Annotated in this window: 50 protein-coding genes, 1 tRNA gene and 1 pseudogene (2 of these 52 only partly in view); 29 read left to right on the top strand and 23 right to left on the bottom strand. The window is 61.3% G+C overall.

The genetic code is table 11. The features are described from left to right. On the top strand, positions 1-1033 hold the 3' portion of the coding sequence (locus HKK57_RS05575; RefSeq protein ID WP_070996415.1) for a PqiB family protein. It extends 1271 nt beyond the left edge of the window; the window shows 1033 of its 2304 coding nt (coding positions 1272-2304); its start codon lies beyond the left edge, outside the window; its stop codon occupies positions 1031-1033. Between the two features lie 68 nt (positions 1034-1101). Here HKK57_RS05575 and mksF read toward each other — a convergent pair whose 3' ends face one another. From mksF to mksB, 3 genes are read right to left on the bottom strand one after another with little or no spacing between them, the layout of a single operon-like run. Then, positions 1102-3942, bottom strand: a complete 2841-nt coding sequence (gene mksF / locus HKK57_RS05570; RefSeq protein ID WP_029295833.1) for an Mks condensin complex protein MksF — start codon at positions 3940-3942, stop codon at positions 1102-1104. After that, positions 3939-4646, bottom strand: coding sequence for an Mks condensin complex protein MksE (gene mksE, locus HKK57_RS05565; RefSeq protein WP_169389898.1), 708 nt, complete (start codon positions 4644-4646; stop codon positions 3939-3941). Before mksE ends, mksF begins: the two co-directional genes overlap by 4 nt. Further along, a complete protein-coding gene (mksB, locus tag HKK57_RS05560) occupies positions 4636-5910 on the bottom strand; it encodes an Mks condensin complex protein MksB (RefSeq protein WP_070996414.1) in 1275 nt (424 codons plus the stop codon). Before mksB ends, mksE begins: the two co-directional genes overlap by 11 nt. 228 nt (positions 5911-6138) lie before the next feature. On the opposite strand from mksB, the gene HKK57_RS05555 reads away from it, so the two are divergent. Together HKK57_RS05555 and rimI are read left to right on the top strand one after the other, a co-directional pair. Further along, complete coding sequence (locus tag HKK57_RS05555) at positions 6139-6891, top strand: energy transducer TonB (RefSeq protein ID WP_169391177.1); 753 nt, start codon at positions 6139-6141, stop codon at positions 6889-6891. Continuing rightward, on the top strand, positions 6884-7336 hold the full coding sequence (rimI, locus tag HKK57_RS05550; RefSeq protein ID WP_005784514.1) for a ribosomal protein S18-alanine N-acetyltransferase: 453 nt from the start codon (positions 6884-6886) through the stop codon (positions 7334-7336). Before HKK57_RS05555 ends, rimI begins: the two co-directional genes overlap by 8 nt. A gap of 469 nt (positions 7337-7805) precedes the next feature. Here the strand turns inward: rimI and HKK57_RS05545 are convergent, their stop codons facing one another. After that, positions 7806-8210 (bottom strand): serine kinase/phosphatase, encoded by a 405-nt coding sequence (locus HKK57_RS05545; protein ID WP_169389897.1) that lies wholly within the window; start codon positions 8208-8210, stop codon positions 7806-7808. Between the two features lie 139 nt (positions 8211-8349). On the opposite strand from HKK57_RS05545, the gene can reads away from it, so the two are divergent. Continuing rightward, a complete protein-coding gene (gene can, locus HKK57_RS05540; RefSeq protein WP_029295821.1) occupies positions 8350-8994 on the top strand; it encodes a carbonate dehydratase in 645 nt (214 codons plus the stop codon). Here can and HKK57_RS05535 read toward each other — a convergent pair. Then, on the bottom strand, positions 8991-9515 hold the full coding sequence (locus HKK57_RS05535) for an SET domain-containing protein-lysine N-methyltransferase (protein WP_154907683.1): 525 nt from the start codon (positions 9513-9515) through the stop codon (positions 8991-8993). The two genes, can and HKK57_RS05535, sit on opposite strands and share 4 nt — an antisense overlap. A gap of 169 nt (positions 9516-9684) precedes the next feature. After that, positions 9685-10854 (bottom strand): hypothetical protein, encoded by a 1170-nt coding sequence (locus HKK57_RS05530; RefSeq protein WP_169389896.1) that lies wholly within the window; start codon positions 10852-10854, stop codon positions 9685-9687. Positions 10855-11116: 262 nt separating this feature from the next. Between HKK57_RS05530 and HKK57_RS05525 the strand changes: the two genes are divergently transcribed. Further along, a complete protein-coding gene (locus tag HKK57_RS05525) occupies positions 11117-11407 on the top strand; it encodes a nucleotidyltransferase family protein (RefSeq protein ID WP_029295815.1) in 291 nt (96 codons plus the stop codon). After that, on the top strand, positions 11404-11745 hold the full coding sequence (locus HKK57_RS05520) for a HepT-like ribonuclease domain-containing protein (RefSeq protein ID WP_029295813.1): 342 nt from the start codon (positions 11404-11406) through the stop codon (positions 11743-11745). The genes HKK57_RS05525 and HKK57_RS05520 overlap by 4 nt, the downstream gene beginning before the upstream one ends. Before the next feature lie 37 nt (positions 11746-11782). Here HKK57_RS05520 and HKK57_RS05515 read toward each other — a convergent pair whose 3' ends face one another. Beyond that, a complete protein-coding gene (locus tag HKK57_RS05515; protein WP_029295811.1) occupies positions 11783-13201 on the bottom strand; it encodes a short-chain fatty acid transporter in 1419 nt (472 codons plus the stop codon). Positions 13202-13382: 181 nt separating this feature from the next. Between HKK57_RS05515 and HKK57_RS05510 the strand changes: the two genes are divergently transcribed. Beyond that, positions 13383-14666 (top strand): MFS transporter, encoded by a 1284-nt coding sequence (locus tag HKK57_RS05510; RefSeq protein ID WP_169389895.1) that lies wholly within the window; start codon positions 13383-13385, stop codon positions 14664-14666. A 164-nt stretch (positions 14667-14830) separates the two neighbouring features. Here the strand turns inward: HKK57_RS05510 and HKK57_RS05505 are convergent, their stop codons facing one another. Next, positions 14831-15505: a heavy metal response regulator transcription factor gene (locus HKK57_RS05505; protein WP_169389894.1), complete on the bottom strand. Its 675-nt coding sequence runs from the start codon at positions 15503-15505 to the stop codon at positions 14831-14833. A gap of 182 nt (positions 15506-15687) precedes the next feature. On the opposite strand from HKK57_RS05505, the gene HKK57_RS05500 reads away from it, so the two are divergent. From HKK57_RS05500 to HKK57_RS05490, 3 genes are read left to right on the top strand one after another with little or no spacing between them, the layout of a single operon-like run. Continuing rightward, positions 15688-16911, top strand: coding sequence for a TolC family protein (locus HKK57_RS05500; RefSeq protein ID WP_029295803.1), 1224 nt, complete (start codon positions 15688-15690; stop codon positions 16909-16911). A 17-nt stretch (positions 16912-16928) separates the two neighbouring features. Further along, a complete protein-coding gene (locus tag HKK57_RS05495) occupies positions 16929-18092 on the top strand; it encodes an efflux RND transporter periplasmic adaptor subunit (protein WP_169389893.1) in 1164 nt (387 codons plus the stop codon). 18 nt (positions 18093-18110) lie between these two features. Continuing rightward, the gene (locus tag HKK57_RS05490) at positions 18111-21260 is read left to right on the top strand and encodes a CusA/CzcA family heavy metal efflux RND transporter (protein WP_169389892.1); all 3150 of its coding nucleotides are present in this window, start codon (positions 18111-18113) and stop codon (positions 21258-21260) included. Positions 21261-22432: 1172 nt separating this feature from the next. On the opposite strand, the gene HKK57_RS05485 is transcribed toward HKK57_RS05490, so the two are convergent. The 4 genes from HKK57_RS05485 to HKK57_RS05470 form a co-directional block, all read right to left on the bottom strand. Beyond that, positions 22433-23839: a heavy metal sensor histidine kinase gene (locus HKK57_RS05485; protein WP_169389891.1), complete on the bottom strand. Its 1407-nt coding sequence runs from the start codon at positions 23837-23839 to the stop codon at positions 22433-22435. Next, the gene (locus HKK57_RS05480; protein ID WP_029295795.1) at positions 23836-24510 is read right to left on the bottom strand and encodes a heavy metal response regulator transcription factor; all 675 of its coding nucleotides are present in this window, start codon (positions 24508-24510) and stop codon (positions 23836-23838) included. The genes HKK57_RS05485 and HKK57_RS05480 overlap by 4 nt, the downstream gene beginning before the upstream one ends. A 235-nt stretch (positions 24511-24745) precedes the next feature. Continuing rightward, a complete protein-coding gene (locus tag HKK57_RS05475; protein ID WP_029295793.1) occupies positions 24746-24940 on the bottom strand; it encodes a hypothetical protein in 195 nt (64 codons plus the stop codon). A 174-nt stretch (positions 24941-25114) separates the two neighbouring features. Further along, entirely contained in the window at positions 25115-26443 is a 1329-nt protein-coding gene (locus tag HKK57_RS05470) for an OprD family porin (protein ID WP_169389890.1), read from the bottom strand. Positions 26444-26700: 257 nt separating this feature from the next. Here HKK57_RS05470 and HKK57_RS05465 point away from each other — a divergent pair, with 257 nt between their 5' ends. The 3 genes and pseudogenes from HKK57_RS05465 (at position 26701) to HKK57_RS27255 (ending at position 28453) form a co-directional block, all read left to right on the top strand. Beyond that, a complete protein-coding gene (locus HKK57_RS05465) occupies positions 26701-27033 on the top strand; it encodes a DUF2790 domain-containing protein (protein WP_169389889.1) in 333 nt (110 codons plus the stop codon). A gap of 103 nt (positions 27034-27136) precedes the next feature. Then, positions 27137-27913, top strand: a pseudogene (locus HKK57_RS27260) (PAS domain-containing protein); the annotation flags it as partial. A gap of 108 nt (positions 27914-28021) precedes the next feature. After that, entirely contained in the window at positions 28022-28453 is a 432-nt protein-coding gene (locus HKK57_RS27255) for a methyl-accepting chemotaxis protein (protein ID WP_405045210.1), read from the top strand. Positions 28454-28469: 16 nt separating this feature from the next. On the opposite strand, the gene HKK57_RS05455 is transcribed toward HKK57_RS27255, so the two are convergent. Continuing rightward, the gene (locus tag HKK57_RS05455; RefSeq protein WP_029295784.1) at positions 28470-28985 is read right to left on the bottom strand and encodes a GNAT family N-acetyltransferase; all 516 of its coding nucleotides are present in this window, start codon (positions 28983-28985) and stop codon (positions 28470-28472) included. A 72-nt stretch (positions 28986-29057) separates the two neighbouring features. Beyond that, the gene (locus HKK57_RS05450) at positions 29058-29942 is read right to left on the bottom strand and encodes a LysR family transcriptional regulator (RefSeq protein WP_169389887.1); all 885 of its coding nucleotides are present in this window, start codon (positions 29940-29942) and stop codon (positions 29058-29060) included. Positions 29943-30072: 130 nt separating this feature from the next. Between HKK57_RS05450 and HKK57_RS05445 the strand changes: the two genes are divergently transcribed. After that, positions 30073-31437, top strand: coding sequence for an MFS transporter (locus HKK57_RS05445; protein ID WP_442962265.1), 1365 nt, complete (start codon positions 30073-30075; stop codon positions 31435-31437). A gap of 107 nt (positions 31438-31544) precedes the next feature. Here the strand turns inward: HKK57_RS05445 and HKK57_RS05440 are convergent, their stop codons facing one another. Then, a complete protein-coding gene (locus HKK57_RS05440) occupies positions 31545-32354 on the bottom strand; it encodes an AraC family transcriptional regulator (protein ID WP_070996734.1) in 810 nt (269 codons plus the stop codon). A gap of 154 nt (positions 32355-32508) precedes the next feature. Here HKK57_RS05440 and ddlA point away from each other — a divergent pair, with 154 nt between their 5' ends. Further along, positions 32509-33603, top strand: coding sequence for a D-alanine--D-alanine ligase (ddlA, locus tag HKK57_RS05435; RefSeq protein ID WP_092233453.1), 1095 nt, complete (start codon positions 32509-32511; stop codon positions 33601-33603). A gap of 57 nt (positions 33604-33660) precedes the next feature. Here ddlA and ggt read toward each other — a convergent pair whose 3' ends face one another. Further along, positions 33661-35505, bottom strand: coding sequence for a gamma-glutamyltransferase (gene ggt / locus HKK57_RS05430; RefSeq protein WP_169389885.1), 1845 nt, complete (start codon positions 35503-35505; stop codon positions 33661-33663). Between the two features lie 444 nt (positions 35506-35949). On the opposite strand from ggt, the gene HKK57_RS05425 reads away from it, so the two are divergent. After that, positions 35950-38004: a TonB-dependent receptor domain-containing protein gene (locus HKK57_RS05425; RefSeq protein WP_092233465.1), complete on the top strand. Its 2055-nt coding sequence runs from the start codon at positions 35950-35952 to the stop codon at positions 38002-38004. A 194-nt stretch (positions 38005-38198) separates the two neighbouring features. Here the strand turns inward: HKK57_RS05425 and HKK57_RS05420 are convergent, their stop codons facing one another. After that, positions 38199-39419, bottom strand: coding sequence for an MFS transporter (locus tag HKK57_RS05420; RefSeq protein WP_169389884.1), 1221 nt, complete (start codon positions 39417-39419; stop codon positions 38199-38201). A gap of 204 nt (positions 39420-39623) precedes the next feature. Between HKK57_RS05420 and HKK57_RS05415 the strand changes: the two genes are divergently transcribed. Beyond that, positions 39624-40211: a TetR/AcrR family transcriptional regulator gene (locus HKK57_RS05415; RefSeq protein WP_029295765.1), complete on the top strand. Its 588-nt coding sequence runs from the start codon at positions 39624-39626 to the stop codon at positions 40209-40211. A gap of 214 nt (positions 40212-40425) precedes the next feature. Here the strand turns inward: HKK57_RS05415 and HKK57_RS05410 are convergent. Beyond that, positions 40426-40502: transfer RNA gene (locus HKK57_RS05410), tRNA-Met, on the bottom strand. A 352-nt stretch (positions 40503-40854) separates the two neighbouring features. Here HKK57_RS05410 and HKK57_RS05405 point away from each other — a divergent pair. Continuing rightward, positions 40855-42072 (top strand): MFS transporter, encoded by a 1218-nt coding sequence (locus HKK57_RS05405; protein WP_029295741.1) that lies wholly within the window; start codon positions 40855-40857, stop codon positions 42070-42072. Positions 42073-42110: 38 nt separating this feature from the next. On the opposite strand, the gene HKK57_RS05400 is transcribed toward HKK57_RS05405, so the two are convergent. Continuing rightward, entirely contained in the window at positions 42111-42662 is a 552-nt protein-coding gene (locus HKK57_RS05400; RefSeq protein ID WP_029295739.1) for an RNA polymerase sigma factor, read from the bottom strand. Between the two features lie 261 nt (positions 42663-42923). On the opposite strand from HKK57_RS05400, the gene HKK57_RS05395 reads away from it, so the two are divergent. The 11 genes from HKK57_RS05395 to sctU all read left to right on the top strand — a co-directional run bounded on the left by HKK57_RS05395 (position 42924) and on the right by sctU (position 53138). Then, positions 42924-44015 carry an HrpJ domain-containing protein gene (locus HKK57_RS05395; protein ID WP_092233494.1) on the top strand — a complete coding sequence of 364 codons (1092 nt, stop codon included), beginning with the start codon at positions 42924-42926 and terminating at the stop codon, positions 44013-44015. After that, the gene (sctV, locus tag HKK57_RS05390) at positions 44012-46108 is read left to right on the top strand and encodes a type III secretion system export apparatus subunit SctV (protein WP_169389883.1); all 2097 of its coding nucleotides are present in this window, start codon (positions 44012-44014) and stop codon (positions 46106-46108) included. Before HKK57_RS05395 ends, sctV begins: the two co-directional genes overlap by 4 nt. A gap of 69 nt (positions 46109-46177) precedes the next feature. Beyond that, positions 46178-47083, top strand: a complete 906-nt coding sequence (locus tag HKK57_RS05385; protein WP_169389882.1) for an FHA domain-containing protein — start codon at positions 46178-46180, stop codon at positions 47081-47083. Continuing rightward, complete coding sequence (locus tag HKK57_RS05380) at positions 47080-48438, top strand: FliI/YscN family ATPase (protein ID WP_104911604.1); 1359 nt, start codon at positions 47080-47082, stop codon at positions 48436-48438. Before HKK57_RS05385 ends, HKK57_RS05380 begins: the two co-directional genes overlap by 4 nt. Then, positions 48425-48850 carry a type III secretion system stalk subunit SctO gene (sctO, locus tag HKK57_RS05375; protein ID WP_092233501.1) on the top strand — a complete coding sequence of 142 codons (426 nt, stop codon included), beginning with the start codon at positions 48425-48427 and terminating at the stop codon, positions 48848-48850. Before HKK57_RS05380 ends, sctO begins: the two co-directional genes overlap by 14 nt. Further along, positions 48847-49305, top strand: a complete 459-nt coding sequence (locus HKK57_RS05370; RefSeq protein WP_169389881.1) for a type III secretion system HrpP C-terminal domain-containing protein — start codon at positions 48847-48849, stop codon at positions 49303-49305. Before sctO ends, HKK57_RS05370 begins: the two co-directional genes overlap by 4 nt. Then, entirely contained in the window at positions 49302-50324 is a 1023-nt protein-coding gene (locus tag HKK57_RS05365; RefSeq protein ID WP_169389880.1) for a FliM/FliN family flagellar motor switch protein, read from the top strand. Before HKK57_RS05370 ends, HKK57_RS05365 begins: the two co-directional genes overlap by 4 nt. Continuing rightward, entirely contained in the window at positions 50321-50974 is a 654-nt protein-coding gene (sctR, locus tag HKK57_RS05360) for a type III secretion system export apparatus subunit SctR (RefSeq protein WP_029295721.1), read from the top strand. Before HKK57_RS05365 ends, sctR begins: the two co-directional genes overlap by 4 nt. A 7-nt stretch (positions 50975-50981) precedes the next feature. Continuing rightward, entirely contained in the window at positions 50982-51245 is a 264-nt protein-coding gene (sctS, locus tag HKK57_RS05355) for a type III secretion system export apparatus subunit SctS (RefSeq protein WP_029295719.1), read from the top strand. A 10-nt stretch (positions 51246-51255) separates the two neighbouring features. After that, a complete protein-coding gene (gene sctT / locus HKK57_RS05350; RefSeq protein WP_169389879.1) occupies positions 51256-52044 on the top strand; it encodes a type III secretion system export apparatus subunit SctT in 789 nt (262 codons plus the stop codon). Continuing rightward, a complete protein-coding gene (sctU, locus tag HKK57_RS05345; RefSeq protein ID WP_070996753.1) occupies positions 52041-53138 on the top strand; it encodes a type III secretion system export apparatus subunit SctU in 1098 nt (365 codons plus the stop codon). Before sctT ends, sctU begins: the two co-directional genes overlap by 4 nt. On the opposite strand, the gene HKK57_RS05340 is transcribed toward sctU, so the two are convergent. The 4 genes in view from HKK57_RS05340 to HKK57_RS05325 are tightly spaced (at most 14 nt apart) and all read right to left on the bottom strand, a layout consistent with a single transcriptional unit that may run on beyond the window. Further along, complete coding sequence (locus HKK57_RS05340) at positions 53135-53497, bottom strand: transcriptional regulator (RefSeq protein ID WP_169389878.1); 363 nt, start codon at positions 53495-53497, stop codon at positions 53135-53137. The genes sctU and HKK57_RS05340 overlap by 4 nt on opposite strands. Positions 53498-53502: 5 nt before the next feature. Beyond that, positions 53503-53706 carry an HrpT family type III secretion system protein gene (gene hrpT / locus HKK57_RS05335; RefSeq protein ID WP_029295710.1) on the bottom strand — a complete coding sequence of 68 codons (204 nt, stop codon included), beginning with the start codon at positions 53704-53706 and terminating at the stop codon, positions 53503-53505. Continuing rightward, positions 53703-55844, bottom strand: a complete 2142-nt coding sequence (sctC, locus tag HKK57_RS05330) for a type III secretion system outer membrane ring subunit SctC (protein WP_169389877.1) — start codon at positions 55842-55844, stop codon at positions 53703-53705. The genes hrpT and sctC overlap by 4 nt, the downstream gene beginning before the upstream one ends. A gap of 14 nt (positions 55845-55858) precedes the next feature. Further along, on the bottom strand, positions 55859-56184 hold the 3' portion of the coding sequence (locus HKK57_RS05325) for a type III secretion protein (RefSeq protein ID WP_070996759.1). The gene runs 67 nt beyond the window's last position; the window shows 326 of its 393 coding nt (coding positions 68-393); its start codon lies off the right edge, out of view; it ends in the stop codon at positions 55859-55861.

Genomic DNA, 56184 nt, shown 5'->3' with positions numbered 1-56184 from the left:
GGTACAGAGCTATCAGTTCTCGCGCAAGCGCAAGCAACTGGTGATCGGCGTGCATATCGAGAAGGAATACGAAGGCTTGGTCAACGGCTCGACGCGTTTCTGGAACGCCAGTGGCGTGACCCTCACCGGTGGACTCACCGGCGGCATCCAGGTCAAAAGCGAATCCCTGCAAAGCCTGATGGCCGGTGGTATCGCCTTTGAAACCCCTGAGCCGAATGTGCCGCTGAGAAATCGCATTCCACGTTTCCGCCTGTTTGCCGATCATGAAGCCTCCAGCCAACGCGGCACCCTGATCACCATCAAGGTGGACCGCGCCGATGGCCTGCGCACCGACACGCCGATCCGCTTCAAAGGCCTGGACGTGGGCAAAATTGAAAGTGTCGACCTGAGCGCCGACATGCAGTCGGTGATGCTCAGCGCACGCATCACCGAAGTGCCTGAGCGGATCGCCCGCGCCGGCAGCCAGTTCTGGGTGGTCAAGCCCGAGTTGGGCCTGATGAAAACCGCCAACCTGGAAACCCTGGTCACAGGCCAGTACATCGAAGTTCTGCCACCGGTGAAAAGCACCGGCCCGCAAAAGAACTTCGTGGCCCTGGCCCAGCCGCCAGAGACCAATGTGCAGGAGGCCGGCTTGAGCCTGGTGCTCAGCGCTGCCCGTCGTGGTTCGTTGAAAGTTGGCGTACCGGTCACCTACCGTGAAGTCACCGTGGGCAAGGTCACTGGATACGAGCTGGGCAAGACCGCTGATCGCGTGCTGATCCATGTGCTGATCGAGCCCAAGTACGCACCGTTGGTTCGCAGTGGCAGCCGTTTCTGGAACAGCAGTGGCTTTGGTCTGGACTTCGGTCTGTTCAAAGGCGCGACGGTACGCACCGAGTCCTTGGAAACCCTGATTCAGGGCGGGATCGCCTTTGCCACGCCAGACGGCGAGCGCATGGGCAACCCGGCGCTGCCTGAGCAGACGTTCCCGTTGTTCGACAAGTTTGAAGACGAATGGCTGATCTGGGCGCCGAAGATCCCTCTGGGGAAATAAATCCAGCAGCCACAAAAAAGGCCGCGATCCAAAAGATCACGGCCTTTTTATTGCTTCACAGGGGCTGGTCAGACCTCATCCAACTCCGGCTCGTCCGCCTGCACATTCACCGTCGCCTTCACCACATCATGGCGACGGATGTACTTCCAGTCCGCCTCATCGATGTAGATCCCGTTCGGCCCGCTGCCGCCTTCCAGGTCGATCGCCACCTGGGCGGAAACCTGCGGCTTCACACTGGCCAGGATCGGCACGAAGCCCAGTTGCAGGCTGGTTTCCAGCAGGGCTGCCTGGTTCTTCTCGTCGATATCCGCTGCCTCATCAAGGTAGTACGGCAGGCGCACACGACCGGCCTGGTCGCGGTCCATCAAGTGCAGCAACAAGTACATGTTGGTCAGCGCCTTGATGGTCATGGTGGTGCCGTTGGACGCGGCACCATCGATGTCGGTGTGAATCACCGGCTGGCCATTGACCTTGGTGATCTCGAACGCCAACTCGAACAGATCCTTGAGCCCCAACTGGTTATGGTTGGCGGCGACCAGGCGGGCCAGGTATTCCTTGGCCTCTTCGTTCTTGTTGTCCTGCTCGGCGCTTTGGCTGAGGTCGAACACCGACAGGGTCTCGCCTTCCTCATACTGACCAGCGCTGTGGATGATCTGGTCGATATGCTTGAGGGCTTCCTTGTTTGGCGCGAGCACAATGCGGAAGCTTTGCAGGTTCGACACCTGGCGCTTGTTGATCTCGCGGTTGAACAGCGCCAACTGGTGCTCAAGGCTGTCGTAGTCGCTGCGGATATTACGCAGGGTCCGCGCGATATCCGTCACCGCCGCACGGCGTGCCTTGCCCAGGGTCAGGGCTTCGTCGGTACGGTGTGCGTACGCGTTGATCAACAGGTGCAGGCGACGCTCCATATCGTCTTCGCTGTCGAACTTGGCCACGCCCTTGAGGCGCACCTGGGCATACAACGCCTCGATCTGGCCATCGGCGCGCAGCAAACCCTGCCAGCTGTCCTGATAGTCGTTGAGCAGTGGCAGCAGGTTGTCCATGGAGTCGTCGACCGGGTCCATGAACGGCGTGCCGAACGGCAAGTCAGCCGGCAACAACTGGCGACGGCGCAGCGCGTCATCCAACGTGCGTTGCTTGGCTTCCATATCGCCGATTTGCCGGCCGACCAGCTGCAACTTGGCCGACAGTTGCTGCACGCGCTCGGTAAACGCATCGCTGGAGCGTTTCAACTCGTCCTGCGCGGCTTCCATTTGCGCCAGGTGCTCCAGTTTTTCGCCTTCCTCGGCGCTCAGGGTCTGGCTGCGACGGAAGTCTTCCAGGGCTTTCTGCGCATCCAGGACTTGCTGGTACAGCGCTTCAGTCTGGGTCTTGCTCGCCGCCCGGTCAGACGCTACCGCCTGCTGGGTTTTGAGTTGCTTGAGTTCTTTTTCCAGGCGTTCTTTCTGGTCGCGCAATGCCGCACGATCCGCCAGGGCTTGCAGGGCAGGTGGCTCGATATGCGAGATGTCGATGGACAGCCCCGGCACTTCAAAGCGCTCGCCAGTGAAGCCATCAAGGATCAGCTCCAGGGATTTTACCCACTGGCCGTCTTCATCCAGGGTGATGCCATGTTCGCCCAGCGGCAGGCTGAACAGCGAACTGTTGAACAGGCGCATCAGACGCTCGACGTCTTGCTGTGAGAATTCTTCCCGCAGTTTGGCGTAGCTGTTGTTGTCGGCGTGATCGAGTTGCTGCTTGACCGACTTCAGGCGTTTTTCCAGGTCGCGCAGGCGCTCATCCAGATCCTCGGCGCTGAACTGTCGCGACTGCGCCAGGGCGCCGGCCAGTTCGTCGTGCGCATCCTTGGCCGCCAGCAGTTGCTGCTCCAGGACCTTGACGTCATCCACCAGCGCAAAGCGATGCTTGAGCACCGACAACTCGCCCAACCAGCGTTGAATACCGCTGATTTCCCGCTCCAGGCGCATCAGTTCCTGGGTGCCACCGCGCTGATCGTTCTGCAGCGCATCCTGCTCGTTGCGGTAGTGTTCGGCCTGGATTGTCAGCTCTTCCTTGCGCGCACTGGCGTAGTCCGACCAGGTGCCCAGCAACGAATCGAGCAACGGCGACAAACGGTGCAGCTTGCCACGCAGGACGTCGCGCTGTTTCACACCATTGGCCAAGGCTTCGACCAAGGGGCCGGCGGCGACCAGGGAGTTGTAGTCCTGCTCCATGCGCCGCACATCGCGGAAGGCTTCTTCGCACGCGGCGATGTAATCCACACTGCCAGAGCGCAGGCTGTGCTCGAACGCATCGAGGAACAGTTGCTTGAGCTTGGCCGCAGTGATTTCGCGCATGTGCAGCAGGTTGATAAACAGTGCGCGGAAGGTCTTCAGGCTTTGCTCGCTGGTGGAGCGCAGCGGAATCAGGGTCAGGTCCAGCGGGATCGAAGTATGGCCACCCACCAGCAAACGTCGCAGTTCATCGGGCTTGAGCTCATAGGCTTTCAGGCCTTCGCGCTCAAGGTTGGTGAACAGCTCTTTCTGGCGCAGGCAGGTGTCGTTCTTCTGATAGTGGGCCAGGTCCAGCTTGCCGGCATAGGCAAAGAACTGGTGACCGAAACCGCCGCCCGGGCCGCGGCCGACCACGCCGATTACGTGGGGGCCATGGGGCAGGGACACTTCGACGAGGATGTAGCTGGTGTCGGTGGCAAAGTAGAAGCGTCGCGACTGTTCCAGGGTGTACTTGCCGAAGCTCATGTCCGACATGCGCGCCAGGATCGGGAACTGCAAGGCGTTGATCGAAGCCGATTTACCGAGGTTGTTCGCGCCATACACCGACAGCGGCTCTTCCAGCGGGAACAGGCCCAGGCTGTAGCCGGCGGTATTCAATAGGGCGAAGCGGCGAATGCCGTAGCGTTCCTTGCTCATGCATCGGTCTCCTGTTCTTCGGCAATGGCGCGGGCCAGGGCGTCTTCCTCGCTTTGTGTTTCAAATTCGCTCAAGTCCAGCGGGTCATCGGTCTGCAGCAGTTTTTCATCGCTGTCTTCGTCGATGATCACCGGCGCCGGCAACGGCAGCACGCTGTGTACACTGGCCGCCAGGTCGCGGTCGGCCTGGACCGACAGGCACACGTCGAGGAAACGGTGCATTGGCGGCAGGAAACGGTAGACGCCGTTATCTTCACTGGCAAAGCCGAGCTGGGTCATGCGGCGCATGATTTTTTCTTCCAGTTCTTCCTGGGTCTGCACTTCGGCCTGGATAAACAGGTCGCGGTATTTCTCCAGCAAGGAGGGCAACTCATCGCGGCCCAGGCTGCCACCATCCAGCACGGCAATCGGGTCGCGGCCCTGATCGGCCAGGTGCTCGACGATGATGAAGGTGAACAGTGCCAGGCGCTGTGCGGTCTTGTTCACCTGCGCGGCGGCTACGGCGGTGTCCGGCACGAAGTAGTAGAAACCACGGGTATCGCACACCAGCTCAAAGCCCAGGGCCTTGAACAGCGTGCGGTACTGGTCCTGGAAGTTCGACAATTGCGCGTACAACTCCGGGTCGCGGCGGCTGACGTGGTAACCCTTGAACAACTCGCGAAAGATCGGCGCCAGTTGGGACAGTTCGGATAGATCAAGAAGCATGAGGTGTGCTCGCAGAGTGCTCGGCCGCGTCGCTGGCCGGGAGCAGGGCGAATGAGCGCAGGCTGACCTGGTGCTCGTGAGTATGGTAATCCTGGCGTTCCAGGCGCTCGCGCTTGAAACGCTTCTCCCGCGACAGGCGCGAGAACCAGTACAGCAATTCGTCGGTGGCACCGTCCGGCTCCTGCTCCAGCAGCCAGGTCATCAGGTCCGGCATCGGCAGGGCGTCTTCGCAACGCTCCAGCATCTCCTTGACCGTACGCGGCGCACGCTGGGCTTCGCCCTTATGGGATTTGTGCGCCTTGGGGAAGCGCGCCGGTTTAGGTTCGAAGTTCGCCAGGGCATACACGTAGGCCTCGACCTGGCTGGCACTGCCCAGGAAGGTACTTTGCGGCCGGGTAAACATCGGCATCGCCGCTTGCGGCACCGCGTCCAGGCCCTTGCGCCGGATTGCCGACAGGGCCAGCGCCGCGCCACGGGTCACGGCGTTGTGCCGGCGTGCTTCTTCACGCAGCGGCAGCAGCAGTTCGCGGGCGTGACGCAAGGTCAACTGGGCGCTGGTCTGCATTTCGAGGATGCGCGCGTGGGTGCGCAGCAACATGTCGTCATCCACCAGGTGGCCCAGGCGCTGCTGCTCGGTGAGCATGCGCAGCAGCACGTTCTCCACCTTGCGTACGCCTTGCTCGAAGGCGCCGTCGGCGTTCACCAGTTGAATCATCGGTTCGACGTACTCATCCCAGGTCGCCAGGACCTCGGCATAGCGCTGGCGCAACGGGATCTGCCGGTCGCTGGTCTTGGCGCGGTCGGCCACGGCAGCGAGGGCCTGTTCGTCGTTGGCGAGTTTTTTCAGCACGTCACGCACGCGCATGTCCAACAACCGCAGTTGGCGGGCCAGGTCATGGCCGTCGCGGATGTCGAAGGCGTCCTGGATATAGCCGGCCAGGCGCTCGAGATGGCGCAGGTAGGCTTCGATTTCCAGGCACAGGCCTAGCCGGTGCTCCTTGCGAAGATAGGCCAGGAAGTCATGGATCTGCGCATTGAGCTCGAAACGGTTCGGGCTTTTGGCGACAGGCACCAGGATATCCAGGCGAATCCACACGTCCAGCAGGCTGGTGATGTCCTGTGGCGTGCTGTCCAGTTGTTGGGCGGCCAGTTGCGCGCGCAGTTCGCCAAGGCTCAGGGTGCCTTGGTCGAAGTGTTCGCACAGTGGCTCAAGCAGGGCCCAGTGTTCGGCGAGGGCGCGCAAGACGCGCTTGGGTTCGATCATCGGAATGGCCGGCTGGTTGGCGATTAAAAGCGGCGATTGTACTGCATCAGGCGCGGGATTTATCCACAGCCGGTCAGGGCGCCTTCGCGATAGAGGGTCAGGAATGCAGAGAAAAGCATCAACGGTGGGCGATCGTTGCCGAAGGGCGGTAGAATCTGCGCTCTTTAGTTATCCACAAGTGGCCGAGCCTTGCTTATCGAGTCCCGACGTCGCGCTTACTTGACCGCCATGCAGGTGGTCAACTGGCTGCCGCGCACCGAATTGCCCTTTGCCGCCCCGTCGCGGCCCGAACTGCTGCAAGCGCTGGAACCGTTCGAGCCGTTCGCTGCCTCGGGCGAAGAAGCGGCGGCGCCGGTTGCGGTAGTCAAGCCCGCGGCTGAAGCGTCCGTGCGGCCATCGGAGCGGGTCAAGATCGAAGTGCCGCGCCCTTCAATGGCGCCCAAGGTCGCCGCAGTGGCCGAAGATGCCCCGGCGCCGGTCGCCAAGGCCCCGGTCGTACCGCCGCCGCGCTTTGCCTTGCAACTGCTGCGGGCCGGGCGCTGTTTGTTGTTGGTGGAGTTGCCGACCGGCGAACGTTTCCAGACCCGCGACCCTGCCTATCTGCTGCTCAAGGACATGCTGCGCGCCGCCGGCCTGCCCGACAGCCCGCAGATTGTCGGCGAGCCCGTGCGCTGGCCGCTGCTGGTGCGCGGCAATATGGACCAGGGGCCGGACGCCGCGCGCGACTTCGTGCAAGGCTTTGTTTCGGCCCGCCTGGAAGATGAACCCTGCGTGTGCCTGTGGCTGATCGGCCTACCCGCCGTGCGGTTTGCCGGTGAGGCGAATGCCGAGGCCTGGTACCGCGAGCTGCAGGTCGACGGCCTGGGGTCGGTGTGGGCCTTGCCGGGCCTGGAATTATTAATGGAAGAGCCACAGCGTAAGGCTGATGTCTGGCAAGCCATGCGCCGGCTGATGGCGCGCTGGAAAACAACCGATGAGTGAGGCTTTATCCTTTCGCCCGATGACCGAGGCTGACCTCGACGCGGTGCTGAAAATCGAATATGCGGCGTTCAGCCACCCCTGGACCCGTGGCATCTTTCTCGACGGGCTGGGCAAGTACCAGATCTGGCTGATGTTCGAAGGCGAGCAGCAGGTGGGCCACGGTGTAGTGCAGATCATCCTCGATGAAGCGCATTTGCTGAACATCACCGTCAAACCGGAAAACCAGGGCCGCGGCCTGGGCCTGGCGTTGCTGGAACACCTGATGTCCCGTGCCTATGCCGCCAGCGCCCGTGAATGCTTCCTCGAAGTGCGCGACAGCAATACCGGCGCATTTCGCCTGTATGAACGCTACGGGTTCAACGAAATCGGCCGTCGCCGCGATTACTACCCTGCCGTCGGTGGTCGCGAAGACGCCGTCGTCATGGCCTGCACCCTGGTCGACTAAACACCCAACCCCCCTGTAGGGGCTGGCTTGCCAGCGATAGCGGTATTGAGTTCACCATCGCTATCGCAGCATAGGTATCTACACAACTATCTTCTTGGTGTGTGTACATATCCGTTGCTGCGATCACGGCCACTTAAGGTTCCGCTCTTACAGCGGGTCACTTTCGAAGAGCGCGAAAGTAACCAAAGCGCTCTTGCCCCACCACTCGGTGCCTCGCCTAGGCTCGGCATGCCCGCAGTCAGGCATTGCTCCATGGGCCCGCCGCGATCGGCCATCCATGGCCGTGTCGCGGCTACCCCGGCATCCATGCCGGGGTGCCCACTGCGCAATACCTGCCTGCGGCCATCGTGGTTTGACGGGGCGCACAAGATCAAAAGCCAGATCAAAAACAGAGCAACAGCACCGCCAGAGCGCGCAGTGCATTCCCCTGTGGGAGCAGGCAAGCCAGCTCCTGCAAGGGCCAGGTGTTTCAGCGGTTGCCGTCTATCGGGTCAATATCGGCCAACTCAGCCTCATCCAGGCCATTACCGCCGCCAATCTCATCTTCATCGACGATACTCAGGTCCCAATCGGCCTGTTCGCCGTCACCTTCTTCCCGGGCATCTCGCGCGCCATCTTCATGGATCAGGGTTTCGGGGCTCATATCATCATCCGTGGGCTCGTGATCCGCCGTCGAAGCCCCCGTCATCCCCGCCTCGCGCACCCGTTCGTCGGGCATCAGGTGCTCGCGTTCACCACGGGGGATCTCATCGCCGATTTCCGCCGTCGGCTCCTCCTCGTCAAAATCCAGCTCGCGCATCGAGCCCATGCGATCTTCGTTGTCATCAATCGGTGCAGGGGGCGGGGCGCCGTACGGACGTCGTGATTGCGTCATGGCCAATCCTCATACTGTGGGGCTTATAGTGTGTGGACAGGCACGGCCTCCCAAAGATTCAAGCTAATTTGCGTACGGCGTGACCTGGGCGAGCGGTTGTCAGTCACAAAACTGCGCATCATTCCTGAGGCTTTCCCTGATGAACGAACTACAAGACCTGCTTGATAACAACGAACGCTGGGCGGATGCGATCAAACAGGAAGATCCCGAATTCTTCGCCAAGCTCGCCCGCCAGCAGACCCCGGAATACCTGTGGATCGGCTGTTCGGACGCCCGGGTGCCGGCCAACGAGATCGTCGGCATGCTGCCTGGCGACCTGTTTGTGCACCGCAACGTGGCCAACGTGGTGCTGCACACCGACCTAAACTGCCTGTCGGTGATCCAGTACGCGGTGGATGTGCTCAAGGTCAAACATATCCTGGTCACCGGCCACTATGGTTGCGGCGGCGTACGTGCCTCGATGCAGGATCGCCAGTTTGGCCTGATCGACGGTTGGCTGCGCTCGATCCGCGACCTGTACTACGAGAACCGCGAAGTGCTGGCCCAGTTGCCCACCGAGGAAGAACGCGTTGATCGCCTGTGTGAACTCAACGTCATCCAGCAAGTGGCCAACGTCGGTCACACCAGCATTGTGCAGAACGCCTGGCACCGCGGGCAGAGCCTGTCGATCCACGGTTGTATCTACGGCATCAAGGACGGCCGCTGGAAAAGCCTCAACGCCACCATCACCGGGTTCGAGCAACTGCCGCCGCAGTACCGCCTGCGCCCGATTGAGGCGATTTAACAGCGTTTGTGCTGGCGCCACTGTTCCATGAACAGTTGGCCCTGCGGGTTCAACGGTTCTTTTGCGCCGGTGATCCAGCCGCGGCAGTTAAGCGCACCGCATTGGCAAGCGAACTGGCAGAGCAGCGCATCTTCGGTGGTGGCGTAATCCATCGTCAGCAGCGTACCGGGGCGAATGGCCTGGACCGACCATAGCTCCAGTTCGCTGATGTCGAGAAACACATTCGGATCGCACGAATGCAGGATCAGGCCGCTGAACCAGGGGTCGTACAAGTGGATACGCGAAGATATCTGTAGCGTGTGCAAGTGCCGCTCGCCCAGGGCGTATCCGGAAATCTTCGCCATGAGTATTCGGCTGTCGAAGGCCACACGCGTCTTGATCCCGGTTCCACGGCGATTCCGGGTGCGTACGACGTCGAACTGGCGGCGCGAGGGGTAGCCTTTTTTTCCCAACAGGTCGGCGAATGGATAAAGACAGTCCATCGCATCAGCCGGCGCATCTTCCATGGCTTGGGTTTTCATAGCATTCCTTGTCGGGCTGCATCGACCTCCTGGTGTTGATATGACTGCCAGTCTTGCAGCAAGTGGGCACGTTCCAAGGTTTACGCAAGTTGCAGCCGATATCTACTGTCAAATCTGACAGTAGATATCGGCTTTTTTTTGCGTAAGCCAAAACGGATAAGCCGGATGCTCAAAGGGCGGGGGCGGGTACAGAGGCTTCTGGCAGGGGGCTTTTCAGGCGCTTGAGCTGCGTCTTGATCGTGGCGGTGGCGCATTTTTCCCTGGCGTGGCCGGCGGACAGTTCGCGAATCGAGGTGTAGAACAGCTCGCAAGTCTGTTCCTTGCGCGTGACCTGCCAGGTATTCATGCAGCCCTTGAGCAACACGTTGGGATCGCTGGCCGGCTTCTGGCCCATGCCGGCCTGCCAGCACGCTGCGCTCAAGTCCTGGCCCATGACTTTCAGGCCAGCGTCGTCGGCCTTCTGTTCATCACCGTCGTAGCTGTCCGGGTTGGCGGCGTACCAGATGTAACTGGGGTGATTGGCGCCCAATACGGCGACGCTACTGCCCTCGGCCGGGCTTATCTGCCCCAGGCCCAATACGCCAAGGGTTTGCCCGTACTGTTGCTGGATCCAACTGCGAACGGGGGCGCCGAAGGCGACCATTGGCAATGAGCCGCTGGGATGCAGGCTCAATTCCCGGACAATCCGCGTCTGGTACTCGGTGAAATAGCCATACACGCCTTCCAGGTCCTTGCCGGCCGTGGAGGGCGCGGCTATCGGCGCGATGTCGATGATGGTCTGGTACTCCGGGGTCTGGGCCGCCGCTATGCCATTGGCGGTCAGTAATGTGGCCCAACGGTCAGTCGTGGCCGACTCCAGATAGTCCTGGTAATGGGTCAGGGAGTAGTCGGGCGGAAAATGCATCAACTCGATGCTCTTGCGGTTTTCCAAGGCCATGCCCAACGGCAGGAACAGGTACCAGCTAAATTGCCACTTGCCATCACGGTTCAGCCGGCTGGCGCCTTGGTAGGCCAGGTCAGCGGTGTTCAACAGCGAGGTCAAGGACCGGCTGTAGCCATCGGGTACGCCGGTAAAGCGGGCCAGCACCTTATCCTCACTGGCTTTCACACTGACACGGGCCCGGTTGTAGCCGTCGCGCTGCAAGCTCTGGTTGAGGTAATGCTCAACCGTCTGTTCCAGGGTCCATGGGCGAAAGCAGATCACACTGCAATTATTGGGGTAGGCGAACAATTGCCTGACCCGTTGCGCGGTGCCCAGGTCAAGCTCGACATCGGCGTGTACGACCGTGCTCACAGTCAGTGCGACAAAGGTGAAGGACAGCCTGGTCAGTTTAAACATGCGTGTTTCCTTGTCAGCTAAAGCCCGTCTGCGCGGGATGAATGCCCACCCTCACACAGTAGCGGCTGACCGGGAAAATGCGTCGGGAAATGCGTTTTTTTGCGGGGCGCATACAAGCGGCCTGGTGCGTGAGGTGCAACTTTTTCCACATTGCTTGCCATGGAGTTGACGCAGCGTCTGCTGCCAGGGAGTGACGCGAGCATGCGAATCCATTCGCGGCACTGCTAGACTGGCCTGATCTTGCATGTCGTCGAGGTGAATCATGAAACCTTCAATAGCCCTTGATCTTAAGAGAGCTGCCGTGCGTGAAGTGGTCGGGCGCTTTCACATTTCTAATCCAAGAGTCTTTGGTTCGGTTTTGCTGGGTACAGATAAAGAGGGCAGCGATCTTGATTTATTGGTCGATGCCCCTCCTGGGACCACACTGTTTGACCTCGGTGGGCTTCAGGACGAGTTGCAGGACCTGTTGGGCGTCAACGTTGATCTGCTGACGCCTGGCGACTTGCCACTGAAGTTTCGTGCACAGGTATTGGCCGAGGCTCGGCCAGTATGACAAAACGTCTTGGAGACTACTTGGGTCACATGCGCCAAGCGTCATCCGACGCGATTATCTTTGTCGAAGGTCTGAGTAAAGCGGAGTTCTTTGAGGACAAACGCACTCAACAGGCGGTGATCATGAGTTTGATCATCATCGGCGAAGCGTCGACCAAAATAATGGACCAATACCCAGATTTTGCGGCAGGTCAGCCACAAGTACCTTGGCGCAGCATGCGCGGGATGCGTAACCGAATCGCACATGGATACTTTGAAATAAACCTTGAGGTGGTATGGGATACCGTTCAGCACGCACTGCCGGCGTTGTTGAACCAATTGCCCGACACTCCAACCTGACCGCACCCGTCGTAACGACAGGTGCGGTTCTCAAGGGTTAAGGCATCACGGGCGGCATGTACTTCAACGTCGTCCCCAGTGCCCACAGCAAAAACAGCACCAACGGCGTGTGCACCAGCAACTGCACAAACGAGAAGCCAATCAGGTCCCGCGCCTTGAGCCCCAGTACACCGAGCAGCGGCAGCATGTAGAACGGGTTGATCAGGTTCGGCAGCGCCTCGGCGGCGTTGTAGATCTGCACGGCCCAGCCCAGGTGATATTGCAGGTCATTGGCCACCTGCATCACATACGGCGCCTCGATGATCCACTTGCCACCGCCCGATGGGATAAAGAACCCCAGTACCGCCGAATACACGCCCATCAGCAGCGCATAGGTGTCGTGTGAAGCGATGGAGGTGAAGAAGGTCGAGATATGGTGGGCCAGGGTCTGGCCATCGCCGCCCTTGACCACGGTCATCAGCGCCGCGATGGAGCCATACAGCGGGAACTGGATCAACACCCCGGTGGTGGTCGGCACCGCGCGGGCCACGGCATCGAGGAAGCTGCGCGGGCGCCAGTGCAGCAAGGCGCCGACCATGATGAACAGGAAGTTATAGGTGTTGAGCCCCGAGATGGCGCTGATCGCAGGTTTGGTCGAGAACTCATGGAACAGCCAGCCGGCAGCCAGCAGCGCCAGCAAAATGGTGAGCAACGGGCTGTGTTCCAGCCATTCTCCCGGACGGCTTGGTGGCTGTGGCTTGGGCAGGTTGAATGCCGGGTCCACACCGCAGGCCTTGGCGTCACGCGCCGAGTTGGGGCCCGGTGCGGTGACGTAGGCGATGACCAGCGACACCACGATCAGCGCCAGCAACAGCACACCCGATTGCCACAAAAAGATCGTATCGGTGAAGGGAATAGTGCCGGTGATCGCCAGGATCGACGGCGGCAAGCTGGCCGGGTTGGCCTGCAGTTGCGCGGCCGATGACGACAACCCCAGCGCCCACACGGCACCCAGGCCCAGATAGGCCGCCGCGCCGGCAGCGCGATAGTCCATGCGCAAATCCGTGCGGCGGGCCAGCGCCCGCACCAGCAACCCGCCGAACACCAGGGACAGGCCCCAGTTGAGCAGCGAGGCAACCATCGAGATCAACGCCACCCACGCCACGGCCGAGCGGCCGTTTTTCGGGATGCGCGCCAGGCGGTCGATCAACTTCACGGCAGGCGGCGAGCTGGCGACCACATAGCCACCAATCACCACGAAGGCCATTTGCATGGTGAACGGTATCAGGCTCCAGAAACCGTCGCCAAAGGCCTTGGCGGCGTCGGTGGGCGCTGCACCCATGCCCAGCGCGGCCACGGCGACAATGATCACGGCGAGGGCGGCAAACACCCAGGAGTCAGGAAACCAGCGTTCGGCAAAGTTCGAGCAACGCAGGGCAAAGCGGGCGTAGCGGCTTTCTTCGATAGGATCGGCCACGTTATTTACCTCTTGTATTTATTATGGGGCGGATTGCGGGCATCTTGGCCCACGGCCATTTATTTGGGAATGTTGTTATTTTCATGGATCAATGAGTAAACCGAATATATCCGCTGCGATTGCCAGGATCCGGCCCAGCTCATAACCTGCACGCCATTTTGTCTGTCTGCCGAGCTTCTCCATGACTGCCACCGCTTATCCACAGGCGCAGCGCTTTTCCCGCTCCGACTATAAAACCCTGGGCCTGGCCGCCCTGGGCGGTGCCCTGGAAATCTACGACTTCATCATTTTCGTATTTTTCGCCCTGACCCTGAGCCAGCTGTTCTTCCCCCCGGAAATGCCCGAATGGCTGCGCCTGCTGCAGAGTTTCGGAATTTTTGTCACCGGCTACCTGGCGCGGCCGCTGGGCGGCATCCTGATGGCGCACTTCGCCGATCACCTGGGGCGCAAGCGGGTGTTCAGCCTGAGCATCCTGATGATGGCCTTGCCGTGCCTACTGATCGGGATCATGCCGACCTACGCGCAAATCGGCTATTTCGCACCGCTGATCCTACTGGCGCTGCGGGTCTTGCAGGGCGCGGCGGTGGGCGGCGAAGTGCCCAGCGCCTGGGTCTTTGTCGCTGAGCACGCGCCGGCCAACCATCGCGGTTATGCCTTGGGGTTCCTGCAAGCCGGGCTGACCTTCGGTTACCTGCTGGGGGCATTGACGGCGACCTTGCTGGCGCAGATGTTCACCGCTGAACAAATCCTCGATTACGCCTGGCGCTTTCCGTTTCTATTGGGCGGTGTGTTTGGTGTGATCGGTGTCTGGCTACGCCGCTGGCTCAGTGAAACCCCGGTGTTCCTGGCCATGCAGGCGCGCCGCCAGGCCGACGCCGAACTGCCGCTGCGCACGGTGTTGCGCGACCATCGCCAGGCGTTGTTGCCGGCCATGTTGCTGACCTGTGTGCTCACCTCGGCGGTGGTGGTGTTGGTGGTGATCACGCCAACCATGATGCAGAAAACCTTCGGCATGAGCCCCAGCCACACCTTCGCCCTGAGTGCATTGGGCATCGTCTTCCTGAATATCGGTTGCGTATTGGCGGGCCTGTTAGTGGATCGCATCGGCGCCTGGCGCGCGGTGCTGGTCTACAGCCTGCTGCTGCCGGTGGGCATCGCCGTGCTTTACGCCAGCCTGATTGCCGGCGGCGTGTGGCTGGGCGCGGCCTATGCCATTGCCGGGTTGAGTTGCGGGGTGGTGGGCGCGGTGCCTTCGGTGATGGTCAGCCTGTTCCCGGCGCCGGTGCGGGTGTCGGGGATTTCCTTTACCTACAACATCGCCTACGCGCTGTGGGCGAGTACTACGCCGTTGATGCTGATTGCATTGATGCCCACCAGCCCATGGATTTGCGTTTTTTACTGCATGGTGATGGGCGCGGTCGGCGTGGCCAGTGCCGTGCGGTTTGCCAATCGACCGGTTTTTTAAAGCCACCACCTTACAAATGTGGGAGCGGGCTTGCTCGCGAAAGCGGTGTGTCAGTCGGCACATGCATCAACTGACAGGCTGCTTTCGCGAGCAAGCCCGCTCCCACAGGGGGCAGTCCATAACGAAGGCCAGGGTTTAGCCAGGAATCGCTCGCGCACTGACCGCTACTCGCGCTCTTCCAGCACGTAGCCCACCCCGCGCAGGGTGTGGATCAACTTTCGCTCGAACGGGTCGTCGATCTTTGCGCGCAGGCGGCGGATCGAGACCTCGACCACGTTGGTGTCGCAATCGAAGTTCATGTCCCACACAAACGAGATGATTTGCGTACGTGACAGCACCACGCCGCTCTGGCGCATCAGCAAGTGCAGCAGGGCGAACTCCTTGGTGGTCAGGTCAATGCGCTGGCTGCCGCGAAAGGCCCGGTGGCGACCCTGGTCCAGTTCCAGATCGCCCACCCGCAGCACGTCCGGTACCGCCGCCTCGATACTGCGGCGCATCAGGGTGCGGACCCTGGCCAGCAGTTCGGGAAACTCGAAAGGCTTGACCAGGTAGTCGTCGGCGCCCAGTTCCAGGCCTTTGATTTTGTCGGCCAGGCGGCCGTGGGCGGTCAGCATCATGATCCGCGTGTTGCTGGTCTGGCGGATCCGCTGCAACACATCCCAACCGTCCATCAGCGGTAGGTTCACATCCAGAATCACCAGGTCATAGGCGTGTTGCCGCGCCAGGTGCACGCCGTCCGCGCCACTGGCTGCGCAGTCGACCACATAGCTACTCTCGCTCAGTCCCTGGTGCAAGTACTCGGCCGTTTTCAGTTCATCTTCGATAATCAGGATTCGCATGTCGAGGGTGCCTCGGTGCAAGGGGAAGTCGCTGAAATTGCCGCGAAGGTTAAAGCAAAAGCCCGGGCCAGAGCCTTTGCTAACGGATTTGTAATGTTCTGGCCACCCCCCTGATAAGTAGCGAAAGTTACATTGCCCCTGCTTGGATTTGTCCGCCAACTCATGGGTGTGGAACGCTTGTTATGCCAATGTTTTCAAGAACAATTGTGTGCTCCGTAGTGGGGTTATTGGCGATGGCCCAAGTGGCAAGCGCCCAGACCCTGACCCTCGAATCGGCCCTGCAAAGTGCGTTTGCCGGCAACCCGGACCTGGCCGCTGCGCAATGGGAAATCGACATCGCCCAGGGCGGTCGTCAGCAGGCCGGGCTGATCCCCAACCCGGTGGCCTCCTGGGATGCCGAAGACACCCGCCGCAGCACCCGCACCACCACCGTCAAGCTGAGCCAGACCCTGGAGCTGGGCGGCAAGCGCGGGGCGCGCATCGAGGTGGCCTCGCGGGCCCAAGATGCGGCCGCCCAGGAACTGGAACAGCGGCGCAACCTGCTGCGAGCCGAGGTCATCGATGGCTTTTATGGTGCGCTGTGGGCCCAGGAGCGCCTGGAACTGGCCCAGCGTTCAATGGCCCTGGCCGAGCGCGGCCTGGTGATTGCCAATGGCCGGGTCACGGCGGGCAAGGCGTCGCCGGTCGAAGCCACCCGCGCCCAGGTAGAGGTCTCGCAAATCCGCCTGGAGCGCAGCCGCGCCGAGATCGGCGTAAGTGATGCCTATCGCCGCCTGGCGGCCATCACTGGCAGCGCCACCATCGGTTTTGAACGTGTCGAGGCAGGTGCCGTGAATACGCCGGCGCTGCCTTCGGCTACCCAACTGCTGGCGCGCCTGGAGAGCACCGCCGAGCTGCGCCTGGCGCAGCTGCAAATCCAGCAACGGGACGCCGGCCTGGGCCTGGAGAAGGCCCAGCGGATTCCCGACCTGGATATCTCCATCGGCAGCCAGTACGACGCCAGCGTCCGCGAGCGGGTGAATCTGGTGGGCGTATCGATGCCAATCCCGCTGTTCAATCGCAACCAGGGCAATGTGCTGGCGGCCAGCCGCCGAGCCGACCAGGCGCGGGACCTGCGCAACGCCACCGAGCTGCGCCTGCGCACCGAAACCCGCCAGGCCCTGGACCTGTGGGCAACCGCCAACAGTGAGGTGCGCGCCTTCAACCAAGTGATCCTGCCCGCCGCCCAAAGCGCGGTGGACAGCGCCACCCGTGGCTTTGAGATGGGCAAGTTCAACTTCCTCGATGTGCTCGACGCCCAGCGCACCTTGATCGCCGCCCGCACCCAATACCTCGCCGCACTCGCACAGGCCACCGATGCCTGGGTGCGCATCGAACGGATTTACGGCGACCTCGCCCGCATTTGATCTTTCAGGAGTTCCCCATGAACAAACAACAAGGCCTGGCTTTGGCTGTTGCAGCGGCTATTGCCCTCGCGGCGATGGTGTTTTGGCCGGCCACCAGCGTGGCGCCCCAGGCACCGGTGGCGAGCGTCAAAGCGCCGGAGGAAGAAGAGGAAGAGGGCGTGCTGGTGCTCAATGAGCAGCAGATCCAGGCCGCCGGCATTCAACTGGCCAAGGCCCAGCCCCGACAAATCAGCACCCTGCTGTCGTTGCCGGGCGAGGTGCGATTCGACGAAGACCGCACCTCCCATATCGTGCCCCGTGCGGCGGGGGTGGTGGAGTCGGTGAAGGTCAACCTTGGGCAGAAGGTCAAGCAAGGCGAGCTGTTGGCGGTGATCGCCAGCCAGCAGATTTCGGATCAGCGCAGCGAGTTGGCGGCCAGCCAACGCCGGGTCGAACTGGCCCGCACCACCTTCCAGCGCGAGCGCCAGTTATGGCAGGACAAGATCTCCGCCGAACAGGATTACCTGCTGGCCCGCCAGAGCCTGCAAGAAGCCGAAATTGCCCTGAACAACGCGCGGCAAAAGATGAACGCCCTGAGTGGCAGCGCGGTCCTGGCCGGCGGCAATCGCTATGAACTGCGTGCGCCGTTTGCCGGAGTGGTGGTGGAAAAACACCTGGGCGTCGGCGAAGTGGTGAGTGAGACCAGCGCCGCTTTCACCCTGTCGGACCTGTCCCAGGTGTGGGTCACGTTTGGTGTGTTCCCCAAGGATTTGAACAAGGTCCAGGTCGGTCGGCCGGTGAAGGTCAGCTCGGCGGAAATGGGTACCGACGTGATGGGCACCGTGGCCTATGTCGGCAACTTGCTGGGCGAGCAGACGCGTACCGCCACGGTGCGGGTCAGCGTGGCCAACCCCGACGACTCGTGGCGCCCCGGCCTGTTTGTCGCGGTGCAGGTGGCCACGGATAGCTATTCGGCGCCGGTCACTGTGCCGGTGGAGGCGATCCAGACCGTGGAAGACAAACCCTCGCTGTTTGTGCGCACCGCCGAAGGCTTCGTCACCCGCCACGTTGAACTGGGTGTCAGTGAAAACGGCTTTGTCGAGGTGCGCCAGGGCCTGGAGGCTGGCGTCGAGGTGGCGACCGTTGGCAGCTTCGTCCTCAAGTCCGAACTGGGCAAGGCTTCGGCCGAGCACGCCCATTGATCCTGCGAGTGATTCCCCATGTTTGAACGTCTGATTCAATTTTCCATCGAGCAGCGCATCATCGTGTTGCTGGCGGTGTTGCTGATGGCCGGTGTCGGCATCGCCAGCTACCAGAAACTGCCGATCGACGCGGTACCGGACATCACCAACGTCCAGGTGCAGATCAACTCGGCGGCGCCCGGCTTTTCACCGCTGGAAACCGAACAGCGCATCACCTTTCCTATTGAAACCGCCATGGCCGGTTTGCCGGGCTTGCAGCAGACCCGTTCGCTATCGCGTTCGGGGCTGTCTCAGGTCACGGTGATCTTCAAGGATGGCACCGATTTGTTCTTCGCCCGGCAACTGGTCAACGAGCGTTTGCAGGTGGCCCGCGAACAATTGCCGGACGGTATTGAAACCGCGATGGGGCCGATTTCCACTGGCCTTGGGGAAATCTTCCTGTGGACCGTGGAGGCCGAGGAGGGGGCGCGCAAGGAAGACGGCTTGGCTTATACGCCGACGGACCTGCGGGTGATCCAGGACTGGATCATCAAACCGCAGTTGCGCAACGTGCCTGGCGTGGCGGAGATCAACACGATTGGCGGCTTCGCCAAGGAATACCAGATCGCCCCGGACCCCAAGCGCCTGGCCGCCTACAACCTGACCTTGAGCGACCTGGTGACGGCGCTTGAACGCAACAACGCCAACGTCGGCGCCGGTTACATCGAGCGCAGCGGCGAGCAATTGCTGATCCGCGCGCCGGGGCAGGTGGCGTCCATCGATGACATCGCCAACATCGTGATCAACACCGTCGACGGCACGCCGATCCGCGTGCGCAATGTGGCCCAGGTCGATATCGGCCGTGAGTTGCGCACCGGCGCGGCCACCGAAAATGGCCGTGAAGTGGTACTCGGCACGGTGTTCATGTTGATCGGCGAAAACAGCCGCAGTGTGTCCCGGGCGGTGGCGAAAAAACTCGAAGAGATCAACCGTTCGCTGCCCGAAGGCGTGGTCGCGGTCACGGTCTATGACCGCACCAACCTGGTGGAAAAGGCCATCGCTACCGTGAAGAAAAACCTCTTCGAAGGTGCGCTGCTGGTCATCGTGATTCTGTTCCTGTTCCTGGGCAACATCCGCGCGGCGTTGATCACCGCGATGGTGATCCCGCTGGCCATGTTGTTCACCTTTACCGGGATGTTCACTAACAAGGTCAGCGCCAACCTGATGAGCCTGGGGGCCTTGGATTTCGGGATTATCGTCGATGGCGCGGTGGTGATCGTCGAGAACGCCATCCGCCGCCTGGCCCATGCGCAGCAACGCCACGGCCGCCTGCTGACCCGCAGCGAGCGCCTGCACGAAGTGTTCGCCGCTGCCAAAGAAGCGCGCCGCGCGCTGATCTTCGGGCAACTGATCATCATGGTGGTGTACCTGCCGATCTTCGCCCTGACCGGGGTGGCCGGGGAAATGTTCCACCCCATGGCGTTCACCGTGGTCATGGCCTTGCTGGGCGCGATGATTCTGTCGGTGACTTTCGTCCCGGCGGCGATTGCGCTGTTCGTCACCGGCAAGGTCAAGGAGGACGAAAACTGGGTGATGCGCAACGCGCGCCGTGGTTATGCGCCGGTGCTGGACTGGGTGATGGCGCACCGTACCTGGGCGTTCGGCCTGGCGCTGTTGACCATCGTGATGTCTGGCGCCGTGGCCAGCCGCATGGGCAGCGAATTTATCCCCAGCCTCAGTGAAGGTGACTTCGCCCTGCAAGCCTTGCGCGTTCCGGGCACCAGCCTCACGCAATCGGTGCAGATGCAGCAGCAACTGGAAAAAACCTTGATGGCACAGGTGCCGGAAATCCAGCGGGTATTTGCCCGCACCGGTACTGCAGAAATTGCCTCCGACCCGATGCCGCCGAATATTTCCGACGCCTACTTGATGCTCAAGCCCAAGGAGCAGTGGCCGGACCCGAAAAAGTCCCGCGAAGCGCTGATCGCCGATATCCAGCGCGCCAGTGCGATTGTGCCGGGCAGCCAGTACGAGTTGTCGCAACCGATCCAACTGCGTTTCAACGAGCTGATTTCCGGGGTGCGCAGTGACGTGGCGGTGAAAGTATTTGGCGATGATCGGGATGTGCTGAACAACACCGCCGGGGAAATCGCCGAAACCTTGCGCAAGCTTGATGGCGCGTCGGAAGTGAAGGTGGAACAGACCTCCGGCCTGCCGGTGCTGACTATCAATATCGACCGAGACAAGGCCGCGCGCTTTGGCCTGAATGTGGGTGATGTGCAAGACACCATCGCCGTCGCCGTGGGCGGGCGCCAGGCCGGCACGATGTACGAAGGCGACCGGCGTTTTGACATGGTGGTGCGTTTGTCGGAAACCCTGCGTACCGATATCGAGGGCTTGTCGCGGCTACTGATCCCGATCCCCGCGCTGGCCGGCAATACCACGGGGCAACTGGGCTTTATCGCCCTGTCGCAAGTGGCCAGCCTGGACCTGGTGTTGGGCCCGAACCAGATCAGCCGCGAAAACGGCAAGCGGCTGGTGATTGTCAGTGCCAACGTGCGCGGGCGGGATATTGGCTCGTTTGTCGCTGAGGCCGAACGGGTGATGGCAGAGCAGGTGAAGATCCCCGCCGGCTACTGGACAACCTGGGGCGGCCAGTTCGAACAGCTCAAGGAAGCCTCCGAGCGCTTGCAGATCGTGGTCCCGGTGGCGTTGCTGCTGGTGTTTGGTTTGTTGTTCATGATGTTCAACAACCTCAAGGATGGGCTGCTGGTATTCACCGGCATTCCCTTTGCGTTGACCGGTGGGATCATGGCGCTGTGGTTGCGCGATATTCCGTTGTCGATTTCTGCCGGGGTGGGGTTTATCGCGTTGTCGGGGGTGGCGGTGCTCAATGGCCTGGTGATGATTGCGTTTATCCGCAACCTGCGTGAGGAGGGGCGTTCGTTGTCGGTGGCGATCAATGAAGGAGCCTTGACCCGCTTGCGCCCGGTGTTGATGACGGCGTTGGTGGCGTCCCTCGGCTTCATCCCCATGGCCCTGGCCACCGGCACCGGCGCTGAAGTACAGCGGCCGCTGGCGACGGTGGTGATTGGCGGGATTATCTCGTCGACCTTGTTGACCTTGCTGGTACTGCCAGCGCTTTACCACTGGGCCCATCGGCGCGATGAAGAGCCGGTAGCGTCCTGACCTCGCGCTGGACGGGCTTACGGTGGAGAAGGGACTTATTGTGAAGGGGAGACTTATTGTGGAGAGAGGGCTTGTTGTGGAGAGGGGGCTTGTCCCCCGTTGGGTGGCGAAGCCGCCCTAAAACCTGCTTGCGCGGTGTGCCTGGCGAAACTGGGGTGGGTTTGTTGGGGCTGCTGCGCAGCCCAGCGCGGGGCAAGCCCGCTCGCCACAGTAGGGTGGCTGGCGCGGGAAATGTGGAGAGGGGACTTGTTGTGGAGAGGGGGCTTGTCCCCCGTTGGGTGGCGAAGCCGCCCTAAAACCTGCTTGCTCGGTGTGCCTGGGGTAACTGGGGTGGGTTTGTTGGGGCTGCTGCGCAGCCCAGCGCGGGGCAAGCCCGCTCGCCACAGTAGGGTGGCTGGCGCGGGAAATGTGGAGAGGGGGCTTGTTGTGGAGAGGGGGCTTGTCCCCCGTTGGGTGGCGAAGCCGCCCTAAAACCTGCTTGCTCGGTGTGCCTGGGGTAAGTGGGGTGGCTTGTTGGGGCTGCTGCGCAGCCCAGCGCGGGGCAAGCCCGCTCGCCACAGTGAGGTGGCTGGGGCGGGAAATGTGGAGGGGGGACTTGTTGTGGAGAGGGGGCTTGTCCCCCGTTGGGTGGCGAAGCCGCCCTAAAACCTGCTTGCGCGGTGTGCCTGGGGTAAGTGGGGTGGGTTTGTTGGGGCTGCTGCGCAGCCCAGCGCGGGGCAAGCCCGCTCGCCACAGTAGGGTGGCTGGCGCGGGAAATGTGGAGAGGGGACTTGTTGTGGAGAGGGGGCTTGTCCCCCGTTGGGGGGCGAAGCCGCCCTAAAACCTGCTTGCGCGGTGTGCCTGGGGTAAGTGGGGTGGGTTTGTTGGGGCTGCTGCGCAGCCCAGCGCGGGGCAAGCCCGCTCGCCACAGTGGGGTGGTTGGGGCGGGAAATGTGGAGAGGGGCTTGTTGTGGAGAGGGGGCTTGTCCCCCGTTGGGTGGCGAAGCCGCCCCAAAAACCTGCTTGCGCGGTGTGCCTGGCGAAACTGGGGTAGGTTTGTTGGGGCTGCTGCGCAGCCCAGCGCGGGGCAAGCCCGCTCGCCACGACAAGACCGTTCTCCACAACGAGCCTGCTTGCCATAGCAAGCCCGTTTGCGGCAATAAGACTGCTGAGTGCGGCAAGGGAGTCGGTAGCTACGGGACTTGCGGGGTGGCGGGCAGGGTGGGGAATATCAGCCGGAACTGGGTCACGTCGCCCGGCACGCAGTTGGCCTCGGCCTGGCCCTGGTGCAGGCTCATGATCGAGCGCACGATCGCCAGCCCCAGCCCGGTGCCGCCTTCGGTGCGGGCGCGGCTGTTGTCGGCGCGGTAAAAACGCTCGAACAGGTGCGGCAGGTGTTGCGCTTCAATTCCCATGCCCGGGTTGCTGACGGTCAGCGATACACGCTGGTGATGGGTGTCGACCTGCAATGAAATTCTAGAGCCGTGCGGGCTATGGCGGATTGCGTTGGACAGCAGGTTGGAAATGGCCCGTTGAATCATCAGCCGATCACCCAGGACCCAGGCGTCGCCCGCCTGGCTCAGCTTCAACGCTTTGTCTTCGGCGCTCAACGCAAACAGCTCCATGACCCGTAGCGCTTCATCGCGCAGGTTCACTGCGGTAAACGAAGCCCGCGCCGCCGGATGGCTGACCTGGGCCAGAAACAGCATGTCGGCGACGATCCGCGCCAAGCGGTCCAGTTCTTCGGTGCTGGATTCCAGAGCCGATTTGTACTCGTGGGGCGCCCGGGCACGGGACAAGGTCACCTGGGCCTTGCCCATCAGGTTGGTCAAGGGCGCGCGCAGTTCGTGGGCCAGGTCGTCGGAAAATTGCGACAGTTGCTGTACTCCGGCATCCAGCCGATCGAGCATCACGTTGATGCCCCGCGCCAGTTCGTTGAGTTCCCTGGGCAGGTTGTCGACGGCCAGGCGATGGCTCAGGTCCTGGGTAGTGACTTTGGCGGCGACGCGGCTGAATTGCTGCAACGGCGCGAGCCCGCGCTGCACCAGCCACCACGCACCCATGCCAATCAGGATCAACAACAGCGGCAGGGCGATGACCGTGGATTGCAGGTAGGCACTGAGCAGTGCCTGATCGTCGGAACGATCCAGGGACAGCAACACCCGCACATTCTCCCCGGTGTGCAGGCGCATCAGGCTCGATGCGCTGAGGATCTGGTTGTCATGGCCATCGGTCCAGTTCAGAAACCCCAGGGTTTGCCTCGCGGCAAAGTCCAGCAGCAAGGGCTCCTGGGGCCTGGCACCGACGCTCAGCAACACCGCATTGGCGGGCGCGGGGCCGATGATGGTCAGGTAGAAGTTGTCATGGCCCATCACCAGGTCCAGAAGTGAATGGGGCCGGGCACTGATGTCGCGGGTGTTGAGGTCTTGCAGCAGGCTGTGCTGGATCTGCTCCATCTTGCTTTCCAGGCCCTTGCGCGCGAGGTTTTCCAGCTCATGGGTGAGGGCCAGGTACGCCAGGCTCGCCAGCAACAGCACCAGGCCGGCGCCCATCAGGCTGACGGTGAGCCCCAGGCGCATGGATAGACTGCCGGTTCTCATTGGCGTGTTTCCAGTACGTAGCCCACGCCACGAATGGTGTGGATCAACTTGACCTCGCTCTGGTCATCGACCTTGGCCCGCAGCCGGCTGATCGAGACCTCTACCACATTGGTGTCGCAGTCGAAGTTCATGTCCCAGACCAGCGAGATAATCTGCGTGCGCGTCAGCACCTCGCCACTCTGGCGCATCAATACCTGCAACAGCGCGAATTCCTTGGTGGTCAGGTCAATGCGCCGCGTACCCCGGTATGCCCGGTGGCGACGTGGGTCCAGCTCCAGGTCGGCGACGCGCAATATTTCCGGCAACGCAATCGGCTCACTGCGCCGCAGCAACGAGCGCACCCTGGCCAGCAACTCGGGAAATTCGAAAGGCTTTACCAGATAGTCATCGGCGCCCATGTCCAGGCCTTTGATCTTATCGGCCAGGCGGCCACGGGCGGTGAGCATCATCACCCGTAAGGTGTTGTCGCGGCGCAACTGTTGCAGCACCTGCCAGCCGTCCTGGCCGGGCAGGTTGACGTCAAGGATCACCAGTTCATAGCGGTGCTGGCCGGCCAGGTGCAGGCCGTCGATGCCGCTGGCGGCGCAATCGACGACATAACCACTCTCACTCAAGCCTTGATGCAAGTAGTCGGCAGTTTTTGGCTCGTCCTCAACCACAAGGATACGCATGCAGATTGACCTCTTACTGATAAGCGAATAGGCGACGGGAGCTACACGGGATAACGGCTGTAGTCCACAAAGTAGGAAAATTCTGAGCCTTGAAGTAGCTTCAGGGTCAAGGGCGGCGTTGGATGGCATCGAGCGGGCAAAAAAAAGCGCCCGTGAGGGCGCTAAAAATTCATCTCCTTCCAAAGGAGCTCCACAAAAAAAGCTTCAAGAGATGAATGTGCTCGGGGTGCGCCGCTCAGATGGCTGTGGGGGCCGATGTATCCGAGGGCGCTGGATTTTGCTCGGCCACGGCTTGGCTGCCGTGGATCTGTTGCTGCTGCTGGCGAAACTCGGCCAGCCACTGGCGGGAGCGATCACCGCCGTCATCGGCCAGGGCTGCGGTGGAGGCAGCACTGATTAAAACGCTGAATAAAATGTGCAGTGGCTTCATTAACTTTCTCCGCAAAAGACCCGTGCCGTTAGTTCGCGGTCGGTCGAGGCAGGCAGTATATGAAGGGCAACTTAACGAGAACGTGAGGCGCATATTACAGTTCTGACAGGCTGCAAATTGTGAAGAAGTGCTAGTCAACGGCAAGTGAATGTAAGCACTTGCCGTTGAGTGTTATCAGAGGATGGCCAGCGGGTATTCCATGATCAGCCGCAATTCTTCCAGGTCCGATTCAAAGGCGCTGGAGCGTACTGTCGCCTGGCGAATGCGTATCGACAGGTCTTTCAGGCTGCCGCCCTGGAACACGTACTTGGCCTCGATATCGCGCTCCCAGCGGCGCTGGTCGGTGAGAGGGTCACCCAAGGCGTCGCGACGCATATACACCGAGTTGGCGTTGCTGTAGTCCGCGCCAGTGCCCTTGCCATAGCGGGTCATGAACGACAGGCCGGGGATGCCCAGGGTCTGCATGTCCAGGTCATACCGCAAGGCCCACGAACGTTCCTTGGGCGAGTTGAAGTCGCTGTATTGGATCGAATTGTCGAGGAAGATCGAGTCGGACTGGCGCAGGTAATCGAAGTCATCGTTGCCGTTGTTGCGCTGGTGGGACAGCGCCAGGCGATGGGCGCCGACCTTCACCCCAAGCTTGGCACTCCAGATATTGTTGTTGAGCTCGCCCAGCAACCGCTTACCCTCGTCCTGGGCGTTGTAATAGTTGAAACCGGCAAACATCGCCACCTCGTCCGTCAGCGGATAATTGACCGCTGTACCGAAGTAGTACTGATCCCAGGCGTCCTTGAGGCGGCTGCTGTAGAGGCTCAGGCTCCAATGCTGATTGGCCTGGTAGTCGCCGCCGAAGTAACCGACCCAGGGCGCGTTCACATTGCCTGCGTAAAACGTCGCAAAACCCTCACGCATGCCGCTTTGGGTTGGCTGGCTCATGGCGTGCAAGCGTCCACCTTGCAAGGTCAGGCCTTCCAGGCTGGTGTTTTCCAGGGTCACACCACGAAAGCTTTCCGGCAGCAGGCGTGAGTCGCCGTAGTGCACCACCGGGGTTTGCGGGAAGACGTCGCCGACTTTGACCACCGTGTCCAGCAAACGCATTTTTACTGCACCGCCGAGCTTGCTGTAGTCGTCTTCGGGACGGTTGTCGCTGTCTACCGGCAACATGTCGAATGAGCCCCGGCCGCCGCTGCGCCCGGTGCCGGAATCGAGCTTGAGGCCATACATCGCAAACGCATCCAGGCCGAACCCCACGGTGCCCTGGGTGAACCCGGATTCGAACTTGCCGATCAGGCCCTGGGCCCACGCTTCTGAATAGCCGTTTCCGGTCGGGCTTGACTGGCCTTTGCGGTCATCGCGATTGAAGTAAAAGTTGCGCGCCAGTACGTTCAGCGTACTGCCTTCGATAAACCCCTCGGGTTTATCTTCTGCGGCCATGCCCGCCAGCGGTGTTGTGCTGGCCAGTGCTGCGATGATGGAAAGGGAAAGTGTGCGGTTAGTACGCATGTATCGCTCCTCGGTGTTGGCAGCTATGAGCTTTTTAGTCGCCTGGGGCGTTCTTATTGGAGAGCTATCCCTGATGCGGGGAGCCCGGCTCATAGTTGCAAACAGCGGATAACGCCGAGGTGGCCTGCACATTACAATTTTGCCAGTTCAACGGTTTATGACGGATACGTAATCCGCCCGTGAAGCTCCTGACAGGAAGCGTTAGTTACCCTCGATCCTGAACTTTCAACGACTTGAAATCAGACGAGGACACTTTAATGAAGCATTTGACACGAGCCCTGGGCGTGGTGGTTTTTTCTCTGTCCATGGGGGCGATGGCCGAAGGTGGCGGGGACCGCGCCATGGCGCAGGTGATGCAAAAAAACCAGGAAGCCATGGCGCGCTATGCCGCCGCGCAGGGCAAGCCGGTGCCTGAAGTGCAGGCTTATCGCTACGGGATGAAGCTGGATATCGCCCGGGTGGTGAATGTCACGCCGCCGGTGCGAACCTGCAAGGTGGTGCCCTCGCGCATGACCTATGAAGATTCCAGCGGTCAGCTCAAGACCCTTGAGTATCAGGTCTTGGGCTTGTGCCGTAATAACGGCAGTTGAGGTACTGAAAAATAATTGTATCAGGGGGCTCAAGCCCTCTTCAGAAAACGCCGGCAGCGCCGATGGTTAGACAATCCACTATGACTGCCCTCCGGTGTTCCCCATGTTCAATACCCGCTTGAAGCAGGAGCTGTCCGCTCTTCGCGAAGAACTGTCCAGCCTGCAGCAGGTCAAGGAAAGCCTGGAGAGCGAGATGCTGGCATTGAGCCTCGACCCTGAGGGCCGGATCGAGTCGGTCAATCAGAACTTCCTCGACGAAATGTTCTACAAGTCCAGCGACCTGCTGGGCCATGCCGTCCATGGGTTTGTGCCGGAGCATGTGAAGCGCGACGAATTCCAGCAGCGCTTTGCCAACGCCTTGAGCCGTGGCGAACACTTTGCCGGCACCGTGCGCCTGCTGCGCGGCAATGGCAAGGAAGCGTGGTTGCGCTCCATCGTGCAGCCGGTGCGGGGCGCGGACGGGCGCATCAAACGGTTTTCGGTGTACTCCAGCGACCTGACCCGCACCATTGAGGCGTCCCGTGAGCATGAAAACCTGATCACCGCGCTGGTGCGCTCCACGGCGGTGATCGAGTTCGACCTCAATGGCAATGTGCTGGGCGCCAACGAGCGTTTCCTGCAGGGCATGGGTTACAGCCTGGCGCAGATCCAGGGCAAACATCACCGTATGTTCTGTGAGCCCCAGGATTACAACAGCGCTGACTACCAGGCCTTCTGGAAACGCTTGAACAGCGGTGAGTTTGTCGCCGGCCGCTTCAAGCGCGTGGATGCCCATGGCCGCGAAGTCTGGCTGGAAGCCTCCTATAACCCGGTGCTGGACGCCAACGACCGGCTGTACAAAGTGGTCAAGTTCGCCACGGTAATCACCGACCAGATCAATCAGGAACGCGCGGTGGCCGAGGCCGCCAACATTGCCTACAGCACCTCATTGCACACCGACAGCAGTGCCCAGCGCGGTACCGCTGTGGTCACCCAGGCGGTGGAGGTGATGCGCGACTTGGCCAAGCACATGGAACAGGCCGGCGAGGGCATCGAGGCGCTCAACGCCCAGTCCCAGGTGATTGGCACTATCGTCAAGACCATCAGCGGGATTGCCGAGCAGACCAACCTGCTGGCGCTCAACGCCGCGATTGAAGCGGCCCGTGCCGGCGAGCAGGGTCGCGGGTTTGCGGTGGTGGCCGATGAAGTGCGCCAGTTGGCCTCGCGTACCAGCAAAGCCACGGAAGAAATCGTCGGCGTGGTGCGCCAGAACCAGGACATGGCCCGCGATGCCGTGGCGCTGATGACCGATGGCCGGTTGCAGGCCGAGCAGGGTTTGTCGCTGGCGGCAGAGGCGGGCACGGTGATCGTCGAGATCCAGGACGGCGCGCAGAAAGTGGTCAGTGCGGTGGGCCAGTTTGCCAACCAGTTGTCCACCTAGACTCAAGGCCGGCCAATCAGGGGGCATGAACCTCGAACAGCAGCAGGTCGAACCATTGTCCATCGAGCAGGAATGCCTTGCGTGAATGCCCGTACTGGGTAAAGCCGTTGCGCTGCAACACCCGCAGCGAGCCCGGGTTCTGCGGGCGTACGGTGGCTTCGATGCGCTTGAGGGCATGCTCGCCAAAGGCTTTTTGCAGGCCCAGCGCCACGGCCTGTCGTGCCAGGCCACGCCCGGTGAACTGGGCCCCCATGCGGTAGCCCAGGGACGCCGAGTGATAGTAGCGGCGGCGCACTTGGGTAAAGTTGATCCGCCCCACCAGCACGCCGTTTTCGCGGATCAGATACTGATAGGCGCGGTCTTCGCTGGCCTCCAGCAGTGCGCTCTCGATGGCGCGCTGAACGCCTTCGACGCTGTAGTACGCCTCGGGCCGGGCATTGATCCAACTTTCGAAAAAGTCCCGATTGGCCAGCTCGAACGCCAGTAACTCGTTCACGTCATCCCATTGTGGGGGCGTCAATGTCAGGTTCATCCCTGGAAAACCTCTAGGTGGTGGCCGCGCATCCTTTCTTCTCACACTCGGGCCGCTGGATTCAAGCGCTGCCTACCATTGCGCCTGTGTCAGTGCGTCGGCAAAGGCGATCAGCTTCGGCGAGTATTGGCGCGAGGGTGGATACACCAGGGATATTGCGCGGCTGCGCCCGGCGAAGCTTTCCAGGATCGGCACCAGGCGCCCGGCAGCGAGGTCGTCGCGCACGGCAAAGTCCATCACCTGGGCAATACCGAAGCCGCCCACCGCGCCGTCCACCAGGGCATCGCCAATGTCGAAGATCAGCCGCCCTTCGACGCTGACATCGCGCACCTTACCGTCGAGCATGAACTGCCAGTCCACCATCCGCCCGCTGCGCAGATTGCGCACGGTCAGGCAGCTATGGTCGTGCAATTCTTCGACGGTTTGCGGGATGCCAAAGCGCGCCAGGTAGGCGGGGGAGGCGACGGTCACCCAGCGCAGGGGCGTCAAGGCCCGGGCGATCAGGCGCTGGTCCTGGATCTCGCCGGTACGCAGCAGGGCGTCGAAACCCTCATCGACGATATCCACGAGGCGGTCGGTCATCACCGCTTCGATGCGCAACTCGGGGTAGCGTAGGGTCAGCTCGCCAATCACCGGCATCACCACTTTGCGCCCGAACAGCGAGGGAGTGCTGATTTTCAGTAAACCCGAAGGCGTGCTACGACGGTCGAGCAGCAGCTTTTCGGTTTCGGCCAGCTCGGCCAGCAACGGTGCGCTGCGTTCATACAGCATTTGCCCATCCGGGGTCAGGCTGACGCTGCGGGTGTTGCGCTGCAGCAGGCGTACGCCCAGCTCGGCCTCAAGGCGTGAAATGGCGCGCGACAAGCCTGATTGGGTGAGCCCCAGATCCCCGGCGGCGCGGGTGAAACTGCGGGTTTCGGCGACGCGAACCAGCAAGCGAACGGCGTTCAGATCCATGATTAAAGTCATAACTGAAAGAGTGATATGGCTATTTATCATCTGCTGGGCATGAAAGACACTGGCCGCACTCTTTTTTAGACAGGATGTTGTGATGCCCGCCATTCCCTCAAGTCGTCCCTCGGGCTGGATGCTGATGTTGCTGGCCACGGCCCAACTGATCATCGCCCTGGACGCGACCATTGTGTTTGTCGCCTTGCCGCAGATCGGCAGCCACCTGGGCTTTTCTGCCCAACAGTTGCAGTGGGTGGTCAGTGCGTACACCGTGGCGTTTGGCGGTTTTCTATTGCTCGGCGGCCGGGCCACGGACCTGCTGGGCAAGCGCCGTATGTACCGGGTGGGCCAGTCGTTGTACGCGCTGTCATCGTTGGCGGCGGTACTGGGCGGCAGCGCGTTGCTGCTGGTGCTGGCGCGCGCCGTACAAGGGGGGGGCGGTGCGCTGCTGTTTCCGGCGACCTTGGCGTTGATCAACACGCACTATGCGCAAGGGCCGCAGCGCAACCGAGCCTTTGCGGTGTGGAGTGCGGCGTCGGCCGCCGGGTTGGCGTTGGGCGCGTTGTTGGGCGGCGTGCTGACCCAATGGTGGGGCTGGGAGGCGGTGTTTCTGGTCAACGTGCCCTTGGCTGGCGGCTGTGCGCTGGCGGCGCGCTACTGGATCCCCGCCGATGGCGAGCGCAGCCGGGGTCGCAGTTTTGATGTGAGTGGCGCGTTGACCGTTACCGTCGGCGGCACCCTGCTGGTGTTCGCCCTGGTGCAGGGGCCTGAATGGGGTTGGACGGCACCCGCGACCCTGAGCTGCATGTTGCTGGCGCTGGCCTTGCTCGGGCTGTTCGCCTGGATCGAACACCGTGGCCGTGACCCGTTGATGCCACTGCGCCTGCTGGGTTACCGCGAGTTGCGCATGGCCATGGTGCTGACCGCTGTCTTTATGAGCAGCTTCGGCGTGCAGTACTATTTCCTCGCGCTGTACTACCAGCAAGTCTACGGCTACAGCGTGCTGCAGGCGGGGCTGGCGTTCTTGCCGGCGACACTGGTGTGCACCCTGGGCATCTGGCTGGCCGAGCGCGCGCTGGTCAAGATCGGCTTGCGCAACACGCTGGTCAGCGGCCAGTTGGCGGGGGCGCTGGGGATTGCCCTGGTGTGCCTGGCGTTGCCCACGGGGGTGGGGTTCTGGTCGTTGCTGCCGGGGATCTTTATCTTGAGCCTTGGCCAGGGCATGACCTGGACCGCGATGTGGGTGGCCGCAGGCCTTGGCGTCAAGCCGGGAGAGCAGGGCGTGGCGGCGGGCATGGCCTCGACCACGCAACAGATCGGCGGGGCACTGGGGTTGGCGGTGCTGGTGTCGCTGGCCAACGCCGGTGGCGCGACGGGCGCGGCTCAGGCCCAGGGGATCGAGTTGGCGTTGTGGTGGAGCGCGGGCATCGCGTTGGTGGGAGCGCTGGTGGCATTGCGACTGAGGTCATCGCGGCCCGGACCGGTTCTGGAGGCGGCTTAGGGTTTGTGTAGGAGCGAGCTTGCACGCGAAGCGCTTAACTGCACTGCGTTTATCCTGGATAAACGTGGCGTTCTCAGGTTTTTCGCGAGCAAGCTCGCTCCTACAGTTTAGCGGCCGAGCATCTTCACCCAACGTGACGGTGGGATACCGAAGGTGCTGCGAAATTGCCGAGTCATGTGGCTCTGGTCGGTGAAGCCGGCGATCAGCGCCGCATCCACCAGTGACTGGCCCTGGCCCAGCAGGTTGCGCACCAGATCCAGGCGGCGCATGGTCAGGTAGCGGTAGGGGCTGGTGCCGAACAACAGGCGAAAATCCCGCGACAAGGCCCAGCGATCCCGCCCGCAGTGCGCGGCCATCTCATCGAGGGTGATGCTGCGCCCCAAGGCGCTGTGGATAAATTCCCGGGCCCGCTCGGCGGCCTGGTAATCAAAGGTCTTGCGGTTGGCGCTGATACCCGACGCGTTGTTCAGGGCGTGGGCCAGGTCGAACAATGCGTCTTGCTCCTGCATCGGGTCCAGCGGGCAATCGAGTTGCTGCACAAAGGCCTGGCAGGCTCGGTGCAGCCACGGGTCGTTGGACAGCCCGTTGTGGATAAAGGGCAGCGGCTTGCCGCCGAGAACCTGCTGGATCAGCGCCGGCTCTACATAAATCATCCGGTACTTGAAGCCTTCGTCGCTGCCGGCCCAGCCATCGTGGACCTCATCGGGATGAATCACCATGGTCGTGCCTGGCAGGCTGTGGGTCTGGCTGCCGCGATAATGAAAGCTCTGCACACCAAACAAAGTGTGGCCAATGGCGTAGGTATCGTGGCGATGAGGGTCGAAGCCAAACCCGGAAAAATACGCTTCGATCCGCTCCAGGCCGCTGCCATGGGGCGCGCGGTGCAGCCAGTCGATATTCGCGGTGAGTTTGCCCATGGAATGTTTTTCGAAAGATGTCGGATGGAGTTACGTTAACTGAGTCTGGGGCGGCTGTCTGCCGGGGTCTTGTACGATTGTGCGCGGTCGCAACGCTGGCGAAGCGCTGACGGCCCGTGGTAATAATCCTTACTTTCTACAGTGAGGCCGGGTCATGAGTCAGTTGCGGGTAGGGATTATTTTTGGTGGCCGTTCGGCCGAGCACGAAGTGTCGTTGCAGTCGGCACGCAACATCGTCGACGCCCTCGACCGCACGCGTTTCGAACCGGTGCTGATTGGCATCGACAAGGCTGGGCACTGGCACCTCAATGACACCTCGAACTTCCTGCTCAACCAGGAGAACCCTGCGCTGATCGCCCTCAACCAGTCCAACCGCGAACTGGCGGTAGTGCCAGGCAAGGCCAGCCAGCAACTGGTGGAAACTTCGGGCCAGGGCCTGCTGGAACATGTCGATGTGATCTTCCCGATTGTCCACGGCACCCTTGGCGAAGACGGTTGCCTGCAAGGTTTGCTGCGCATGGCAGACCTGCCGTTCGTGGGTTCCGATGTGCTGGGCTCGGCGGTGTGCATGGACAAGGACATCAGCAAACGCCTGCTGCGCGATGCCGGTATCGCGGTGGCGCCCTTTATCACCCTCAACCGTGGCAACGCGGCGCGCACAACCTTCGACCAGGCACGGCAAAAGCTCGGTTTGCCGCTGTTCGTCAAGCCGGCCAACCAAGGCTCCTCCGTGGGCGTGAGCAAAGTCGCTAATGAAGCTGAGTATCTGGCCGCTGTTGAGCTGGCGTTGGGCTTCGATGAAAAAGTGTTGGTGGAATCCGCCGTCAAAGGCCGGGAGATCGAGTGTGCGGTACTGGGCAATGAGCGTCCGGTTGCCAGCGGTTGTGGCGAGATCGTGGTCCGCGACGGCTTCTATTCCTACGACAGCAAATACATCGACGACCAGGCCGCGCAAGTGCTGGTGCCGGCTGACATCAGCGTCGAGGCCAGCGAGCGCATCCGGGCCCTGGCCGTCGAGGCGTTTGAAGTGCTGGGCTGCGCCGGGCTGGCGCGGGTGGATGTGTTCCTGTGTGAAGACGGTGAAGTCCTGATCAACGAAGTCAACTCACTGCCCGGCTTCACCCGCATCAGCATGTACCCCAAGTTGTGGCAGGCGGCGGGGATGAGCTACAGCGAACTGGTCAGCCGCCTGATCGAACTGGCGCTGGAACGGCACACGGCGCGCAAGGGCTTGAAGATCAGCCGCTAAGGGACTGACCAAGGACTGTGGCGAGGGGGCTCGTCCCCTCGCCACCAGGGCTGGCTCTCAATCCCCCAGCGCCTCCCCCTCACGCCGCGGATCCGCGCCGCCACTCCACGTCGCCTTGCCCTGGGCATCGCGCACTCGCACGATGGCCTGGGTACCGCTGGTCATATCGATCTCGCTCAAGGCGTGCCCGCGGTCCTTGAGGGCCGCTTTCAATTGCGCGCTGAACAGCCCTCGTTCCAGCTCGGTCGCGCCGTTGCGGCTACCGAAGTTGGGCAGGCTGATGGCGGCTTGCGGGTCGAGGTTCCAGTCGAGCATGCCCACCAGGGATTTGCTCACGTATTCGATGATCTGCGACCCGCCGGGGGAGCCGACCGTGGCCAGCAGCTCGCCGCTTTGGCGGTCGAAGACCAGGGTCGGCGCCATGGACGAGCGCGGGCGTTTGCCCGGCTCGATTCGGTTGGCCACCGGTTGGCCGTTTTCTTCGGGGATAAAGGAAAAGTCCGTCATCTGATTATTCAGCAGGAAGCCCTGGACCATCACGTGGGAGCCGAACGCGGCTTCGATGGTGGTGGTCATTGACACCGCGCCGCCCAGGTCATCTACAGCGACCACTTGCGAGGTGGAAATACGCAGTGGCGAGCGATCCGGCGCGTAAGCCACCTGAACCCCCGCCGGTTGGCCGGGCTTGGCTACGCCCATGCTGCGTTCGCCAATCAATGCCGCGCGGCTTGCCAGATAGCCGGGGGCGACCAGGCCCGCGACCGGCACGGCGACGAAGTCTTGATCGGCAACATATTGCGCACGGTCGGCGTAGGCCAGGCGATCGGCCTCGGCGATCAAATGCACCGCTTCGGGTAAGGGTTCCAGGCCAGCGGCAGTCGCGGTCTTCACGGGTTTGAGCGGCGCCAGGGCCCAGCGCGGGTCGCGGGCTTCGAGGGCCTGCAAGGTGCCGAGGATCTGCGCAATGGCCACCCCACCCGAAGACGGCGGCGGCATGCCGCATACCTGCCAGCGCTTGTAGTCGGTGCACAGCGGCGCACGCTCTTTGGCGCGGTAGGCCTGGAGATCGTTCAGCGCAAGGCGGCCAGTGTTGTGATGGCCCTGGACCTTGCGTGCAATCTCCTCGGCGATCGGGCCGTGGTAAAGCGCGTCGGGCCCTTCCTTGGCGATACGTTTGAATACATTGGCCAGCGCCGGGTTTTTCAACAGGGTGCCAGTGGCCTTTGGGCTGCCGTCGGCGTTGAGGAAGTACGCCGCCATGTCCGGTGACTGGCTGATGTAGCGGTCGGCGGCGATCAGGCTATGCAGGCGCGCAGAAATTGCAAAGCCTTGCTCGGAGAGCTGGATTGCCGGCGCAAACAATTGCGCCCAGGGCAGGCGGCCGCTTTGTTCGTGGGCCATCTTCAGCGCGCGCAGTACACCGGGGGTGGCGACCGAACGGCCCCCGATCTGCGCCTGGGCAAACGCCATCGGTGTGCCGTCGGCATCGAGCAGCATATCGGGCGTGGCGCTGGCCGGTGCGGTTTCACGGCCGTCATAGGCCCGTACCTGCTTGCCATCCCACAGCATGATGAATGCGCCACCGCCGATCCCCGAGGACTGCGGCTCCACCAACGTCAGCACCGCCTGCATGGCGATGGCCGCATCGATGGCCGAGCCACCCTGGCGCAGGATGCTTCGCCCGGCTTCGGCCGCCAGCGGGTTGGCTGCCGCTGCCATGTGGCGCTCGGCGTGGCGTACGTGCATGTCGGTGCGATAGCCCGAACCCAGCTCCGGGGCGGGCGGCAAGTCGGGGCTGCTGGCGTTGTGGCAGGCGCCGAGGCTGAGGGCGGCGGCGATCACCGAAAGGCTGGTAAGGCGTTGCAAGCGTAGGGTGAAAAGCACGCGCTGAACTCCGTTCATTTTGAGAATGATCTGTTGTCCCTGGGGTGATGCTTTGCGGGTAAGTCGCACCTGGCAGATATCTGCGGGGAAGGAGGGCGGACACTAACAGCGGGATGCAGGAGCGTCAAAAGCTGAGCGCGATCAACCTGAAGGTGGACTTCTGGTGCTTCAGTCAACCGGTGAAGGTCAAGCAGGGCAACTGTCGTTTAACTGGCCACTCGGGGGCGGGAGCAGAGCATTATTTCGACTTTTTAGTAAATATTTTAAAGTTGCCAAATATCTAGTTATTGGTGGGTTTTCCATCTTTTCGACGAAATTTGCAGAAAATAAATCTGCTTGAAATGTATGGAATTGTATCGGATTTGTCATAAATGCTTTTCTAAATGATAAGGATTTGCATTACACTCCGCAGCCTTTAGTGCTCCGTCTTGGTGCATGCCGGCTCAACAAGGACTGTTTGCAATGAATAATCCCCCCTATCTTTTCAGTTCTCTTTTCCTGGCCGTCGGCATGCTGATCGCCGCCCCGGCGTTGCAAGCAGAAGAGATTGGTGAGGTCGATAAACACGCCGTCACAGAACTCGACACCTCGTTTGTCACCGCCACCGGCGGCGCCACCGACCTGCGCGATGCGCCGGCCAGCGTCAGCGTCATTACCCGCGAAGAAATCGAGCGCCAGCCGGTTTATGACCTCAACACCCTGCTGCGGCGTGTGCCGGGTGTCACCGGTGGCTTCGGGCCGGTGGGCGAGCAGTCGAAAATCAAACTGCGCGGCCTGGACGACAAGTACACCTTGATCCTGGTGGATGGCAAACGCCTCGGCGGCTCGGGGGACTTGAGCTATCGCCGCGACCTGGCGCGCCAGGACCTGAACTGGATCACCCCGAACATGATCGAGCGCATCGAGATCGTGCGCGGGCCTATGTCTTCGCTGTACGGTTCGGATGCCATGGGCGGCGTGATCAACATCATCACCCGCAAGGTGTCGCGCACCTGGAGCGGGTCGGCCAACGTCAACACCACGATTCCCGAAGATTCCGACCGCGGCCAGACTACCCAGACCAGTCTCAACCTGTCCGGGCCTCTGACCGAGTCGGTGGGCCTGCGCCTGGGTGCCAACCTCACCCGCCGTGCGGCTGATGAGGTCACCGCGCGCCTGGATAAGGATGGCGAGTTCATGTACGGCGACGGCGCGGGCGGTGCCAAGGACCACAGCGTCAACGCCTTGCTCGACTGGAAGATCAATGACGAGCAAAGCCTGTCGTTCGAGGCTGTGCATGGCGTCGAGCGGTCCTGGTCGAGCAAAAAGACTTTTGGTGACTGGGGTGAAACCCTGGGTGAGGGCTTCGGTCCCGGCCGTTTGATTCGCGACAGCTATTCCGTGTCCCACACGGGCGACTGGAGTTTCGGTACATCGAAAGTGGACCTGTACCTGAACAAGTTCAAGAACGACATCGACTGGGGCAAATCCAGCGCCGAAGAAAAAATCGCCGAAGGCAGCCTGAACATCCCGTTTGAATTCCTTCTCGATCAGCGTTTGACGGTGGGCGGGCAGTGGAAGCGTGAAGAGCTGACCAACAGCGACACCCTGGGCACGGTGCCCGTGGACTATCAAGGTGCTGCAGTCTCCGGTTCCTCGCTCAAGGGCGACTACTCGGCCGCGTTTATCGAAGATGAGTTGTACCTGCTCGACAACCTGGCGCTGACCCTGGGTAACCGCTTCGACCACAGTCAAGACTATGGCAACCACAACAGCCCGCGGGCGTACCTGGTCTACCATCCGCATCCGGACTGGACCGTGCGCGGCGGTGTGTCCAAGGGCTTCCGTGCGCCCAGCCTGAAAGAGGGCAGCGCCGGTGCCGCCACTGAGTCCGGCGGTCGCGGTTGCGGTTCGTTGAAACCCCTGGGTTACGTGAGCGGCAGTTGCTGGATGGCCGGTAACCCGAACCTGTCGCCAGAAACCAGCGTCAACAAGGAGATTGGCGTGTCCTTCGACCGTGACGGTTGGGAGGCCAGCCTCACCTACTTCCACACCGATTTCGAAGACAAGATCGAATACGCGCCACTGGGCCAGTTCCAGGGCCGCTGGTGGACCATGCTGGAAAACGTCGAAGAAGCCCGGACTCGTGGCTGGGAAGGCTCGGTTCGCGTCCCGCTGACCGACTCCCTGGACTGGCGCACCAACGCCACCTACATGCTGGAGAGCAAAAACCTGTCCACCGGCCAGGACCTGATCAGCGCGCCCAAGTTGTCTGCCTTCAGTGCGCTCAACTGGCAAGTCACCGACAAGCTCAACACCGAACTGTCGGCGCAGCATGTCGGCAAACAGCGGGGTATTGGCAATGACTTCGTCAAGTCGTACACCACCTACGACCTGACGGCGAACCTGGCTGTGACCAAGTGGTTGACGTTGAATGGCGGCGTGCAGAACTTGCTGGATGAAGATGCGCGGGATGGTTCGACGACGTTCTATGTGCCGGGCCGTGCGTTCTTTGCCGGGGCGACCACTTATTTTTGAGGGATAGCCAAGCCAGGGCTCGCGAGCGTCAGTTGTTCACGGGCTTGTTCTTGAAGATTTGCGCAGGCATAAAAAAACGGCCTACCTTTCGGTAAGCCGTTTTTTTATGCCTGATGGAGCGCAGTCCTCGGTGTTCGGCTGAAGCGGGTGCGGGTAGCTGTGCGCCGTGCGCATCTCCATGGCCCTCTGTTCAGTCAGTCCATGGTCGAGCCAATCTGCCGGCCAGCAGCTTCTGTTCTGTGCTCAGCCAGGCAGATAAGCAGAGACAGCAGCAAGGCGAGAGTGGCGAACCCACCGGCCATCCAGAGATTAGCTGTCAGGCCAACCTCATCTAAAACCAGGCCGCCAGCCCATGCGCCTAATGCAATGGCGACATTGAAAACGCCTACATACAGCGCCGTCGCAATTTCCATGGCGCGCGGTGCGGCTTTCATCATCCACGTCATTAGGCCGACCGACACACCACCGTAGGCTAGCCCCCAAACCAGCAGCACGATGCCGCCGAGGTTGGAGTCGCCGACGATGAAGAACAGCGCTGGAGTAATTAGCAGGCCTGATGAGATAGTCATCAAGGTTTGCGCTGTGCGCTGCGCTGCGATGACCCCCGCAAGGAAGTTGCCGACAATGCCCGCGAAGCCATAGGCGAACAGCAGTGCGCCAACCCATTGGGTATCGAACCCCGAAACCGACACCAGTAACGGACGCACGAAGGTAAAAACCATGAAGTGCCCGGCAACCAGTGCCAGTGTCAGAAGCAGCCCGACTTGAAGCTTCCGGTTGGCTAGCTGTTCGCCAAACTGGCGCAAGGTCACTGAGCCAGCAACAGGTAGTCCGGGGATAACAGCAAGATGCAACGCCAATACCAATCCGCAGAATAGCGCCATGCCGCCAAAGGCCCAGCGCCACCCAGCAAAGTCACCGATCAACGCGCCCAGTGGAACCCCCAGCACTGAAGCCGCTGCCACTCCTCCGAAGATGATGGAGGTAGCCAGGCCTACAGAGTGGTCAGGAACAAGCCGACAAGCCAGCCCCCCGGCGATAGCCCATATACCCCCCATGCAAAATCCGACCAGGACACGGGCGGTCAGCATCCAAGCCATGCTGGGTGCCAATGCCGACGCAATGTTGGCAACCACCAACAGCCCTAGCAACCCGCATAGAATTTTGCGCCGGTCTATGCCACCAGATGCGATCACTACCAGCGGTGCGAACAACGCCGCCAGCAACGCAGGCAGAGAGATCATCAGTCCCGCTGTTCCTGTGGAGGTGTCCAGCGTTTCGGCAATCGGTGTGAGCAATCCGACAGGGAGCATTTCAGTGGTCACAACGGAAAAGGTGGCAAGCCCCACTGCAGTCACTGCCATCCATGGATGCTGAGCAGAGGTTGCTGCGGGGTTGGGTGAAAACGTGCTCATGGTTCAGATCCTTGGAATAGAGGAGCAAGCAATGCCGTCGGTAAGTGTCATTGCGGTGAGGAGCGGTTGTTGATTTTCCTCGGTGCGACTGCGACGCATGGCGGTAAAATATGGGAAGATACATACGCAATGTATGAATAGGACTGTATATTCATACGCAGAGAATGTAAATAATCATACGGATAGTATGTAAGAGGGGTGGTAATGGCTCGTCGCACGCGTGCTGAAATGGAAGAAACTCGAGCCACATTGCTGGTAACTGCCCGTAAGGTCTTTAGCGATCGCGGCTACGCCGATACGTCTATGGACGACCTCACCGCTCAAGCGAACCTGACACGGGGTGCGCTCTATCACCACTTCGGCGACAAGAAAGGGTTGCTGGCAGCGGCGGTGGAGCAAATCGATGCTGAGATGGACCAACGCCTGCAAGCCATCTCCAACGCCGCCGATGATGAGTGGGAAGGTTTCCGCAGCCGCTGTCGGGCTTATCTGGAGATGGCACTTGAGCCGGAAATCCAGCGCATCGTGCTGCGCGACGCCAGGGCGGTGCTAGGGGGGGCGTCGCCTGACTCACAGCGCCATTGTGTTGAATCTATGCGGCGCCTGATCGACAGCCTCATGCAGAGCGGCATCGTTGCTCCGGCCGATCCGCAGGCCTTGGCATCGATGATCTACGGCAGTCTGGCGGAAGCCGCGTTCTGGATCGCCGAGGGTGAAGATGGCAACACTCGACTGGCCCAGGGCGTCGTAGCGCTGGAGTTGCTTCTGCGTGGGATGCTGATTAAACAGTAAGGGCAACGGCGAGAGGGAGGCGACGTTTTTTCGAGCCCGGCCAGGTTGCCAGTGGAAATCACGGCGCATTCTTTAGGCTCTTGCTGGTTCAGGGAGTGCGCGGAGAAGGTACAGAGGGGATGCAGGGAGGGACAGCCAGAAACAAGAAAGCCCGCACGAGGCGGGCTTCTTGAGGTGATTCATAGACTGCTGTAGACATCTATGGATCGGTACTTGGTGGCTACACAGGGACTTGAACCCCGGACCCCAGCATTATGAATGCTATGCTCTAACCAACTGAGCTATGTAGCCAAGTGGCGCGCATTATTCGCTCAGAACGAAGAAGCGTCAAGCGCTTTTTTTGAAAATTTATCTACGCTATCAACTGTTTAAGCAAAAACGCCGGGTAAGGCGGCCATTGGCTGGGTTTTGCGCAGGTCCCAAAGCCAAAGATTAAAGTGTGGGAGCGGGCAAACCCGCTCCCACATTTGATCTGGGGTGTTCTACCGTCGGCGTACTAGCTTGCTGGCCCTTTACAAGACATGACCGCTGCATCGATTCACCTACTCGTTAGCCTGCTAACGGGATAGCCTTCCTGCCCCAATAAGTGGCACATTGTCACACCTGCACCTGTGCATCCATCTGCTGTACGGAAACGTTCCTCATGGCTCTTACCAATTCCCAGCCTTCAGTGGCTACGGCGCCGGCCGCCGGGCAATCCAGCCCGTTGGTCATGTCTATCATCGGCGCCGTAGCGCTGGCGCACTTGATCAATGACCTGATTCAGGCGGTGTTGCCGTCGATCTATCCGATGCTCAAGGAAAGTTATGGCCTGACCTTTACCCAGGTCGGCCTGATTACCCTGACGTTCCAACTCACGGCGTCCTTGCTCCAGCCGTGGGTGGGTTACTACACCGATCGCCATCCCAAGCCGTTCCTGCTGCCGTGCGGGATGATCTGCACGCTGATCGGGATTCTGATGATGTCCCAGGTCGGCAGTTTTCCACTGATTCTGCTGGCGGCGGCCTTGATCGGTATCGGTTCCTCGACCTTCCACCCGGAAGCATCCCGCGTGGCGCGCCTGGCATCCGGTGGCCGCTACGGCCTGGCGCAGTCGACCTTCCAGGTGGGCGGTAACGCCGGCTCGGCCTTTGGCCCGTTGCTGGCGGCGGCGATCATCATTCCGTTTGGCCAGGGCAATGTGGCCTGGTTCGGTTTGTTCGCGGTGTTCGCCCTGGGGGTGCTGTACGCGATCAGCCGCTGGTACCGCAACCACTTGAACCTGTTCAAGCTCAAGCAAGGCCAGGCCGCTACCCATGGCTTGTCGAAAAACCGCGTACTGGGTGCGCTGGTGGTGCTGGGGTTGTTGGTGTTTTCCAAGTACTTCTACATGGCCAGCTTCACCAGCTACTTCACCTTTTACCTGATCGAGAAGTTCGACCTGTCGGTGGCCAGCTCCCAACTGCATCTGTTCCTGTTCCTTGGGGCCGTGGCGGCGGGCACGTTCTTTGGTGGGCCGATTGGCGACAAAATCGGCCGTAAGGCGGTGATCTGGTTCTCGATCCTGGGCGTGGCCCCGTTCACCCTGTTGCTGCCCCATGTCGATCTGTTCTGGACCAGCGTGCTCAGTGTGGTGATCGGTTTTATCCTGGCCTCGGCGTTCTCGGCGATTGTTGTTTACGCGCAGGAATTGGTACCGGGCAATGTGGGGATGATCGCCGGGGTATTCTTTGGCCTGATGTTCGGGTTTGGCGGGATTGGTGCGGCGTTGCTGGGCTATCTGGCGGACATCCACGGCATCGAATACGTGTACACGCTGTGCTCGTTCCTGCCGCTGCTCGGGGTGCTGGCGATTTTGTTGCCACGTTCGAAAAAAGCCTGAAACCGGAAGGTTGGCCCTATCCCTGGGCGGTCCCTCTCCTACTGGAACGGGTGAGAGTTTGTCGCGCGTTTCAGTTGTTCCCGTGCCCGGGACAGGCGGGAACGGACGGTACCGATCGGAATCGCCAGGGCATCGGCGGTGTCCTGGTAGCTGCCGTCGGTTTCCAGTGAGGCATACAAGGTGTTGCGCATTTCCAGGGGCAGGTGCTGGATCGCATTGAGGGTGTTTTCCAGCCGGCGGCTGATCTCGAATTGGCGCGCCAGGTCCTGCTCTTCGTTGTGTCCGTGGGACAACGATTCATCGAACTCGCAATGCACTGGCTTGGCATAGAGCCGGCGAAAGTGATTGCGGATCAAATTCAGCGCGATCCCGCACATCCAGGTGCTCAGGGACGCCTGCGCGCTGAAGTGATGGCGGTTACGCCATGCCTCCAGATACGTCAGTTGCAGGATATCGTCCGCATCCTCCGGGTTCAGTACGCGTTTATGAATGAACCGGCGCAGGCGTTTGTGGTGCTCGTCGGACAGATCTTGGATGGATTGGCTAGGGTCACGGGGAAGATTGACTAAAACACTGATTGGGATATCCATGATTTTTCCTCAGGGTAAAAACGGTCGAAATGGTTTCGACGAGAACCCTGTTAGCACCGCTTGTGCCAAACGGAAAAGATCGATATCTATTTGATAAATATAAGGAAATATCTTGTTTTAGGTGTTTTTTGTGCAATCGCTTGCGCAGAGCATCGTGGATTTGTGCGGGTATTTTCATGCGCCATGGCAAGCGCATGAAGATGGAACCGGATCGGGCCTTCCAGCCACACAAGGATACGAATCTCTTGCTATGGCATTTCCATGAAAGTCGATCCCAACCTAGATGTGCAAAATTCCGCGCACCTGAATCAACCGGCACCGGCACGGATTGAAAGTGGGCTGTCTTCGCCGATAAGCGCCCCCGTTGCGGACGATCTCAGTGTGCTGTTCAGCCAAGAGGTCGAACTCAACGCCCGGGCGTTGGGGCAGCGCCAACTAGGCTTGCGCATCCCGGCGGTCGAACAACTGACCCAGCTCTATGAGCAATTGGGTCACCCGGCCCAGGCGAAAATGGCGACCATCGCTCGCAATGTCAGGGTCCAGCTGCTGCTCGGTGGCGGGGTCGGCAAGATGATGGACATCACCGGCAACGACCCCGCGCGGGCCTATGTGGTGCTCAAGCACGTGGCGCTGCAGGCGGATGCCGAGGGGCGTACCGCAGAGGCAAGCCTGGCGCGCACTTCCCTGGCTGGCCTGGAGGCCGATTACAAGCCGCAGATCCAGGCGGGGCTGAATACCGCGTTGGCGCTGCAGGCGGGCACTGATGACCCGCAGCTGCGCCAGGCTGTACGCAGCATGTATTACACCAGCGTGGTCACGAGCCAATCGCTGGCGACCCTGATGCAATCATTGCTGGGGCTGTTTGGTGAAGGGGACTTTGCGTCCGGGTTGAAGCTGATACGCCGGGCCCTGGCCGATGATGTTGCGGCACAGACCTCGTCGGTCGACCGGGGCCAGTTGCGGACCTTGTTGCTGGGTCTCAATGACTGCAGTCGATTGAGTGGTGTGCTCGCGCGCTGCAAGGCGTTGATCGGGCAATCCCTGCTTCTGTACCCCGAACTGCAGCTGGATCCGGTGGGCTTGTTGCAACGCTTGCTGGGGTATGCGGCCGGTGGTCTTTCCTCCCAGGAAATCAAACATCTGGCCCGGGATTTGGGCGGCAGTCAGCTGGCTCATCAGTTGAGCGGCCTCAGTGCCTTTTTCCCGGAACTCAAGGCCCTGCCCCTGGCCTGGTGGTGTGATGCGAGACGCCGCGAAGAAGCGTTGAACAGCTACAAGCACGTGCTGCTTGAATACGCCGCGCAGGAGCGTGGCTCGCGCCATACCCACACGTGGCCGGGATTGAAGGCATGAGTGCGTTGCGGGCAATCAATGCGTTGCTGCTAAAGGTTGCACAACGCGCCGAGGTGCTGGGCGCGGTGGTGGTCATGGCTATCGTGTTTATCTTTATCGTGCCGTTGCCCACCTGGCTGGTGGATATCCTGATTGCCCTCAATATTTGTATTTCGTGCCTGTTGATCGTGCTGGCGTTGTATTTGCCGGGGCCGCTGGCCTTTTCTTCGTTTCCATCGATTCTGCTGTTGACCACGATGTTTCGCCTGGCGTTGTCGATTGCGACCACACGCCTGATCCTGCTGGAGCAGGACGCCGGTGACATTGTCGAGGCGTTCGGCAACTTTGTGGTGGGCGGCAATCTGGCGGTGGGGTTGGTGATCTTCATGATCCTGACCCTGGTCAACTTCCTGGTCATTACCAAGGGCTCGGAACGGGTCGCGGAAGTGGCGGCACGCTTTAGCCTGGACGCGATGCCCGGCAAGCAAATGTCCATCGACAGCGACCTGCGTGCCGGGCTGATCGACGGCAACCAGGCCCGGGACAAGCGTGAGCAGCTGTCGCGCGAAAGCCAGCTGTTCGGGGCCATGGACGGCGCGATGAAGTTCGTCAAGGGAGACGCCATCGCGGGGTTGATCATTGTGGTGATCAACTTGCTGGGTGGTTTTGCCACCGGCATGTTCCAGCATGGCATGAGCGCCGGCGACTCCATGGCGTTGTACTCGGTATTGACCATTGGTGATGGCCTGATCGCGCAGATTCCGGCCCTGCTGATCTCGCTGACTGCCGGCATGATTATCACCCGTGTGGCCCCGTCCGGGCGCAGCAAGGGCAGCAACAACATGGGCGCCGAAATTGCCCGGCAAATGACCAGCGAACCCAAGAGCTGGATGATCGCTTCGGTCGGCATGCTTGCTTTTGCGGCGTTGCCGGGGATGCCCACGGTGGTGTTTATCCTGATTTCGCTGATGACTGGCAGCCTGGGTTATTGCCTGATGCGCCAGCGCCAGCGTGACGAAAAATCACAGGAGCCGGTTACCGATACCGTCCCGCCTGAGCAAAACGGGGTGGAGGATCTGCGCGGTTTTGATCCGTCGCGCCCCTACCTGTTGCAGTTTCCGCTGGCCCTGCAGAACAGCCCGCTGGTGACGGAGGTCATCCACGGCGTGCGCCAGAGCCGCAACAGCCTGGTGACCCAGATCGGCTTGACGTTACCGCCATTCGAAGTTGAGTTTGCGCCGGCGTTGGCCGACGATGAATTTCGCTTCTGCGTGCACGAAGTGCCCCTGTTGAAGGCCACGCTCGGTGACTGGGTTGGCGTGGAGCTTGCGGCACTGGCAGCGGATCCAGAAAGCGGGAGCAGGGGCCTGGCCGAGCGCGATGAACAGGACTGGGTGTGGTTTGCGCCCGACGACCCTGTGCTTGCCGATGAACACTTGGCGCGCTCGACGGCGTACAGCCTGCTTCAGGAGCGGATGACCCGGGCCATGTTGCTCAGCGGCCCGCAGTTCCTCGGTATCCAAGAGAGCAAGGCGATTCTCAGTTGGCTGGAGTTCAATCAGCCGGAGCTGGTGCAGGAACTGCAACGGATCATGCCGCTTTCGCGGTTCTCATCGGTGTTGCAGCGCCTGGCCGGCGAAGGGGTACCGCTGCGGGCGGTGCGGCTGATTGTCGAGGCCCTGATCGAACACGGTCAGCATGAACGTGAACCCGAAGCCCTGACCGACTATGCGCGCATTGCCCTCAAGTCGCAGATTCTTCACCAGTACAGCGAAGCCGACGGCCTGCATGCCTGGCTGTTGTCACCCCATACCGAAAACGTGTTGCGCGATGCCCTGCGCCAGACCCAGACGGGTGTGTTCTTTTCCCTGGATAACGAAAGCAGTGCGGCGCTGGTCAGCCTGCTCAAGCAAGCCTTTGTCGTGCGCCCCAAGAGCAAAAGTGTGCTGTTGGTTGCACAGGATTTGCGCAGTCCCATGCGCACCTTGCTGTTGGAAGAGTTCAACCATGTACCGGTCCTGTCGTTCGCCGAGCTCAGCGCTTCGTCCAAGGTCAAGGTGTTGGGGCGCTTTGATCTTGCCCAGGACAATCTGTTGCGCGAGGAGGTGGCATGAGCACGTCTGGGGTGGTTGTGCAGGCTGTTGAACACGTCACTGTCATTGCAACGTTCATGAGGCCTGGCGATGTTTGAGCTACGTGTGCTTGATGGTTCGCGCCAGGGCGCGGCGTTGCCGTTGTTCGGCGGGCAATGGAGTATTGGTGCGCATCCGGATGCCGACCTTTCGCTGTATGACGAAGGGATTGCCGAGCGCCATGTGCTGCTACGGTGTATTGAGCAGCACTGGTCGGTCCAGGCTCAAGAAGGGTTGGTGCGGGCCAGTGACGGTCAGCTCCTGGCACAGATTGCCGACCTGGCACTGGGCGTTCCTTTTGCCCTGGGCAATGTTCGACTGTGCGTCACCCTGGCCGATCAGCCCTGGCCGCAAGCCCCGGCTGCCATGCCCATCGCGCCAGCGGCCAGGCCGGTGAATGAGGCTGCACCGGGGCTGATGTTGTCGTCGATATCCGGGGCCCAGCAGAAGCGTCTGATCAGCCTGGTGGTGGTGATCGCGGTCATCATCATGGTAGTGGGCCTGGCGACCACCGGAGAGCATGAGGCCCAGGCGTCGTTGATGGCCGCGCCAACTCAGAAAAACGAGCTGGGTTCGGCCTACGAAGTACGCCAGCAACTGCTGAAAATGCTCAACGAACGTGAACTGGGCAATCGCATCCGCCTGCAGGTGATCAATGACCAGGTGACATTGGAAGGGGACGTTGCCCAGGAAGAGATGGGATTGGTGTCGCGCATGCTCAATCGTTTTGGGGAGCAGTTCGATACGTCTGTGCCAGTGATCAGCCGGGTCAAGGAACGTAGCACGGCACTCCCTTTCAAGATTCTGCAGATCGTCGGCGGGCCCAATGGCCATGTGGTCCTGGATGAAGGCAATCGGCTGTTTGTGGGAGATGAAGTGGATGGCTTGCGATTGGTCCTGATCGATAACACCAAGGTGGTGTTCGACGGCGTACAGCGTTATGAGGTGCGTTGGTGAGTGCCGACCTGCAGGCGCGCCTGGAGGCCTGGCAGCAGGACCGGGCGCAGGCGCTGGCCAGCTTTGCGCCGGTCTCGGTGCGCGGGCGTATCCAGCGCGTCAACGGCATGTTGCTGCAATGCCGTTTGCCCCAGGCGCGTATCGGTGATTTGTGCCAGGTTGAAAAGTCCACCGGCGATTACATGCTGGCCGAGATCATCGGTTTCGATCAGCAGGATGCGGTGCTCAGTGCCCTGGGCAATCTTGAAGGCGTGCGGGTGGGCGCCAGTGTCGAACAGTTGGGCGTCTCGCACCGGGTTCGTGTCAGTGATGAACTGTTGGGCCAGGTGCTGGATGGCTTTGGGCGCCCGATTGCGGGGGAGGGCGCCAGCGCCTTCGTCGAGGCGCACGCCGAGGACACCAGCCTGGTGTTGTGCGAGGCGCCCTTGCCCACCGAGCGGCCGCGTATCCACCGGGCACTGGCCACCGGGGTGCGCTCGATCGATGGCCTGTTGACCCTGGGCGAAGGCCAGCGCGTTGGTTTGTTTGCGGGCGCCGGCTGTGGCAAGACCACCTTGCTCGCGGAGATCGCGCGTAACGTTGACTGTGATGTGATTGTGTTCGGCCTGATTGGTGAGCGTGGCCGCGAGCTGCGCGAGTTTCTCGACCACGAACTGGACGATCAACTGCGCGCCAAGGCGGTGCTGGTGTGCGCGACGTCCGACCGCTCAAGCATGGAGCGCGCCCGCGCCGCCTTCACCGCCACGGCATTGGCTGAAGGCTATCGACGCCAGGGCAAACGGGTCCTGCTGCTGATCGACTCCCTGACCCGTTTTGCCCGGGCCCAGCGTGAAATCGGCCTGGCCGCTGGCGAGCCGCTGGGGCGTGGCGGTCTGCCGCCTTCGGTATACAGCTTGCTGCCACGTCTGGTGGAACGTGCCGGGTTGACCCGCGAAGGGGTGATCACGGCGATCTACACCGTACTTATCGAGCAGGACTCCATGAGCGATCCGGTGGCCGATGAAGTGCGCTCGCTGCTTGATGGCCATATCGTCTTGTCGCGCAAACTGGCCGAGCGCGGCCACTACCCGGCGGTGGATGTGCTGGCCAGCCTGTCGCGGATTCTGAGCAACGTCGCCGAGCCCGCGCATATCCAGGCCGGCACGGCGCTGCGCCGCTTGTTATCGGCGTATCAGCAGATTGAGTTGATGCTCAAGTTGGGCGAGTACCAACCGGGCAGCGATGCCCTGACTGATATGGCGGTGGACAGTCGCCAGGCGGTGGACGGCTTTCTGCGCCAGGACTTGCGCGAACCCGCGCCGATGCCGTTGACACTCGAGCAACTGATGAGCCTGACCACCCATGTCCCTTTCTGAAATCGACACCTTGCGGCGGCTGCGTCGGCATCGGGCAGACCGCGCCGAGCGCGCGTTGCGTGAAGCCAAGCGGCATCAGCAAGCCCTGTTGGTGCAAATCCAGCAGGCACAGGCTGCGCTTGAGCAAACGCGGCTGCAGGAGATCGAGAAAACCGCCGAGTTGCTGGATAAGCATCAAGGCCAGGTGCTCTCGTTGCAGCAACTCAAGGCCTGGAGCCTCCAGGAGCGCACCTTGTCCGCAGGGACCCGGCGCGAAGAAGGCCAGTTGGGTCAATTGCATGACCAGCGGGAGGAGCACGTGGTGCAGATCGCCAGCGCACAGAAACAGGTGAGCCAATGCCTGCGAGAGGTTGAGAAACTCCAGGAGTTGTCGGTTTTATTGAGGCAGGAAGAGGTACAGGAAGAACTATGACCCAAGTCCAAGCAAGCAAACCTGAACGCCCGCGCCCGCGCGATCCACGAGCGGAACAGGAGCCTCAACCGTCGGGGGTCGTACCTTGGGAGCAGGGGCGGTTATTTGCGCAACTGCTGGACAGTGATGGCGAGGGGGCAGGCTACGGCACCTCGGCAACGGCCGCCGGGGTGGCGAGCGATACCTTGATGATCGAGGCGATGACGGCGCAATTGGCCCCTCGGATTCATGGCAGCGCGCAATGGCCGCTGCAGGCGGTGCTTTACTTGCCGCGCCTGGGGCGGATCAGCGCCAGTGTGCGCCGTGAACAGGGGCTGTGGAACATCGAGCTGGCGGCCGAGCAGGAGCATGCCGCGCGTTGGCTGGGCGGTGTGCGCGAGCGTTGTGAGGAGCGTCTGGCCGATGCCCTGGGCGCGCCTGTCGCGTTACACCTGGTCCATGTGGGCGCGGCATGATCATGCCGGCACTCGCGATTCCCTTGGTCAAAAGCGCCACGGTTGCGGCACGCCTGCGCCTGGGGCGGGGCCTGCGTATGCCGTTTCAGGTCACAGGCCAGCACGGTGAGCTGCTGCTTGAGCCTGGCCGTGCGCCCAGGAGTGCCGCGCCTCTGTACTTCGAAACCGCCTGTGGGCTCTTGGCCTTCAGCGAGCCAGGGCCGATGTTCAGTCTTCTGGGGGAGTGCCCGGTGACGCTGGCCGAGGCCGGCAATGATCCGGACTCCTGGTTCTGGGAACTGTTCCAGCACCACTTGAGCCCTCAGGTGCACGCGTTGTTTGGTTATCTGCGGCTGCGGGCCTCCCCTGGAAAACTGAATTTCGGCTGCCGGCTCACGGTGACATTGGGTGCCTCCAGGGTGGTGGGCTACCTGTTGCTGGCTCCCGAAAGTCTGTTGGCATTGTGTGATGCGGGGCGTTGGCAACCCACGGCCCTGCCATTGCCGCCCTCGTTTCAACTGACGATTGCCGCGACGTTGGGGCGTTTGAAGCTGCCCCTGAGCCAAGTTCGCGGCCTGCGTGCCGGTGATGTGGTGATGCTGGAGCAGGCTTTTTTTGATGTGCATGGCAATGGCCATTTACGGATTGGCAAGCATCGCCTGCATGGGCGCATTGACGATGAATCAGGGCCAATGGGCCTGACACTTATATCTACTGAGGAAACGTCTGTGGACGAGGATCTTTCAGCACAACACTACTCGGGGTATGAAGAGCATGACCTTGATGAACCCGTGGTGGATGTTTTTGGCCATGAGCCTTTCGATGAGTTGAGCATGGCCTTGAATGTGCGCTGTGGCACCCTGAACCTGACGCTCGGGGAACTGCGCAACCTTGCGCCCGGTGCGGTGTTGAGCATCGCGGGCTACGCCCCCGGCATGGCGGGGCTCTACTATGGCGATCGGCCGATTGGCCAGGGCCAGTTGGTGGAGATGGACGGACGCCTGGGCTTGCAGCTGTCCCGTGTGATTTTCGCGCGATGACGTTCCAGGGGGTCGAGCCCGTAATCCTCGCGTTATTCATCGGCGCACTGGCCTTGATGCCGATGCTGTTGATCGTCTGCACCGCCTTTCTGAAAATCATCATCGTGCTGATGATCACCCGTAACGCCATCGGCGTGCAGCAGGTGCCGCCGAGCATGGCGCTCAACGGCATCGCCCTGGCGGCGACCCTGTTTATCATGGCGCCGGTAGGGTATGCCATCGCCCAGAACGTCAAGCAAGCCCCGGTGGACTTGAGCAGCGTGCAACGCTTCCAGGAAACGGGGCTGGTGGCCATCGAGCCGCTGCGCCTGTTCATGACCCGCAATACCGACCCGGACGTCCTCACGCACCTGCTGGAAAACACCGCACGCATGTGGCCGCCGGAAATGGCGCAGAACGCCCAGCGCGACGACCTCATCTTGCTGATTCCGGCCTATGTGATTTCGCAATTGCAGGCGGGGTTCGAAATCGGTTTCCTGATCTATATCCCCTTTATCGTCATCGACCTGATTGTCTCCAACCTGCTGCTGGCCCTGGGCATGCAGATGGTCTCGCCGATGACCATCTCCCTGCCCCTCAAGTTGCTGCTGTTCGTCTTGGTTTCCGGTTGGTCGCGGCTGCTCGACAGTCTGTTCCTTTCTTATCTGTGAGTGACCTATGGAACCGATCGTACTGTTCAAGCAAGGCATGCTGTTGGTGGTGGTGCTCTCGGCGCCGCCGCTGATTGTCGCGGTGATCGTCGGGGTGCTGACCTCCCTGGTGCAGGCCCTGATGCAGGTACAGGACCAGACATTGCCCTTTGGCATCAAGCTGGTGGCCGTCGGCATCACCCTGATCCTGACCGGGCGCTGGATTGGCGTGGAGTTGATTCAACTGATCAACATGACATTCGACATGATTGCCCGCTCGGCACTGAACTGAGGCACACGCATTGCTCCTTTACCTTGAGTTCTTGCCCAGCCTGTTGATCAGCATGGCGCGCATCTACCCGTGCATGTTCCTGGTGCCGGCCTTCTGTTTCCAGCATGTGCGCGGGATGACCCGGCACACGATCGTGATGGTCGTGGCCCTGTTTCCCACACCCGGCATTCATGCCGCATTGATGGGCAAGGACTACTCCGCATTGGTGCTGGGCGGGCTGGTGCTCAAGGAGGCGGCCCTGGGGTTCTTGCTCGGGGTTTTACTGTTCATGCCGTTCTGGATGTTCGAGTCGGTAGGCGCGTTGCTCGATAACCAGCGTGGAGCCCTGGCGGGCGGGCAACTCAACCCTTCGTTGGGGCCGGATGCGACACCGGTCGGGCACCTGTTCAAGCAGTTGGCGATTTTTCTGCTGATCTCGACCCTTGGGTTGGGCGTGCTGACGCAAGTGATCTGGGACAGCTACCTGATCTGGCCACCCACGGCGTGGGTGCCGCTGCCGGCGGTCAATGGCTTCAGCGAGTTCCTTGGCCTGCTCGGCGATACCTTCGTGCACATGATGCTCTACGCGGCGCCGTTTATTGCGGTGCTGTTGCTGCTGGAGTTCGGTTTCGCCTTGCTCGGGCTCTACAGTCCGCAGCTACAGGTGTCCACCCTGGCCATGCCGGCCAAGAGCCTGGCGGGCCTGGCTTTCCTGTTGCTGTACTTTGCCCTGTTGGAGGATTTGATCGTCGGGCGCATGGGCTTGCTGACGGACCTCAAGCATGCTCTTGGCCTGATGGTTCGGGGCCCGGGGCAATGAGTGACTCCGGCGAGAAAAAACACGCGGCGAGCCCCAAGAAACTCAAGGACCAACGCAAGAAAGGCCAGGTTGCCCAAAGCCAGGACGTGGCCAAACTGTTGGTGCTCACCGCGATCAGCGAGATCGCTCTGTTCACCGCCGAAACCAGCCTGCAGCGCTTCCAGCAGATGATGGCATTGCCTTTTGCGCGCGTCGGCCAGCCGTTTGTGCGCGCCCTGGAAGAAGTGCTGATGGATGGCCTGGTGGTGTTTTTTTCGTTCGGCCTGTTGATGTGCGGGGTGGCGATCGCGGTGAAGCTGATAAGCAGCTGGATGCAGTTCGGCTTGTTGTTCGCCCCGGAAAGCCTGAAGCCGGACTTCAATCGCCTCAACCCGCTCAGCCAGCTCAAGCAAATGTTCTCTGCGCAGTCGGTGATCAACCTCTTGATGGGACTGGGCAAGGCGTTGTTGCTCTCGCTGATCCTCTATGTGGTGATCACCCCCTCGCTACAAGTGCTGATCGACCTGGCCACCAGCGATCTGCAAAGCTACATCGTGGCGCTGATCGCCCTGTTCCGCCACTTGCTGCATGCCTGCCTGGGGCTGCTGCTGGTGCTCGCGCTGATCGACTGGAGCATGCAGAAGTATTTCTTTGCCAAGCGCATGCGCATGACCCAGGTGGAGGTGGTCAAGGAGTACAAGGACATGGAGGGCGACCCCCACGTCAAAGGCCAGCGTCGCTCCCTGGCCTACCAACTCGCCCAGGAAGAGCCAAAGGTCAAGCTGCCCAAGCTGGAAGAGTCCGACATGCTGGTGGTCAACCCGACGCACTTTGCCGTGGCACTGTACTACCGGCCCGGCAAAACGCCGCTGCCGATGTTGGTCGACAAAGGCACAGACGCCCAGGCGCGCCAGTTGATTGGCCGAGCCAAGGCCGCCGACGTGCCGGTGATCCAGTGTGTGTGGCTGGCGCGCATGCTGTATGAGCGAAAGCTGGGGGCGCCGATTCCACGGGAGAGTTTGCAGGCGGTGGCGCTGATCTATCGCACCCTGCGTGAGCTGGATGATGAATCCAAGCGCCAGACCCTTGAGTTACCGGAGCTTGCGCGCCGCTAGGGCGCGCGCTGTACATCCAGGGCTTCGAGCTTGGCCAGTGAGAGCAGGCGGCTGACGATGTCATCGAGCGGCTGGCCGTTGGGCACCAGCGCATGCCAGATCACCAGGTTGCCCTTGGCATCGAGGTACACGAAGCATCCATCGAACACCATGGCGTGGACAAAGCGCCGCTCCAGCACCCGCTGCACCTGGCCGGCCTGCAGCGCCTCAGGTGCAATCTGCAGGGCCAGGCCGGGTTTCTGGCCGGCGCTCAACCGGCACAGGCTGATGCCCGGGCACAACGTGTGGTGAGCGACGTCGCCGCTCACCAGTTTGTCCAGAGGCACCTGGCGAGGCGCATCAGTGTCGGGTAAGCCCATGGCGGTCACTGTTCCAACGAGATCGTCTGATAGTCCGCCCTTTCGCCTGATGGGCCGGGTTCGACGCGCATTTGCGGCGGCCACCAGACCACCAGCTTGCCAGCGCTCGATTGCGGCCGGGAGCAGGAGTTGCCTTTGCACGTCGGGGTACAGCCGGCCATCAGCAGCACTAGGCCCAGGAGGGTGATGCAGGAGAGTCGCTGTTTCATGGCGCGGTCTTCCGTGTTGGCGTGAGCAGGGAGGGGCGGGTTACACCGATATGTTCATCCTTCACCACCGGGCGCATGGCGATGAACACCTCCGCCTCTTCACCCGGCTTGAGCCAGGCCCGTGGCCAGACGCTGACGGCCAGGGTCTGGGAATTGCTGCATTCGTTCTCGTCGATGCGCACGTTGCGATTGAACTGATTGCGCATCACCACCACCGCCACGTTGAACTGCGGGCCGGCGTACCACTGGCTGCGTTCGGTGTTGAGCGCCAGCAGGTCACGGGTTTTGCACAAGGTGTCCAGGCCCAGCGGCATGGGGGCGGCTTTGAAGGCGTCAGGTACTTGCCCGGTGACGAGGTGGGCGAGGGCGCTGGTGATCGCGCTGCGCTTGATCACCGGTGGGTGCTCGGCATAGCGCCTGGCCAACGGTTTGAGGGCCGCCTGCAGTTCTACCTGGTCGTCCGGTGGCAAGTAGCGTGACGGGTCGGCCTGGTCGCCGATAACGCGAGGGGTGAGGATAAACAGGCGTTCACGTCGGTTGTTCTGCCGCTCGGTGGAAGAGAACAGTGCCTTGCCCAGCAACGGTATATCGCCCAGCAACGGCACCTTGCTTCTTTTATCGGTGCTTTCGGTGACATGGAACCCGCCGACCACCAGCGAACGTTTTTCCGCCATCACCGCCTGGGTGCTGACTTTGCCCCGGCGTACATCGGGGCCTATGCGTTCGGGGTTGGACTCGTCGAAGTTGCCGTCTTCGATATCCACCGCCAGATGGACCTGGTGCCTGCCACGGGTGGTAATGACCCGTGGCACCACCTGGAAACTGGTGCCCACGGTGATCGGCAGGATGGTCGCGTTTTCGACGCCGGCAGTCAGGTATTGAGTGCGGTTGAAGTCAATCACCGCAGGTTGGTTTTCCAGGGTCAGCACCGAAGGGTTGGACACCATGGTCGCCAGGCCCTTGGCCTCCAGGGCCCGTACATCGGCGTAGAAACGGTCGCGTTTTTCGATCGACAGTTGCGCCGATGTCCCAGGCGCCATGTTCACACCGCCGAGAAAGCGGCTGTTCTGAAAACCCCAGTTGACCCCGAACTCCTGCAGTTGGGTGCGCTCGATATCCAGGATGATTGCGTCGATCTCCACCAGTTTGCGTGCCACATCGAGTTGGGCGATCAGCTCGCGGTACATTGCCTGGCGCTCTGGCAAGTCATAGATCAAGACGGCGTTGTTGCGCACATCCGCCTCCACCCGAATTCGCCCTCTTGCAGTGGGGGCTCTGGAGGTGAGCGACATGCCGGGCTCCGTCTGCCCCAGGGGCGCCTGTGCGCCGAGCAACTGGTTCAGCATCGGGTTGCCCAGCCGGGGAAGGATCGGGGTGATGGGCGAGGGCTGCGCTGCCGAGGCCGGGCGTGGGCTCATCGACGACAGGACAGAGTTGTCCCGGGGCTCCAACAGCCCGCGTAGCATGCTGGCAACACCCGCGATGACCAGCTTTTCTCCGCGATAATCAATCGGGCGGTCCGCCGCGTTGGCGAATCTCAGCGGGAACGTCAGCACGCTCTGTTTTTCATCGGGGGATTTTCGCTGGCTGCTGAATTGCCTGATCTGTTCGATGTAACGCTTGGGGCCGGATATCAGCACCACGCCATCGTCAGGGAGTTCCCCCCAACCGAAACGGTTGTCGAGCAGGCCAATGTCAGTCAATGCCTGTTTGAGGTCCGCAACGGTTTGCGATGAGACCTCCAGGCGCGCGGACTGCTGCTGGTCCAGGGTGCTGATGTACAGCATGTTGTTGTACATGTACCACTGGAAGCGATGCTCTACTGCCAGCCGGTCAAGCAACGACTGCGGGGTGTTGGCGCGTATCTTGCCATTGACGGTGCCTTCCAGGTGGCCGTCGAATTGAATCTGCGTGCCAAAGGTCTGGGCGAAATCCTCCAGCACCTCACGCACCTGCTTATGGTCAGCCTCATAGGCGTAGGCGGTATTTTTCCATTCGGTGGGGATCGCGGCGAGCGGGCTTTGCATGGGCAAAAGCAACCAGGGCAGTACCAGCAGGTAGCGCCAATGAGGGCCTTTTTGAAGGGCCGCGGGCGAGACGGAGCGCAAGCGGGTGCGCTCGTGATTCTTGTTGGGCATGGGGTGTTCTCTGATTAGTGCGGCAGCGAGCGCAGTGACGTGGGTTGGAACCGTGGGGCCTGTTTTGCAAGGCGCGCGATCATTGCGCGCCAGGTATCGCGCTGGTTGAGCAGGGCTTGGAGACTGTCCAGCAAAGGCTTCTCGCTGGTGCTTTGCTGTAGACACTGAGTCAACCAGAGCGCACCCGTTGCAGGCGCCTGTGCGAGTGCACCTTGAAAGTGACTCAGGCTTGCGTTACCCAGGAGCATCCAGGTGTTGAGCTGTGATTTGTCAGGGCGGCCCTGGGTCAGTTGGACCTGCAACAAGAGGGTGTCAGGGCCGTGGCGCAGGAGTATTTCGT

Origin of the sequence: Pseudomonas sp. ADAK21 (assembly GCF_012935735.1) — a bacterium.
In the GTDB taxonomy this organism is placed as follows: Bacteria; Pseudomonadota; Gammaproteobacteria; order Pseudomonadales; family Pseudomonadaceae; genus Aquipseudomonas; species Aquipseudomonas proteolytica.
This window is presented reverse-complemented; position numbering and strand designations above follow the sequence as displayed.

Excerpts from the sequence above, each read along its gene's own strand:
- HKK57_RS05475 (WP_029295793.1), bottom strand. The coding sequence starts at position 24,940 with ATGAAGCCACTGCACATTTTATTCAGCGTTTTAATCAGTGCTGCCTCC.
- mksE (WP_169389898.1), bottom strand. The coding sequence starts at position 4,646 with ATGCTTCTTGATCTATCCGAACTGTCCCAACTGGCGCCGATCTTTCGC.
- HKK57_RS05535 (WP_154907683.1), bottom strand. The coding sequence starts at position 9,515 with ATGAAAACCCAAGCCATGGAAGATGCGCCGGCTGATGCGATGGACTGT.
- HKK57_RS05465 (WP_169389889.1), top strand. The coding sequence starts at position 26,701 with ATGAAGCATTTGACACGAGCCCTGGGCGTGGTGGTTTTTTCTCTGTCC.
- HKK57_RS05500 (WP_029295803.1), top strand. The coding sequence starts at position 15,688 with ATGCCAATGTTTTCAAGAACAATTGTGTGCTCCGTAGTGGGGTTATTG.
- mksB (WP_070996414.1), bottom strand. The coding sequence starts at position 5,910 with ATGATCGAACCCAAGCGCGTCTTGCGCGCCCTCGCCGAACACTGGGCC.
- HKK57_RS05385 (WP_169389882.1), top strand. The coding sequence starts at position 46,178 with ATGTTTGAGCTACGTGTGCTTGATGGTTCGCGCCAGGGCGCGGCGTTG.
- HKK57_RS05340 (WP_169389878.1), bottom strand. The coding sequence starts at position 53,497 with ATGGGCTTACCCGACACTGATGCGCCTCGCCAGGTGCCTCTGGACAAA.
- HKK57_RS05445 (WP_442962265.1), top strand. The coding sequence starts at position 30,073 with ATGCTGATGTTGCTGGCCACGGCCCAACTGATCATCGCCCTGGACGCG.
- HKK57_RS27255 (WP_405045210.1), top strand. The coding sequence starts at position 28,022 with ATGCGCGACTTGGCCAAGCACATGGAACAGGCCGGCGAGGGCATCGAG.
- mksF (WP_029295833.1), bottom strand. The coding sequence starts at position 3,942 with ATGAGCAAGGAACGCTACGGCATTCGCCGCTTCGCCCTATTGAATACC.
- sctV (WP_169389883.1), top strand. The coding sequence starts at position 44,012 with ATGAGTGCGTTGCGGGCAATCAATGCGTTGCTGCTAAAGGTTGCACAA.
- HKK57_RS05395 (WP_092233494.1), top strand. The coding sequence starts at position 42,924 with ATGAAAGTCGATCCCAACCTAGATGTGCAAAATTCCGCGCACCTGAAT.
- HKK57_RS05470 (WP_169389890.1), bottom strand. The coding sequence starts at position 26,443 with ATGCGTACTAACCGCACACTTTCCCTTTCCATCATCGCAGCACTGGCC.
- HKK57_RS05420 (WP_169389884.1), bottom strand. The coding sequence starts at position 39,419 with ATGAGCACGTTTTCACCCAACCCCGCAGCAACCTCTGCTCAGCATCCA.
- HKK57_RS05485 (WP_169389891.1), bottom strand. The coding sequence starts at position 23,839 with ATGAGAACCGGCAGTCTATCCATGCGCCTGGGGCTCACCGTCAGCCTG.
- sctR (WP_029295721.1), top strand. The coding sequence starts at position 50,321 with ATGACGTTCCAGGGGGTCGAGCCCGTAATCCTCGCGTTATTCATCGGC.
- HKK57_RS05405 (WP_029295741.1), top strand. The coding sequence starts at position 40,855 with ATGGCTCTTACCAATTCCCAGCCTTCAGTGGCTACGGCGCCGGCCGCC.
- HKK57_RS05400 (WP_029295739.1), bottom strand. The coding sequence starts at position 42,662 with ATGGATATCCCAATCAGTGTTTTAGTCAATCTTCCCCGTGACCCTAGC.
- sctO (WP_092233501.1), top strand. The coding sequence starts at position 48,425 with ATGTCCCTTTCTGAAATCGACACCTTGCGGCGGCTGCGTCGGCATCGG.
- HKK57_RS05425 (WP_092233465.1), top strand. The coding sequence starts at position 35,950 with ATGAATAATCCCCCCTATCTTTTCAGTTCTCTTTTCCTGGCCGTCGGC.
- can (WP_029295821.1), top strand. The coding sequence starts at position 8,350 with ATGAACGAACTACAAGACCTGCTTGATAACAACGAACGCTGGGCGGAT.
- HKK57_RS05505 (WP_169389894.1), bottom strand. The coding sequence starts at position 15,505 with ATGCGAATCCTGATTATCGAAGATGAACTGAAAACGGCCGAGTACTTG.
- HKK57_RS05525 (WP_029295815.1), top strand. The coding sequence starts at position 11,117 with ATGAAACCTTCAATAGCCCTTGATCTTAAGAGAGCTGCCGTGCGTGAA.
- HKK57_RS05480 (WP_029295795.1), bottom strand. The coding sequence starts at position 24,510 with ATGCGTATCCTTGTGGTTGAGGACGAGCCAAAAACTGCCGACTACTTG.
- HKK57_RS05530 (WP_169389896.1), bottom strand. The coding sequence starts at position 10,854 with ATGTTTAAACTGACCAGGCTGTCCTTCACCTTTGTCGCACTGACTGTG.
- ggt (WP_169389885.1), bottom strand. The coding sequence starts at position 35,505 with ATGAACGGAGTTCAGCGCGTGCTTTTCACCCTACGCTTGCAACGCCTT.
- hrpT (WP_029295710.1), bottom strand. The coding sequence starts at position 53,706 with ATGAAACAGCGACTCTCCTGCATCACCCTCCTGGGCCTAGTGCTGCTG.
- HKK57_RS05520 (WP_029295813.1), top strand. The coding sequence starts at position 11,404 with ATGACAAAACGTCTTGGAGACTACTTGGGTCACATGCGCCAAGCGTCA.
- HKK57_RS05440 (WP_070996734.1), bottom strand. The coding sequence starts at position 32,354 with ATGGGCAAACTCACCGCGAATATCGACTGGCTGCACCGCGCGCCCCAT.
- HKK57_RS05370 (WP_169389881.1), top strand. The coding sequence starts at position 48,847 with ATGACCCAAGTCCAAGCAAGCAAACCTGAACGCCCGCGCCCGCGCGAT.
- HKK57_RS05495 (WP_169389893.1), top strand. The coding sequence starts at position 16,929 with ATGAACAAACAACAAGGCCTGGCTTTGGCTGTTGCAGCGGCTATTGCC.
- HKK57_RS05510 (WP_169389895.1), top strand. The coding sequence starts at position 13,383 with ATGACTGCCACCGCTTATCCACAGGCGCAGCGCTTTTCCCGCTCCGAC.
- HKK57_RS05450 (WP_169389887.1), bottom strand. The coding sequence starts at position 29,942 with ATGGATCTGAACGCCGTTCGCTTGCTGGTTCGCGTCGCCGAAACCCGC.
- sctC (WP_169389877.1), bottom strand. The coding sequence starts at position 55,844 with ATGCCCAACAAGAATCACGAGCGCACCCGCTTGCGCTCCGTCTCGCCC.
- HKK57_RS05545 (WP_169389897.1), bottom strand. The coding sequence starts at position 8,210 with ATGACGCAATCACGACGTCCGTACGGCGCCCCGCCCCCTGCACCGATT.
- sctS (WP_029295719.1), top strand. The coding sequence starts at position 50,982 with ATGGAACCGATCGTACTGTTCAAGCAAGGCATGCTGTTGGTGGTGGTG.
- HKK57_RS05490 (WP_169389892.1), top strand. The coding sequence starts at position 18,111 with ATGTTTGAACGTCTGATTCAATTTTCCATCGAGCAGCGCATCATCGTG.
- HKK57_RS05455 (WP_029295784.1), bottom strand. The coding sequence starts at position 28,985 with ATGAACCTGACATTGACGCCCCCACAATGGGATGACGTGAACGAGTTA.
- HKK57_RS05365 (WP_169389880.1), top strand. The coding sequence starts at position 49,302 with ATGATCATGCCGGCACTCGCGATTCCCTTGGTCAAAAGCGCCACGGTT.
- ddlA (WP_092233453.1), top strand. The coding sequence starts at position 32,509 with ATGAGTCAGTTGCGGGTAGGGATTATTTTTGGTGGCCGTTCGGCCGAG.
- HKK57_RS05415 (WP_029295765.1), top strand. The coding sequence starts at position 39,624 with ATGGCTCGTCGCACGCGTGCTGAAATGGAAGAAACTCGAGCCACATTG.
- rimI (WP_005784514.1), top strand. The coding sequence starts at position 6,884 with ATGAGTGAGGCTTTATCCTTTCGCCCGATGACCGAGGCTGACCTCGAC.
- sctU (WP_070996753.1), top strand. The coding sequence starts at position 52,041 with ATGAGTGACTCCGGCGAGAAAAAACACGCGGCGAGCCCCAAGAAACTC.
- HKK57_RS05555 (WP_169391177.1), top strand. The coding sequence starts at position 6,139 with ATGCAGGTGGTCAACTGGCTGCCGCGCACCGAATTGCCCTTTGCCGCC.